The organism is Loktanella sp. M215 (assembly GCF_021735925.1).
Classification (GTDB): domain Bacteria; phylum Pseudomonadota; class Alphaproteobacteria; order Rhodobacterales; family Rhodobacteraceae; genus Loktanella.
Window position 1 is genome coordinate 226577 of record NZ_WMEA01000004.1, and the last position, 57671, is coordinate 284247.

49 protein-coding genes and 8 pseudogenes (1 of these 57 cut by a window edge) are annotated in these 57671 nt (G+C 58.1%); 24 read left to right on the plus strand and 33 right to left on the minus strand.

What is annotated here, in order from left to right; translation table 11 throughout:
- Window positions 1-40: 40 nt before the first annotated feature.
- A complete protein-coding gene (locus GLR48_RS21185) occupies window positions 41-475 on the minus strand; it encodes a DUF2383 domain-containing protein (RefSeq protein WP_237065250.1) in 435 nt (144 codons plus the stop codon).
- A 161-nt stretch (window positions 476-636) separates the two neighbouring features.
- On the opposite strand from GLR48_RS21185, the gene GLR48_RS21190 reads away from it, so the two are divergent.
- Together GLR48_RS21190 and GLR48_RS21195 are read left to right on the plus strand one after the other, a co-directional pair.
- Complete coding sequence (locus tag GLR48_RS21190; RefSeq protein ID WP_237065252.1) at window positions 637-870, plus strand: hypothetical protein; 234 nt, start codon at window positions 637-639, stop codon at window positions 868-870.
- Between the two features lie 22 nt (window positions 871-892).
- Window positions 893-2218, plus strand: coding sequence for an NAD(P)/FAD-dependent oxidoreductase (locus GLR48_RS21195; protein WP_237065254.1), 1326 nt, complete (start codon window positions 893-895; stop codon window positions 2216-2218).
- 268 nt (window positions 2219-2486) lie between these two features.
- Here GLR48_RS21195 and GLR48_RS21200 read toward each other — a convergent pair.
- Window positions 2487-2946, minus strand: a pseudogene (locus tag GLR48_RS21200) (2Fe-2S iron-sulfur cluster-binding protein).
- 165 nt (window positions 2947-3111) lie between these two features.
- Here GLR48_RS21200 and GLR48_RS21205 point away from each other — a divergent pair.
- Window positions 3112-4446 carry an IS5 family transposase gene (locus GLR48_RS21205; RefSeq protein WP_237065256.1) on the plus strand — a complete coding sequence of 445 codons (1335 nt, stop codon included), beginning with the start codon at window positions 3112-3114 and terminating at the stop codon, window positions 4444-4446.
- Window positions 4447-4713: 267 nt separating this feature from the next.
- On the opposite strand, the gene GLR48_RS21210 is transcribed toward GLR48_RS21205, so the two are convergent.
- A complete protein-coding gene (locus tag GLR48_RS21210) occupies window positions 4714-5163 on the minus strand; it encodes a ferritin-like domain-containing protein (RefSeq protein ID WP_237065258.1) in 450 nt (149 codons plus the stop codon).
- A 297-nt stretch (window positions 5164-5460) separates the two neighbouring features.
- Here GLR48_RS21210 and GLR48_RS21215 point away from each other — a divergent pair, with 297 nt between their 5' ends.
- From GLR48_RS21215 to GLR48_RS21225, 3 genes are all read left to right on the plus strand, one after another.
- Window positions 5461-6285: a manganese catalase family protein gene (locus tag GLR48_RS21215; RefSeq protein WP_237065259.1), complete on the plus strand. Its 825-nt coding sequence runs from the start codon at window positions 5461-5463 to the stop codon at window positions 6283-6285.
- Window positions 6286-6473: 188 nt separating this feature from the next.
- On the plus strand, window positions 6474-7028 hold the full coding sequence (locus tag GLR48_RS21220; protein ID WP_237065261.1) for a DUF421 domain-containing protein: 555 nt from the start codon (window positions 6474-6476) through the stop codon (window positions 7026-7028).
- A gap of 19 nt (window positions 7029-7047) precedes the next feature.
- Complete coding sequence (locus GLR48_RS21225) at window positions 7048-7434, plus strand: YidH family protein (protein WP_237065264.1); 387 nt, start codon at window positions 7048-7050, stop codon at window positions 7432-7434.
- A gap of 177 nt (window positions 7435-7611) precedes the next feature.
- Here the strand turns inward: GLR48_RS21225 and GLR48_RS21230 are convergent, their stop codons facing one another.
- The 4 genes from GLR48_RS21230 to GLR48_RS26000 form a co-directional block, all read right to left on the minus strand.
- Window positions 7612-7968, minus strand: a complete 357-nt coding sequence (locus tag GLR48_RS21230; protein WP_237065266.1) for a Crp/Fnr family transcriptional regulator — start codon at window positions 7966-7968, stop codon at window positions 7612-7614.
- A 7-nt stretch (window positions 7969-7975) separates the two neighbouring features.
- Window positions 7976-8353 carry a hypothetical protein gene (locus GLR48_RS21235; RefSeq protein WP_237065268.1) on the minus strand — a complete coding sequence of 126 codons (378 nt, stop codon included), beginning with the start codon at window positions 8351-8353 and terminating at the stop codon, window positions 7976-7978.
- A 53-nt stretch (window positions 8354-8406) separates the two neighbouring features.
- Window positions 8407-8832: a response regulator gene (locus tag GLR48_RS21240; RefSeq protein ID WP_237065270.1), complete on the minus strand. Its 426-nt coding sequence runs from the start codon at window positions 8830-8832 to the stop codon at window positions 8407-8409.
- A 176-nt stretch (window positions 8833-9008) separates the two neighbouring features.
- Entirely contained in the window at window positions 9009-10379 is a 1371-nt protein-coding gene (locus tag GLR48_RS26000; protein ID WP_237065272.1) for a sensor histidine kinase, read from the minus strand.
- Between the two features lie 577 nt (window positions 10380-10956).
- On the opposite strand from GLR48_RS26000, the gene GLR48_RS26140 reads away from it, so the two are divergent.
- The 3 genes from GLR48_RS26140 to GLR48_RS21255 all read left to right on the plus strand — a co-directional run bounded on the left by GLR48_RS26140 (window position 10957) and on the right by GLR48_RS21255 (window position 12424).
- Window positions 10957-11154 carry a DUF2934 domain-containing protein gene (locus GLR48_RS26140; RefSeq protein ID WP_442915860.1) on the plus strand — a complete coding sequence of 66 codons (198 nt, stop codon included), beginning with the start codon at window positions 10957-10959 and terminating at the stop codon, window positions 11152-11154.
- Between the two features lie 135 nt (window positions 11155-11289).
- Window positions 11290-11751, plus strand: coding sequence for a deaminase (locus tag GLR48_RS21250; protein ID WP_237065274.1), 462 nt, complete (start codon window positions 11290-11292; stop codon window positions 11749-11751).
- A gap of 190 nt (window positions 11752-11941) precedes the next feature.
- Window positions 11942-12424, plus strand: coding sequence for a hemerythrin domain-containing protein (locus tag GLR48_RS21255; RefSeq protein ID WP_237065275.1), 483 nt, complete (start codon window positions 11942-11944; stop codon window positions 12422-12424).
- 166 nt (window positions 12425-12590) lie between these two features.
- On the opposite strand, the pseudogene GLR48_RS26005 reads toward GLR48_RS21255, so the two are convergent.
- The 9 genes and pseudogenes from GLR48_RS26005 to GLR48_RS21300 all read right to left on the minus strand — a co-directional run bounded on the left by GLR48_RS26005 (window position 12591) and on the right by GLR48_RS21300 (window position 26212).
- Window positions 12591-13954 (minus strand): annotated as a pseudogene (locus GLR48_RS26005) (alpha,alpha-trehalose-phosphate synthase (UDP-forming)).
- Window positions 13951-14169, minus strand: a complete 219-nt coding sequence (locus GLR48_RS21265) for a hypothetical protein (RefSeq protein ID WP_237065277.1) — start codon at window positions 14167-14169, stop codon at window positions 13951-13953. The pseudogene GLR48_RS26005 and the gene GLR48_RS21265 overlap by 4 nt, the downstream one beginning before the upstream one ends.
- A 180-nt stretch (window positions 14170-14349) precedes the next feature.
- Window positions 14350-14688 carry a hypothetical protein gene (locus GLR48_RS21270; protein ID WP_237065279.1) on the minus strand — a complete coding sequence of 113 codons (339 nt, stop codon included), beginning with the start codon at window positions 14686-14688 and terminating at the stop codon, window positions 14350-14352.
- Window positions 14689-14799: 111 nt separating this feature from the next.
- On the minus strand, window positions 14800-16995 hold the full coding sequence (gene glgB / locus GLR48_RS21275; RefSeq protein WP_237065281.1) for a 1,4-alpha-glucan branching protein GlgB: 2196 nt from the start codon (window positions 16993-16995) through the stop codon (window positions 14800-14802).
- Window positions 16992-20276, minus strand: a complete 3285-nt coding sequence (treS, locus tag GLR48_RS21280) for a maltose alpha-D-glucosyltransferase (RefSeq protein ID WP_237065283.1) — start codon at window positions 20274-20276, stop codon at window positions 16992-16994. The genes glgB and treS overlap by 4 nt, the downstream gene beginning before the upstream one ends.
- On the minus strand, window positions 20276-22258 hold the full coding sequence (locus GLR48_RS21285) for an alpha-1,4-glucan--maltose-1-phosphate maltosyltransferase (protein ID WP_237065285.1): 1983 nt from the start codon (window positions 22256-22258) through the stop codon (window positions 20276-20278). The genes treS and GLR48_RS21285 overlap by 1 nt, the downstream gene beginning before the upstream one ends.
- A gap of 419 nt (window positions 22259-22677) precedes the next feature.
- Window positions 22678-24417: a malto-oligosyltrehalose trehalohydrolase gene (gene treZ / locus GLR48_RS21290; RefSeq protein ID WP_237065287.1), complete on the minus strand. Its 1740-nt coding sequence runs from the start codon at window positions 24415-24417 to the stop codon at window positions 22678-22680.
- 462 nt (window positions 24418-24879) lie between these two features.
- Window positions 24880-25269, minus strand: coding sequence for a hypothetical protein (locus GLR48_RS21295; protein ID WP_237065289.1), 390 nt, complete (start codon window positions 25267-25269; stop codon window positions 24880-24882).
- Window positions 25270-25393: 124 nt separating this feature from the next.
- Window positions 25394-26212, minus strand: a complete 819-nt coding sequence (locus tag GLR48_RS21300; protein ID WP_336886665.1) for a sulfotransferase family protein — start codon at window positions 26210-26212, stop codon at window positions 25394-25396.
- 156 nt (window positions 26213-26368) lie between these two features.
- On the opposite strand from GLR48_RS21300, the gene GLR48_RS21305 reads away from it, so the two are divergent.
- From GLR48_RS21305 to GLR48_RS21325, 5 genes are read left to right on the plus strand one after another with little or no spacing between them, the layout of a single operon-like run.
- Window positions 26369-28453, plus strand: a complete 2085-nt coding sequence (locus GLR48_RS21305; RefSeq protein ID WP_237065291.1) for an HAD-IIB family hydrolase — start codon at window positions 26369-26371, stop codon at window positions 28451-28453.
- Window positions 28450-29643 (plus strand): glycosyltransferase, encoded by a 1194-nt coding sequence (locus GLR48_RS21310; RefSeq protein ID WP_237065299.1) that lies wholly within the window; start codon window positions 28450-28452, stop codon window positions 29641-29643. The genes GLR48_RS21305 and GLR48_RS21310 overlap by 4 nt, the downstream gene beginning before the upstream one ends.
- Entirely contained in the window at window positions 29640-29927 is a 288-nt protein-coding gene (locus GLR48_RS21315; protein ID WP_237065301.1) for a hypothetical protein, read from the plus strand. Before GLR48_RS21310 ends, GLR48_RS21315 begins: the two co-directional genes overlap by 4 nt.
- Window positions 29905-30681 (plus strand): glycosyltransferase family 2 protein, encoded by a 777-nt coding sequence (locus GLR48_RS21320; RefSeq protein WP_237065303.1) that lies wholly within the window; start codon window positions 29905-29907, stop codon window positions 30679-30681. Before GLR48_RS21315 ends, GLR48_RS21320 begins: the two co-directional genes overlap by 23 nt.
- A complete protein-coding gene (locus GLR48_RS21325) occupies window positions 30681-31832 on the plus strand; it encodes a glycosyltransferase (RefSeq protein WP_237065305.1) in 1152 nt (383 codons plus the stop codon). Before GLR48_RS21320 ends, GLR48_RS21325 begins: the two co-directional genes overlap by 1 nt.
- A gap of 124 nt (window positions 31833-31956) precedes the next feature.
- Here GLR48_RS21325 and GLR48_RS21330 read toward each other — a convergent pair whose 3' ends face one another.
- The 6 genes and pseudogenes from GLR48_RS21330 to GLR48_RS21355 all read right to left on the minus strand — a co-directional run bounded on the left by GLR48_RS21330 (window position 31957) and on the right by GLR48_RS21355 (window position 37114).
- Complete coding sequence (locus GLR48_RS21330) at window positions 31957-32220, minus strand: hypothetical protein (RefSeq protein ID WP_237065314.1); 264 nt, start codon at window positions 32218-32220, stop codon at window positions 31957-31959.
- A gap of 64 nt (window positions 32221-32284) precedes the next feature.
- Window positions 32285-33499: a cytochrome P450 gene (locus GLR48_RS21335; RefSeq protein WP_237065317.1), complete on the minus strand. Its 1215-nt coding sequence runs from the start codon at window positions 33497-33499 to the stop codon at window positions 32285-32287.
- Between the two features lie 176 nt (window positions 33500-33675).
- Entirely contained in the window at window positions 33676-34461 is a 786-nt protein-coding gene (locus GLR48_RS21340; RefSeq protein WP_237065319.1) for an SDR family NAD(P)-dependent oxidoreductase, read from the minus strand.
- A 1-nt stretch (window position 34462) separates the two neighbouring features.
- Window positions 34463-35245, minus strand: coding sequence for an SDR family NAD(P)-dependent oxidoreductase (locus GLR48_RS21345; protein WP_237065322.1), 783 nt, complete (start codon window positions 35243-35245; stop codon window positions 34463-34465).
- Window positions 35242-36425 (minus strand): annotated as a pseudogene (locus GLR48_RS21350) (zinc-dependent alcohol dehydrogenase). Before GLR48_RS21350 ends, GLR48_RS21345 begins: the two are co-directional and overlap by 4 nt.
- Before the next feature lie 77 nt (window positions 36426-36502).
- Window positions 36503-37114, minus strand: coding sequence for an SRPBCC family protein (locus GLR48_RS21355; protein ID WP_237065325.1), 612 nt, complete (start codon window positions 37112-37114; stop codon window positions 36503-36505).
- A gap of 451 nt (window positions 37115-37565) precedes the next feature.
- Here GLR48_RS21355 and GLR48_RS21360 point away from each other — a divergent pair, with 451 nt between their 5' ends.
- Window positions 37566-37964 (plus strand): DUF2231 domain-containing protein, encoded by a 399-nt coding sequence (locus GLR48_RS21360; protein WP_237065818.1) that lies wholly within the window; start codon window positions 37566-37568, stop codon window positions 37962-37964.
- A complete protein-coding gene (locus GLR48_RS21365; RefSeq protein ID WP_237065327.1) occupies window positions 37924-39438 on the plus strand; it encodes a PQQ-dependent sugar dehydrogenase in 1515 nt (504 codons plus the stop codon). Before GLR48_RS21360 ends, GLR48_RS21365 begins: the two co-directional genes overlap by 41 nt.
- Before the next feature lie 515 nt (window positions 39439-39953).
- Here GLR48_RS21365 and GLR48_RS21375 read toward each other — a convergent pair.
- The 3 genes from GLR48_RS21375 to GLR48_RS21385 form a co-directional block, all read right to left on the minus strand.
- The gene (locus GLR48_RS21375) at window positions 39954-40319 is read right to left on the minus strand and encodes a response regulator (RefSeq protein ID WP_237065329.1); all 366 of its coding nucleotides are present in this window, start codon (window positions 40317-40319) and stop codon (window positions 39954-39956) included.
- 16 nt (window positions 40320-40335) lie between these two features.
- The gene (locus GLR48_RS21380) at window positions 40336-43413 is read right to left on the minus strand and encodes a CheR family methyltransferase (protein WP_237065331.1); all 3078 of its coding nucleotides are present in this window, start codon (window positions 43411-43413) and stop codon (window positions 40336-40338) included.
- A 297-nt stretch (window positions 43414-43710) separates the two neighbouring features.
- Window positions 43711-44442: a Crp/Fnr family transcriptional regulator gene (locus GLR48_RS21385; protein ID WP_237065333.1), complete on the minus strand. Its 732-nt coding sequence runs from the start codon at window positions 44440-44442 to the stop codon at window positions 43711-43713.
- Window positions 44443-44796: 354 nt separating this feature from the next.
- Here GLR48_RS21385 and GLR48_RS21390 point away from each other — a divergent pair.
- Both GLR48_RS21390 and istA read left to right on the plus strand, forming a co-directional pair.
- A pseudogene (locus GLR48_RS21390) lies at window positions 44797-45449 on the plus strand (transposase); the annotation flags it as partial.
- Window positions 45450-45614: 165 nt separating this feature from the next.
- Window positions 45615-46819, plus strand: a pseudogene (gene istA / locus GLR48_RS21395) (IS21 family transposase); the annotation flags it as partial.
- 75 nt (window positions 46820-46894) lie between these two features.
- Here the strand turns inward: istA and GLR48_RS21400 are convergent.
- Window positions 46895-47042 (minus strand): annotated as a pseudogene (locus tag GLR48_RS21400) (mannonate dehydratase); the annotation flags it as partial.
- Window positions 47043-47124: 82 nt separating this feature from the next.
- Here GLR48_RS21400 and GLR48_RS21405 point away from each other — a divergent pair.
- From GLR48_RS21405 to GLR48_RS21425, 5 genes are all read left to right on the plus strand, one after another.
- Entirely contained in the window at window positions 47125-47829 is a 705-nt protein-coding gene (locus GLR48_RS21405; protein ID WP_237065335.1) for a GntR family transcriptional regulator, read from the plus strand.
- Window positions 47826-48986: an AGE family epimerase/isomerase gene (locus tag GLR48_RS21410; RefSeq protein WP_237065337.1), complete on the plus strand. Its 1161-nt coding sequence runs from the start codon at window positions 47826-47828 to the stop codon at window positions 48984-48986. The genes GLR48_RS21405 and GLR48_RS21410 overlap by 4 nt, the downstream gene beginning before the upstream one ends.
- Window positions 48983-49948: a C4-dicarboxylate TRAP transporter substrate-binding protein gene (locus GLR48_RS21415; RefSeq protein ID WP_237065339.1), complete on the plus strand. Its 966-nt coding sequence runs from the start codon at window positions 48983-48985 to the stop codon at window positions 49946-49948. The genes GLR48_RS21410 and GLR48_RS21415 overlap by 4 nt, the downstream gene beginning before the upstream one ends.
- Before the next feature lie 75 nt (window positions 49949-50023).
- Window positions 50024-50521, plus strand: coding sequence for a TRAP transporter small permease (locus GLR48_RS21420; RefSeq protein ID WP_237065343.1), 498 nt, complete (start codon window positions 50024-50026; stop codon window positions 50519-50521).
- Window positions 50518-51804 carry a TRAP transporter large permease gene (locus tag GLR48_RS21425; RefSeq protein WP_237065345.1) on the plus strand — a complete coding sequence of 429 codons (1287 nt, stop codon included), beginning with the start codon at window positions 50518-50520 and terminating at the stop codon, window positions 51802-51804. The genes GLR48_RS21420 and GLR48_RS21425 overlap by 4 nt, the downstream gene beginning before the upstream one ends.
- A gap of 359 nt (window positions 51805-52163) precedes the next feature.
- On the opposite strand, the pseudogene GLR48_RS21430 reads toward GLR48_RS21425, so the two are convergent.
- A pseudogene (locus tag GLR48_RS21430) lies at window positions 52164-52468 on the minus strand (transposase); the annotation flags it as partial.
- Window positions 52469-53154: 686 nt separating this feature from the next.
- Between GLR48_RS21430 and GLR48_RS21435 the strand changes: the two are divergent.
- Window positions 53155-53427 carry a hypothetical protein gene (locus GLR48_RS21435; RefSeq protein WP_237065347.1) on the plus strand — a complete coding sequence of 91 codons (273 nt, stop codon included), beginning with the start codon at window positions 53155-53157 and terminating at the stop codon, window positions 53425-53427.
- A gap of 594 nt (window positions 53428-54021) precedes the next feature.
- Here GLR48_RS21435 and GLR48_RS21440 read toward each other — a convergent pair.
- The 6 genes and pseudogenes from GLR48_RS21440 to dctP all read right to left on the minus strand — a co-directional run.
- Window positions 54022-54408: pseudogene (locus tag GLR48_RS21440) on the minus strand (arsenic resistance protein); the annotation flags it as partial.
- 24 nt (window positions 54409-54432) lie between these two features.
- The gene (locus GLR48_RS21445; protein WP_237065349.1) at window positions 54433-54942 is read right to left on the minus strand and encodes an arsenate reductase ArsC; all 510 of its coding nucleotides are present in this window, start codon (window positions 54940-54942) and stop codon (window positions 54433-54435) included.
- 9 nt (window positions 54943-54951) lie between these two features.
- The gene (locus GLR48_RS21450) at window positions 54952-55284 is read right to left on the minus strand and encodes an ArsR/SmtB family transcription factor (RefSeq protein ID WP_237065360.1); all 333 of its coding nucleotides are present in this window, start codon (window positions 55282-55284) and stop codon (window positions 54952-54954) included.
- Between the two features lie 363 nt (window positions 55285-55647).
- A complete protein-coding gene (locus GLR48_RS21455) occupies window positions 55648-56955 on the minus strand; it encodes a TRAP transporter large permease (RefSeq protein ID WP_237065362.1) in 1308 nt (435 codons plus the stop codon).
- On the minus strand, window positions 56955-57467 hold the full coding sequence (locus tag GLR48_RS21460; RefSeq protein WP_237065364.1) for a TRAP transporter small permease: 513 nt from the start codon (window positions 57465-57467) through the stop codon (window positions 56955-56957). Before GLR48_RS21460 ends, GLR48_RS21455 begins: the two co-directional genes overlap by 1 nt.
- Before the next feature lie 9 nt (window positions 57468-57476).
- Window positions 57477-57671 carry the end of a TRAP transporter substrate-binding protein DctP gene (dctP, locus tag GLR48_RS21465; RefSeq protein ID WP_237065375.1) on the minus strand. Its footprint extends 777 nt past the window's final position, so only the last 195 of its 972 coding nucleotides appear in the window; its start codon lies beyond the right edge, outside the window; the stop codon is at window positions 57477-57479.

Consider the following 57671-nt stretch of genomic DNA (forward strand, 5'->3'; position numbering starts at 1 on the left):
TATTTAAACAGTTTATTGGTTGGCATCGGGACGTCGTGCTTCAGGCTTTACCTGTCAGGAGTCCGGAAATCTGTTCTTTGATTTCGTGATACTGTCGCGTCAGAAACTCGGAAATGTCGAAGTGTCCATCTACGGTCCATTCCGCAAGAGATTTGTCATAGATGTCCATGAGGGCCTCTTCGTCCTCACGGACGGCCGGCAGGGCATCGGCATCAAGTCCAGCAACCCAATCCCGCAGTGTGACCACTGCTTTGTTAACGGTCCCCCGGACCGTTGCGTCGCCATCACCCGTATCCTGAAGTCCCTGCAGCGCATCTTCCTGTTCCATGGCATGACAACGATGCAAGTTACTGAGGTCTTCGATGATAGGTAATATATCAGGGTCGGCACGGTCCAGCATGGTCTCATAACCTGCCAGCACGTCGTTGGTCGCCGCATGGATCGTATGCAGAACATGGCGAACATCGTTGGGCATCATGTCACCTATTAAGAATATTTGAACCTGAACGTCGTGAGATAAAAATTGGTTCCATTCAATAAGAGTGGCAGAATCCTGCTTCAGGCCGATTCCAGTTGCCCAGGGAACTCCTCAGGAATTGGCATGTTGCATCCTATACTATTCATGAGGGTGACATCATGCGCCGCAATAATTTACCTATCGCCATCGGGGCCACAATCTTCAGCTTGCTGGCCACAGTGCTGTATTTTCGTGACGCCACTCGAACAAGACAGCTTGCCGCGAATCCAACTAACAGGCGTGTGAGAAATGCAGGGCCAGATGAGATGCGCGATCCGCCTCCATCGTGGACGCAGGAAGACGAGCGCTCGGATGAATCGTTTCCGGCAAGCGATCCTCCAGGCACCTACTGACCCGGTAAAGCAGGAAAACGATGTGAAAACCGACAAATCTGATTGCGAGCCCAATCTGTCGCTCGAGCCTCGGGCAGGCGTTGTCATCATCGGTGCCGGTTTTGCGGGACTTGAGGTTGCACGCGAGCTTGGCAAGGCCGGCGTTGAGACGACGATCATCGACCGCCGCAATCATCACCTGTTCCAGCCGCTTCTTTACCAGGTTGCCACGGCCGCACTTTCAGCCCCCGATATCGCCGAGCCGATCCGCAGGATACTGCGGAGATACAGATCGGTTAAAGTTCTGCTAGGTGATGTTGATCAGATTGATACCGCTGCGCGAAAGGTACGTCTGATCACGGGAGAGAGCGTGGCATACGGTCGTCTCGTTTTGGCCTCCGGAGCCGGACAAAGTTACTTTGGACATGATAACTGGGAGTTGTGGGCACCGGGTCTGAAAACGATCGATGATGCGCGACATATCCGCTCCCAGGTTCTCTTGAAGTTCGAACAGGCTGAACGTGCATCTGACCCGAAAGAGCGGCATCGCCTCCTGAGCTTCGCAATCATCGGCGGTGGCCCTACCGGCGTCGAGTTGGCTGGCGCCATCGCTGAACTCAGCCGGTATACTCTGGCCCGGGACTTTCGGGTCATCGATCCGGCGGCAACAACGATTACGCTAATCGAGGCAGGGCCCCGGCTGCTATCGGCTTTCGATGAAAGTCTTTCGGCTTATGCGAAAGAGCGTCTTGAAAGTCTGGGGGTCCTGGTTCGTACGGGAGAAACGGTCAAAGATATAGGACCGTGCAAAATTCAGGTAGGCGACCGAGAGGAACCGGTGGGCCTGGTTGTCTGGGCGGCAGGGGTGGCTGCCTCGCCACTTGCACGACAATTGGGAGACACTGACCGCGTCGGCCGGATTGTCGTCGACGACACGCTAGCCGTCACGGGCCATGACGATATCTTTGCATTGGGTGATGCCGCAGCTTTCATAAGAGAAGACGGGACGTCCTTGCCGGGTCTGGCTCAGGTTGCCAAGCAGCAGGGCACGCATCTTGGCCGCGGACTTGCAGCCAGAATTCTGTCAGGAGAACCGCTAAAGCCATTCCATTACGAGAGCCGAGGCAATACCGCCATCGTGGGTCGCCATGCTGCTGTCTTCGAAAATGGTGGGTTCAAAGTGAAAGGATGGCTGGCATGGCTGGCATGGGCTGTGATTCACATATATTTGCTGGTGGGGTTTCAGCATCGCTTTCTGGTCTCAATGCAATGGTTGTGGCGCTACCTTACCTATGATCGAGGAGCGCGGCTGATTGGCTCACAGGATGAAGTCCGTGACGTGGGGACGACATTGCATAGGAAGTCGTAATGGTCATCGGATAACCCGACGGGCCCGATCCGGTGCTTTTGAGTCCCCGTCAAAACACGCATCACACGACCCAGTCCCAACCGATATTGGTTCGTATGGACGTGTGATGCGCCATTCAAGAACCACCATGGGCCAATGGTTCTGAACAGAATAAAACATGGCTTCGCATTGTCTGCTTTCAAGTCTGTCACCGCGCTGCGCACTCATATTGCATTGTGGACCGTCACAAAAAATGAGCCCGTCCGCGTCACCCATTCCCAAGCTTCACTTAAACAATGCGCTCGACCATCATCTGTTTGATTTCCGCAATTGCCTTCGCAGGGTTCAGCCCCTTTGGGCAGGTTTTGGCGCAGTTCATGATGGTGTGGCACCGATACAGTTTGAACGGATCCTCCAGATCATCCGTTAGTCTCATCAAGGCCGGCGATACAGGCCAGGGTATTGACGCCGTTGATATTCATCGAACAGGAGCCGCAAATGCCCTCCCGGCAGGATCGTCGGAACGTCAGGGTGGGGTCGATGTCATTCTTGATTTTGATCAAGGCATCCAGAACCATCGGGCCACAGGTATCCAGATCTACAAAAAATGTATCCAACCGGGGATTTTGACCATCATCGGGATTCCAGCGGTAGATGGACAGCTTCTTACAGTGTGTGGCCCCCACGGGCTTTGGCCACGTCTTGCCCGTCACCATCCGGGAGTTTTTGGGAAGTCTGAATTCAACCATATCTCATTCCTTCACCACGATTAGCAGGACAACCGGCTGTTACTTAGTTCGCCCTGAATAAGTCACAAGCGTATGATTTTGCTCGTAGATTTCGTAAAAACTGTGGCAGATAATTGCAGGGTTTCGTATGCTGGGTCGCGAAACCTTGCAAATTCCGGAGCCGAGATGAAGCCTCATCCCCGCACTGACGAGCAGGACGATCTCCTGCGTCCCCGCCTGACTGAGATGATCGATCTTCGCCACGCATTGGCGAAACTGGAAAAGCTGATTGACTGGGAGTTCTTCGAAACCGAATGGGCCAGTTTCTTTCCCGCCACGACAGGGCGGCCAGCAACATCGCCGCGCCTGGTCGCGGGGCTGCTGTATCTCCAACATGCCTATCGTCTGTCCGACGACGCCGTCGTCGCCCGATGGGTCGAGAACCCTTACTACCAGCACTTCACCGGTGAGACATTCTTCCAGCACCGCCCCCCTGTCGATCCGTCCTGCTTGACCCGCTGGCGTCAGCTGATCGGAGAGGAAGGGGCCGAGTGGCTGCTGACCAAGACGATTGAAGCTGGGGTCACGTCCGGGGCCGTGGAGGATCGCAGTCTCGCGCGCATTGCCGTGGACACGACGGTGATGGAGAAGAACATCGCGCATCCAACGGATGCGCGCCTGTATGAAAAGGCACGTCGCCAGCTTGTGGCCTTGGCCCAAGAAGGCGAGATCACGCTGCGGCAGAACTACAATCGACTGGCACCCCGCCTCGCAATGCAGATCGGGCGCTACGCCCACGCCCGGCAATTCAAGCGCATGCGCAAAGCCCTGAAAAAGTTGAAGGGCTACACCGGCCGCATCCTGCGCGACATCCGCCGTCAGCTCGAGAAAATTCCGGGTGGCGCCTTCCGTGAGCGTGCTCTGGACACCCTCGTGCTCGTCAGTCGCCTGCTGCATCAGAACCCAAAGAGCCATGGCAAGATTTACGCCCTGCATGAACCCGAGGTCGACTGCATCTCCAAAGGCAAGGCCCGCAAGCGCTATGAGTTCGGGACCAAGGTCAGCCTGGCCACTACCATCGACGAGGGCTTCGTCGTCGGCATGCGCGCCCTGCCGGGCAATCCCTACGATGGGCATACTTTGCCCGAAGCCCCGGAGCAGGTCGCGATCCTGACCGGTCGGTCTCCGGATCTGGCCGTCGTGGACCGCGGCTATCGCGGCCACGGTGTATCGACGACAAAAGTGCTGATCAGCGGCACGCGCCGGGGCCTGACGCCAAAGTTGAAGACACTGCTGAGGCGGCGCAGCGCCATAGAACCAGAGATTGGACACATGAAAACTGACGGACGTCTGTCGCGATGCCCGCTCAAGGGGACGTTCGGCGATGCGGTCTTCGCCGTGCTCTGTGGTTGCGGCCACAACATCCGCAAGATCCTGGCCCACCTCAGGGCTTTGTTGTCCCTCATCCTGACCGCATTATGCGCCGCCGCAACGGACAGGATCAGGCCGGCAAACTGCTAACTTGTCGCCGGATCGTGTTGTTCAGCGTGAACTACTTATGTAGAGAGCGGCGGCGCCAACGCAATTGCTCTACTTTGGTGCACGTTCCAAACTATAAAGCTAAAGTTCAGGCTAAAGAATCCGGTGGTCGACGGCGACCACCGGATCCCGTTCAGGGTCTGAAACCAAACTCTGATTGCCTAAACCGCCGCTGAGAGTGGCGAAGTGTCCCATGCTTGTCAACTGAGCGCTCAAAGTGAAAATCTCTACTCTGCTGATTTTTCATCGTCACACGCTCTCAGCCGTCCTTTGCATCCAATCACGATGACGCTGTTCATCGGCCAGCGCCTTTTCAAAGAAGGCTTTGGACCGAGGGTTCGCATCGTCGTGTGTCGACGCACGTTCGTAGGCTGTTACGGTGTCATCTTCGTTGGTCTTCATCGCCTTGAGAATGGCGCCATCTCCCATAAGGCTCGCCAAGGCGACCTTGCCGGTTGTCAGCATCTGTTTCATGTCGCCTTCAATGGGAGCGACCGCACCCGATTCATCGGCAATTTCTTTGAGGACTTCAAGATGCTGCAGGTGATCGTCCTTGAACTGCGCCACCTGACTTTTGAAAGACGCATCAGAGAGATGACTGATTGTGGAGTCGTATGCAGCGATGGCATCCCGCTCCAGATAAACGAGGTCTGTGATAAGACTGTTGAAGTCGCCTTCGTTGCCAACTGTCGTGGCCATCGGACATTCTCCTTCGGATCCAAGTCAAAATTCAGAAGCCTTTGCAAACTTTCCAGATTTGAAACGCCGTGACTGAAAAATCGTTCCTTCAAGATGGTCAGGATAATTTGCATAACTTTCGACAGACGGATTAACAAAAAGTAAACTGGCTCGGTTCCATTGCAGAGCGCCTATTCTTTATATTCCCAACCCGTTGTCTGACCTTTGCAATTTAAGGGGAACCAACGATCGGAACTTCCGTTCACCAACATGTGCAATCATGTGCGTGCAATTTTATCTCGCCCGAAAGGTAGAACGATGTTTCATCATTCCGGAAAGCTTCAGTACGACGTCAAGGTCGACACGCCGGACCCGCAGTTTGCCAAATATCTTCAGCAAGCCATCGGGGGTATCGAAGGCGAAATCCGCGTGGCAATGCAGTACTTCTTCCAGGCCATGGGCGCGCGTGGCGACAGCAAGTACCGGGATCTGTTGATGATGACCGCCACGGAGGAACTGAGCCACATCGAGTTCCTCGGCCATGCTGTTGCGCTCAATCTCGACGGCGCGCCGGTGACTGCACAGGAGGATGCTGCCAAAGACCCGATCGTAAATGCGATCATGGGGGGCATGAATCCGCGCCACATTCTGTCATCAGGTCTGTCTGCCATGCCGGTCGATGCCAACGGTGTCGCATTTGACATGAGCCACGTATATGCGACGGGCAACCTCGCCGCCGACATGACAGCTAATGCTATGGCCGAAGGTTCTGGACGCGTGCTTGCGAGCCGCCTTTACAACATGACCGAAGACAAGGGCATGAAGGACATGTTGTCCTTCCTGATTGCCCGGGACACGATGCACCAGCAGCAGTGGCTGGCTGTCATCGAAGAACTGGGCGGCATGCCGGCCATGCTGCCAATTCCGAACTCCACGCCTGAATCCCATGAGGCCACCCAGCACAGCTATTATTTCCTCAACACCTCGCTCGACGAGGAGACACCGGAAGGTCGTTGGACGAGCGGGCCGTCTCTCGATGGCAGAGGCGAATTCTCTGTTGTGAAGCCTCCCGAACCCCTGGGTCAGAAGCCCGACCTCGGCAAGGCACGCAAGCACAGCGGTGCGCAAAAAGAACAGATGTAAGAGACCTGTAGAAAAGTAATTGTTTCAAATCGAAGGGCGGCGACACCTGTGGCCCTTCGATCAATTCGACGCTCAGCCCGAGCACAAAGCTGAGAGCCCCTCCGCGGCGGGCATTTTACTCTATCGCGTGTAAAAAATTTTGGCCGACTGCAGCGACCCCTAAACTCGTCGAGAAAGCGGGAAAAACGATGTTTGATGACCCTCTCTTGTATGACGGTGTGGGCGGATTGCTGCGCACCGTCTGTGCCGCAGCGATCATGTATCTCACAGTCGTCGCGGCCGTTCGGTTGTTCGGTAAGCGTTCGACGTCGCAGATGAACAATTTTGACTGGATCGTCACCGTGGCCATCGGCTCGTTGATGGCGTCGGGTGTGCTGTTGGCGGATGTCACTGTGCTGGAAAGCGCGGCGGCCGTTTACACGCTTCTGGTGCTGCAATGGGGTCTCACCAAGATCATGATTCACTCTGATAAGGTAACAAAGATCGTTAAATCGGAGCCGACGTTGTTGCTTCATCGGGGCCAGATTCTTGCAGACGCATTGCGCAAGGAGAGATTGACCGAAGCTGAAATCCATGCCGCCGTTCGCGAGGCCGGCTACAGCCGCATCGAAGATGTGCAATGGGTTGTTCTTGAGACTAATTCAACATTGAGCGTCATCGGGACGAACAAACCGCTGGGTGACCCAAACATGCTCAATCATGTCGGAGGGACAAAGGGAGTTCTGGATCCGTCCGCGTCGTAATTCGATAAGAAGCTTGACGATGCCAGATACGGATCTGTCCGACGACCCGGATTCGATAGAACTGGCTGATACCCGTACGGCATGGGCAGAAGACCGCACCGTGTTAGCCAATGAGCGAACGTTTGCGGGGTGGATGCGTACGGGCATGGCCTGCATTGCTCTGGCCCTTGGCTTGAAGGCCGTATTCAAAGACACTGACTATCCCGTTCTTGCCAGAAGTGTGGCGGAGGTGTTCATTTTTGCCGCGCTGCTCATATTCTGGTCTGCCGTTTTCAAATGCCGCAAAGCTCAGCGCCGTATGAAAGATCATGACGTTGAAGCTCAATCATATCGTTACATGACCTTCCTCGCCTGTGTCCTTACTCTTGGCGCTCTCGCGACAGGGGTTATTCTCTGGCTGCTATAGTCAGTAATGCAAATGCCGGCATGAGGTGAGGCCGCAGTGTCGCGCAGTATTGTAAAAGATTACTTTTTTCGACATTGTCTCGAACAGCATGTCCGAAACCAATGGGTGCCACCGTCGCAACGCGTCTTTCTAGTGGAGATCCATGATGAAAGCCCAAAGCATTTAATGCATGAACTGTTAAGATGCATTGATTAAATTCACATCGAATTCTGCATAGCGATTGCGGAAGTTAAGCCGCTCCTCCCACGTCTTCCGATTATTAAGGCGAACATAGGGGCGCGATCGCGTCAAATCGCCGGATTTTTCCAGGCGTTTTAGCAAGCGATTTACGTAGATTGGCGTCAGGCCCAACGCGTCGCCGATTTCTTTTTGCGAGAATGGTAGCAAAATCCGATCTGATTCCTGCAGGCTGCAATGATCTATCTTCGCCTTCAGCGACATAATGAAATGTAACAGCCGGTCTTCCGCGGTGAGACGTGTAATGGCATGCATGCGGTCAAGCAGGACAACGGTGTCGATGCTGCCGAGCGACAACAACGCCTCAAAGAGACGAGGATGCGTTGATGCAAGGGCAAAGAGCTTGGGGCCTGCTTAACAGAGCCACCGATCCATCCGTCTGCATCGTGGTCTCATGAGGCGGGGTGCCAACCCCTAATTCACTCAATCCGATCACATCTCCCGCCATATAGATCTGCGTGATCGTTATTCTGTCTGGGTCGGTCCGGACACGGACGGCAGACCAGCCAGAACGCAGGATCGCAATGCGGTCATCCGGTCGTTCGGCATCGAAGACCGGAACGTAATTCAGGCGTTGCTCGGGTCGCGCCTCGAGGTCTTCCAAAGTCTCGCGCTCAGAAGCTGTAAGATCCAGCAATCGCGAAAAACGGGCCAGGAACGCACTATGACTCTGTCGTTCCATTGGCAATTCCTGACGTATTCAGCTGGACTTGGGCAGTTTGCAGGGACGCTAGACTAAACCAGTTTTAAAGTCACGTCGCCAGCCTGTTCAGCATGCTGAGCGTTGCTCATAGCGGCCGCGATATCTTGCAAGGCTTGAGAGATCATGCGGCTCGGATACGGTTTTTGGAAAAACAACGATCCCACGGGGATGTCGATCGCATCGATATGCGTGGCCCCGGAGGCGATAATGATGACAACGGGTGGCCATCTGTCGCGGATGTAAGCGGCGAGCTTCAGCCCGTCCATGGAGCCGGGCATTTCGACGTCAGTAAACAGGATCCCGATATCGGTATGTTGGTTCATCAGCGCGATGGTCTCGTCCGCGGATTTGGCCTCATATGTCCGGAACCCGGGCTCGGTGATGATGTCGATCGCGTCCATGCGGATCAGAGGTTCGTCTTCTACAACCAGTACGGCGGGTAATGTCGAGATGGGCATGGTCCGGGACTTCACAAATAATTAAGATTTCAAAAAGTAAGGGCGACGCGAGATCCGTCAACAAAAAAAGCAAAACCTGTGTTGAAACGTCACCGCAGACTGACAAGGCTTGGATATTGTCGGGGTAGGAATACAAACTGACTGGAGATGCGAACATCCGCGAGGGCTGCCCGCTCTCATGTGAATTTCGCACTGACAGTGCTGTCCGCTTCGGCGCAAGGCAGGCGGATGAGAAACTCTGCACCGCCGCCGGGAGCATCCTCAATGGAGACAGCCCCTTTGGCCTGCGAGGCCATGCCCGCCACTTGGGCAAGGCCCAGTCCTGTCCCCCCATTGCCGGCTTTGGTCGTAAAGAATGGTTTGAACAAATCTGATCTAAGTTCGGCTGGGATTCCTGGCCCGGTGTCGGTCACACTAATCTCGATGTCGGAGCCGCGCTGGGACGCTGCGATGACGATCCTGCCGCTACCGTGCATTGCATCGCGGGCGTTCACAACGAGATTGACCAAAGCCAGTTCAAGCTGATCGCGGTTGACTTGCGCCGTCAGCGACCCTTCCGAGATCTGCACATCCACCTCGACCTGAGGTCCCGCCGCCTGTTGCAGCAGATAGGCCATGTCATCGCAGAGTTCGCGCAAGCCCACCGGTGCGATTTCCGCACCATCTTCCTTCGCAAAGCTGAGGAGGCGATTGCTGAGCTTGGTGCCACGTTCGACCGCACCTTCGATCAAGCGGGCGTACTGCACGATCTCCAGGTTATCAGTTTTCCGGACAATCATGCGAAGGCCGGACTGCATGGCAGACAGGATATTCCGGAAATCGTGGACGATGGTGGCCGTGAACTGCGACATCGCTTCGGAGCGTTGCAACTCCATCATGCGTCGGTCTTCCGCGCGCCGCGTATCAAGATCCTTGATGACATATGTCGGCAGACCCGCGCCGATTAGGATCGCGGTCAGAGCTCCGACAATAAGGGCCGACACGCCCCGCGAACGGGGTTGATCGATCAGGGCCTTGTTTACCGCCACATGAGCGGACCAACCCGTCAGCGCGGACGTGGCATAAGCCGAATAGTTTGTCAGGCCTTCGAAGGTAACGCCTTGGTAGATGCCAGTACCGGCTGCTGCGACAGCCTGCAGAACATAGGAGGTGCCGGGCGTACCCACGCGTTCTACAAAATCCAGAGAGCGTGCTATGAAATTTCCGTTTCGATCGACGATTGCTCCAACAGCATCGTCCGGCAGTTGCTCCATCAATCTGTCCTGATAAACCTGCGGATCGACATAGACGATGAGAGACAGACTCGGCTTTCCGGGGACCGGCACCTCCATAACCACACACGGACAAAACTGGCCTGCGCGGATGACCTGACCAGCTGCGGCTTCGTCAGATGCATCTGTTGACGGTGGTTCAGTCACAACACCTGCCACAAACCCGGTCGCCGTTTCCTGAAAGAGCGTCTCGCCGGTGACCTGGTTGCTGAGTGTGATCGCAGTCCAGCCCGGCACGAGTGCTATCGCATCCCGGGCCCGATCGGCCCCCGCCACGATATTGCCGTCACCGAAGTACCGTGACGTCGACAGGACCTTCAGCGCAGAGATATCCGCTTGCCACCGCGCGTCCGAGAGCAGGACCGAGTGTCTCGGCGGTGGCGAGGGCCGAGGCTTCCACCCGACCGACTTCGCGCTGCGACGACTGCCTGAACAGAAAGGCGACAATGACAACGGCAGGCAGTAGCATCGCTGCGCCGACAATGAGCAGTATCCTCTGCGACGTCGAAATCGTCCTGAGCTTCAAGTGCAGCCTCACACCGGTTGAAATGTCTTGCCCCACATTCTGACGGAACAGGACGGCTGTCGTCAAAAACAAATGCAAGCCTACGCTCACTGCCCAAGACCGCGACAATCGACCGCAAATCGACGAGGTCAGACAGCACGACAGTTCGACAGTATATTCTTTGAATCATTAACCCTGAGACGTTCTGGCGCAAAAGGCTCCACGCCGTTGCGTTAATTAGTGTCGCAAAAATCGGCGCACATCAAAGCAGTTAAATCACGCTGGAACCCGGGTCATCCATATTGGTAATGAAATCGATACTTCAAACAGCATAGAAGGACCGTTGATATGGATGCCACCAGACAACAAGAAATCGAGGAACGGGCTTACGCTTTGTGGGAAGCCGCTGGCCGCCCGGAGGGCGACGCGGATCGATTTTGGCATGAAGCCCAGATGGAGTCAGATGGTGCCACGACGGCCGCTGGGACGGAGCCTGAAGCACAGGATCCGCCGGCTGCGGCTAAACCTGGCAAAAAAACTAAGTAGCTCTGCACCGTGACTGGCTGCCGCAGCTTTACGTTAAACTGAGGTCAACACACTTACAACGCCGTCTGGTCGTAGCCGAGAGGACTATGTGCGGATCGATCGTAATTGTTTTATAAGGACAGGGAGGGGCGTCGGATGCCTGATATAAGGAAAGATAGTCGATTATCGGCCACTGAACGCCAAGCCGTACAAGGCGTTGTTGATCGTGCGCTGAGCGCCTCGCATGACCAGAACCGAACCGGGATCGCCGCGGCCATCGTCTGTCAGGACTGGATCTTAAACGCCTGCAACGATCCGACCCTCCATGGGGAAATGGTCGTCATTTCAGCCATCACGCAGCGCCTCGTTCGCGAGGAACTGTCGGATTGCACATTGGTCTCGTCGCTCCAGCCCTGCGAGATGTGCCTGTCGGCCATGCGCTTCGCGGGCATCAAGCGGGTCATCTTTTGCGCCCAACAAGAGAATGTCGCGGCAAAATACTTTGTTTTCCCCCAGCTCAGCATTGTCGATTTCGCCAAGGCTGGGGAGCCCTTCGAATATGTTGGAGGCGTTATGGAGGATGCGGTCATCCACCTCTATGAGACTGGCGCAGAATAGGTCCATCGACATCATGATTTTCCCAAGGTCATTTCGCTTATGAAAATCTCAAATCAATATGGATCGCACCTGAGGAAGAAACATTCAGGACTCCGTAAAAGACTGTACCAAACGTCATTGCAGGGGTTCAATCGGCTCTTGACGTCTTAACGAGAGTAAACTGGAAGTAAGGAAAGATTGGAATTAATACGTGGATATCGCAAATAACATCCGACAGATTAACAATCATCAACGGCGCCTGTTTGATGCGTTAGAAGAAATAGATATTACTGAAATTTCAACGTTAGCAGCGGTCTGGCGCGGTCTGATGTTTTATTTGAGCGTAAATATGGATGCCAAGGAGAGGATATTCTACCCTCATTTGGCACGTGTAGGGTTGGGTGCGACAGGTGCTGGAAATGCTGAAGCGGAAGCAATCACTGCACTTCAAGCCCACGATCGGATTCGGTCGAAAATAGCTGATTTAGATAGGTTAGAAATTGGTTACCCTGAATGGTTTGTAGCACTGCAAGAATTGCGTAATTTGAATAGTGACCATATTGCACTGGAGGAAAGTCAGAACCTTGCAGACTTTCGTCGTCGTGCCACTCTCAACTTGAGACATGAGCTTGCCATCGAATTCCTTGCCTTTCAGTGTGATCGCCTCATTTCAGGTAAAAGTGAAATAAACTAAAATTCCATTTTCCACTTAGTAATACAGCGTTGCGTCAGTACGCCGCCATTGTTACGCGATCAGTCGTCCTTCCAGCCAGTCGCGTGTTGCTTTCATTGTCTGATCCGGCACTTTCGGGGCTTATTGACGGCGTAATGCCCACTCCCGACTGCATAAAGACAGCCTATTACGCCGTCTGTGCGAGCCTCGACATCGTCGCGAGGTACGTTTCCGTCCAGTGACCGATGTCGTCGTGCCGCACCGTTTCGACCAGTTCTTGATGACGTTCGCGGCGTTCCTCCAGAGGCATGGCCAAAGCGGTGCGCAGGGCTTGGGCCATTTCATCGATATCGTAGGGGTTTACAATCAGGGCCGAGGTCATGGCCTCTGCAGCGCCCGCGAACTGCGAGAGGATCAGGACGCCTGGATTGTAGGGAGACTGTGCTGCCACGTATTCCTTTGCAACGAGATTCATGCCGTCGCAGAACGGCGTGACAAAGCCGACGTCCGCCGCCCGGTAAAGCGAGGCCAGCGTGTCGCGCGGGATCGCACGGTGGATGTAACGGATCGGTGTCCAGTTCAGATCGGAATACAGACCGTTGACCTGACCGGAGATGCGTTCCAATTCATTTCGGATGTTCTGATAGGCCGTGACCTCTTCACGGGTGGGCGGTGCAATTTGCAACAAAGACGCACGCGGATCGCTTTCTTCGCATATCTCCAGATAAGCACCGAAGGCTCTCATCCGGTTGTCCAGCCCCTTGGAATAATCCAGCCGGTCAACGCCCATAACCAGTCGTTCGCCGGTCGCCAGATTTAATAGTTTCCGCCCGTCCTGACGGCCCGCCACTTCACCAAAGGATTGGACGTCGATCCCAATGGGAAAACTGCGAATTTCGAAATGACGGTCGCGGTACTGCAGCGACCCACGCGCAGATGCTCTGCGCCAACAAGGCCGCGATACATTTCCAGTGCGGCCGCCACATCGCGTTGGGTCTGCAGTCCGACAAGGTCAAAACTTGAGATCCACTCCGGAAAAATGCCGTGTTCTGGCAAGGCCATCAAGTCATGCACAGCCGGAAACGGGATGTGATGAAAGTAGCCAAGGGTTGCTTCCACGCCTTCGTCGCGCAGGCAGGCGGCCAGAGGCAAAAAGTGATAGTCGTGGATCCAGACCATATCGTCCGGCTGCAGATGTTCGGCCATCATACGTGCCAGACGGCGGTTGACACCCATGTAGGTTTCGAAGTCGCCGGCGTTCAGGGCCATCAGATCTGCCCGGCGATGACACAGCGGCCACAGGACGGAATTGGCGTATCCTAAGTAATAGCCATCGTGTTCCTCTTGCGTCAGATCAAAAGTCCGCATGTCGTAGCCGTCACCGGGCACATCGCGAAATTCATCATTCTCTAATTCTGCTATCTGCCCTGAAGTACCGTACCAGATGCCACCATCCTCGTTCAAACAATCATGCAGCGCTACGACCAGACCGCCGGAGGGAGGGCCATCAGACGGCACCCGGTTGGACACTACGATCAGCCGACCCGTCACGACGCACCGCCGTCGGCACAGGCCGCCAGCCGGACAGCTCGATAATGGACAGCCGTGCCAGGGCCTTTGGCTTCCAGCTGCTTGCCTGTCGTCTGACCAACCGCATCCTGTGATTGCCGATGAACGAGGTACACTTCCCCACTGCCGACGAGCGGGTGGCGTGTCAGCGGGCCATCGTGGCGCATTTCTGCGCCGACCGTATCTAGGATCGACATCTCGATGCTCTCCTTCCACGATGGCTCTGTTTGCTCAGTTGTGTCTGGCATCGAAAGACGAGAGACAACATGCTGACGCACAACAGTTTTCCCATTGACGCCAAAATTATATTAAGATTCGAATCCAGCCACATTTTTTTTACGCTTTTTCCAGCCGACGATTTGGTTTCAAACCGGACGTCATAATTGCTCCAACGCAGAGATAAGGCTGATCTTGTTCTTGGATTTAGGCAGAACCGAAAACATCATGTTGCGGAAGCCGCTATCGAATTCCAACTCGCGGTTGGTATGTAGGATGAAACAGACCCCCTTATTGGCCAGAAAACGGGCAGTGACCTCGGAGCCGCCACGACCCAGATCACCGTCCAGAATAATGAGGGGATGGTACAAACTGAAATTCAGCCCGTGAAAGGTGGCTAAGGCGCTTTCAGCATCGTGGTAGACACCGTCGACATTCAGTTCTAATTCACGCAGGGTGCCTGCCAGCCAGGAGGCGACCTGTAGATCGCTTTCGACCATAATAATCCTGTCGAACCTGATTTCCCCAGCAGCGCTCATCTCTGATCCCGCATAAATATGTAATCCACGTCGGCTGCCTGATTATAGCGTGCCGTATTACAATTCTAACACTTACGATGATAAAGAAGTTCCTTTCAGGAATACGGTCGCCAGAGGCGGAAGTGTCACGCAGATCCGCGCGGGCTGACCGTGCATTTCCTCATCAACGGTAGGCAAAGGAACAGGGTTTCCTGCGCCGCTTCCGCCGTATCCGGAGGCATCGGTGTTCAGAACCTCCCGCCAAACACCGGACGAGGGCACGCCGGTGTCGTACTGCTCGCGCACGACCGGCGCCATGTTGCAGATCGCGATGATCGGTTCAGTACCCTCGTGTCCGAAACGGATGAAACTGAAGACATTGTCGTCCTTGTTGCCGCCGTCGATCCATTGAAAGCCGGCAGGGTCGCAGTCGCGCTCATGCAGGGAACCTTCGCGGCGATACAGCGCGTTCAGGTCTGCGATCAGGCGGCGCACGCCGTCGTGGGCCGGATCGTCCAGGAGGTGCCAATCAAGGCTGCGGTCGTGGTTCCACTCCCGCTCTTGCCCGAATTCGCCGCCCATGAAGAGCAGCTTCTTTCCCGGATGCCCCCACATAAAGCCATAGTAGGCCCGTAGGTTGGCGAACTGCTGCCAGCGGTCGCCAGGCATCTTGCCCAGCATCGAGCCCTTGCCGTGGACGACCTCGTCATGGCTGAGCGGCAAGACAAAGTTTTCTGAAAACGCATAGACCAGCCCGAATGTCATCTTGTCGTGGTAGTACTTCCGGTTGATCGGATCCTCGGACATATACTGCAGCGTGTCGTGCATCCAGCCCATGTTCCATTTGAAGGCAAATCCCAGCCCGCCCTCGTTGGCCGGGCGGCTGACACCCGGGAAGGCGGTGCTTTCCTCGGCAATCGTCGCGGCCCCCGACGTGACCTGTTCTACTTGTGCATTCGTGCCGCGCAGGAAATCGATGGCATCGAGGTTCTCGCGCCCACCGTAGGCATTGGGGATCCACTCACCATCGTCGCGGGAATAGTCGAGATAGAGCATTGAAGCTACGGCATCGACCCGCAGCGCGTCGACGTGCAGGTCCTTCAACCAGTAGATCGCTGATGAACGCAAGAAATTTGCAACCTCGCGGCGGCCGAAATTATAGATTAGGGTGTTCCAGTCCTTGTGAAACCCCTGGCGCGGGTCGGCATGTTCATAAAGCGCAGTGCCGTCGAACTGCGCCAGCCCGTGTGCGTCGGACGGAAAATGCGCCGGGACCCAGTCGACGATGACGCCGATGTCGACACCGTGCAGCTTGTCGACCATCTGCACGAACTGTTCCGGCGTGCCGAAACGCGAGGTGGGCGCGTACATGCCGATCGGCTGATAGCCCCATGACCCGGTGAACGGATGTTCGGACAGCGGCAGGAATTCGACGTGGGTAAAGCCCATCTCGGTCACGTAGTCGATCAGCAGATCGCCCATCGTCGCATAGTCGAGAATGGTATCGCCGTCGCCGCGCCGCCAGCTGCTGGGATGCACCTCGTAGATCGAGACCGGCTTGTCGCGCAGGTCCTTCGGGCGACCGGCCATCCAGCCATCGTCCGTCCAGGTGTGGCGGACCCGGCCTTCGACGATGGACGCCGTGCCCGGCGACTGTTCGGCGTGGAACCCGACGGGATCGGATTTTAGCGGTTGCAGCTGACCGTAAACGCCAAGGATTTCGTACTTGTAGGTATCGCCGCGAGCGACTTCGGGAATGAACAACTCCCACACGCCGGAGGCACCGCGCCGCCGCATCGGGTGCCGCCGTCCGTCCCAGGCATTGAACGTGCCGACCACGCTGACACGCCGGGCATTCGGCGCCCAGACGGCAAAGGTCGTCCCCGCGACCCCTTCGTGCTGGACCGGATGCGCACCCAGCTTTGTGTAGAGCTCTTCGTGACGCCCTTCGCCCAGCAGGTATTCGTCCAGCTCTCCCAATACAGGGCCGAACCGGTAGGGGTCGTCACGGATCCAAGAGTGGTCGCCCGCTTGCATCCGCAGGCGGTAATCGAACCGCTTCTTCTTCCCGGGGATGACGGAGGAGAAGAACCCCTCCGCGTGGACCTTCTGCAACTGTGCGACATCGCGCCCCTTGGCGTCCGTCACCCAGACCTCGCCTGCGTCAGGGGCGAAGACGTTGACGGTCACGGTCTTGTCCGTCTCGGACATGCCGAGGAAGCTGAAGGGGTCGCCGTGGCGGCCCCGCAAAATGGATTCCATCTGGTCGTCGAAAGATGTGGCGATCATGCCGCGTCCTTTCCGTTCAGGATGTCGAGGAGGCCATGCAGAGGCGTTTCGATCCACGCAGGCCGCATAGCACGTTCGTATCCCACTTCATAAGCCGCCTTGCGGATCAGGAAGAGGTCGAGCAATGCGCGTTCCACGTCACTGGTGCCAGGATGTATGGGGCTGTCGCCCATGGTGTTGCGATAAGCGCTGAGGAACGCGGCAGAGGTCGCGTCGCGCCAGCCGATGATCTGGTCACGCACCCATTCCCGGTTTGATCCCGCATCGACGCGCCGGTGCAGCACGTCCCACGTCGCATAGTCGAAGGACCGCAACATGCCCGCCACGTCGCGCAGGGGAGAGGTCTTGACGCGACGCTCGTGCAGAGGACGGGTCGGTTCACCCTCAAAGTCGATCAGGATGACATCGTTCTGCGACACGAGCACCTGTCCCAAGTGATAGTCGCCATGGATGCGGATGCGCGCGCCAGAGGGGTCCATGCCCCGCAACGCGGCAAAGCGACCGGCGATATCGTCTCGGCGGGACAGCAAATCATCCGCCAGTGTCTGTGCGTCGCCGGTCAGGGTGGTGGCGCTCAGGTTGTTCATCAGCGTCGCGACCTCGGCCTCGGTCTCGTCGACCAGCGCCGCGATGTCGTCGCGCGTCAGCGGCTCGCTCGAAAATTCGCCGGACCCGCTGCCGAGGGCGAGGTGCAGTTCAGCAGTCCGCTTGCCCAGCACGGTGCCAAGATCAAGTGTTCCGCCCATGAGGGTGCCTTCCTGCTCCTCGACCGGCTGAACCTCTCTCGCCTGCAAATCACGGTCGAGGGCTGCGGTGATAAAGGCCCAGGCGTCACCTTGATTGCGCACGAACTCCAGTGCCGCCGCCAGCGTCGTGACGGCACCGTCGGCATCGGTGAGGTCCACGGTCCCCAGCAGCGCAGGGGCGTTCTTGAAGTCGGTCTCATCCGTTAGGAAGCGGGCGATCTCGATATCCGGCTGCACACCGCTGCGCAGTCGGCGATAGAGCTTCAGGACGATCTGGTCGCCGAAGGCGATGGAGGCGTTGGATTGCTCCCCCGGTAGCAGGCGTACGTCCGTGTCGGTGTCCACCTCGTCCAGCCGGTCCGACCGGGTAAACCTTAAGGTGGCATCGCCCTGAGTCATGTCCTGACCGCTGCGCATCGCGTCCAGCATGGCGATGCTCATCTCCTCGTCAACCGCTCCGTCCATCAGGGCGCCGACACGATTAGTGCGCCGCAGCTTGGCCAGCGTGTTTGGCAGGCGCGGGCCGAGGGTCAGCGCCTCTTCGCGCCAGACGGCAGAGAGGGGGAGGAAATAGGACTGCATGTCGCCTCCGATCTCTACGTCGGCGATGGACAGCAAATGTTTGCCGTCCGACAGCTCGCCCAGTTGGCGCAGGGTCACGGCACCGGTCCGCTCGCCTTTGCCGGCGAACCAGCGTTGCAGGGACAGGTACTGCGGCAGGGTGGACTTGACAAAGTCGCGCCCTTCGCGCCCATCCAGCGCCGTGGACAGCCGCCCGTCGCGGGTCGTCAGGGTCAGGAAGTCGGGCAGCGTGCCTGCGACCGGCGCGTGCCAGGACGGCGCCTGATCGCTGTCGGCGAGTTCGAACCAGTAAAAACCGTAGGCCGGCAGCGTCAGCAGATAGGGCAGGTCGCCGATCGGCGGAAAGGCGGACTGACCCGACAGCTCCACGGGGACCCGACCGGCAAAGGCGGACAGATCCAGTTCGGCCGCCTGCGCGGACCGCGACAGGTTCGCGACGCAAAGCATCGCGACGGATCCTTCCTCGCCCAGCGTGCCGGTGCGGCGGATATAGGCCAGGATCTTGCGGTTCTGCGGATAGAGGATGTCGATCTCGCCCCGCCCAAAGGTGGAGTGCTTCAGCCGAACCGCCAGCATCCGCTTGATCCAGTGCAGGTAGGACGATGGCGAGGCTTGCTGAGCCTCGACGTTGATCGCTTGGTAGCCGTAGGTCTCGTCTTGAATTGTCGGGAGATAGAGCCGCTGTGGGCTAGCGCGACTGAAGCCGGCGTTGCGATCGGCAGACCACTGCATCGGCGTGCGCACACCGTCGCGGTCGCCGAGGTAGTAGTTGTCGCCCATCCCGATCTCGTCGCCGTAATACAGCACTGGTGTGCCTGGCATCGACATCAGCAGCGAGTTCAGCAATTCGATCTTGCGCCGGTCGTTCTGCATCAGGGGCGCCAGACGACGGCGGATCCCCATGTTGATCCGCGCGCGCTTGTCGGCGGCGTAGGTGTCCCACAGGTAGTCCCGCTCGCGGTCGGTGACCATTTCCAGCGTCAGCTCATCATGGTTACGCAGGAAGATCGCCCACTGGCAGTTCTCGGGAATTTCCGGCGTCTGCCGAATGATGTCGGTGATCGCGTGACGGTCTTCCTGTGCTACGGCCATGTACATGCGCGGCATCAGGGGAAAGTGGAACCCCATGTGACATTCGTCGTCGTCGCCAAAATAGGGGCGGGTGTCCTCGGGCCACTGGTTCGCCTCGGCCAGCAGCATCCGGTTTTCGTAATGCTGATCGAGGTCAGCGCGAATGGCCTTAAGAATGTCGTGAGTCTCGGGCAGGTTCTCATTGTTGGTGCCGTCGCGTTCCACCAGATAGGGGATCGCGTCAAGCCGCAGCCCATCGACGCCCTTGTCCAGCCAGAAGTGCATGACGTCCAGCACCGCCTCCAGAACCTTGGGGTTGTCGAAGTTCAGGTCGGGCTGGTGGTCGAAGAAGCGGTGCCAGTAGAACTGTTCCGCCACCGGATCCCAAGACCAGTTGCTGTCGTGGGTGTCATTGAAGATGACGCGAGTCTTGTCCATCCACTGCGTCGGATCGTCGGTCCAGACGTAGAAATCCCGCTCGGGACTGCCTTTAGGCGCGCGGCGGGCACGCTGGAACCAGTCGTGCTGGTCGCTGGTGTGGTTGATAACAAGTTCGGTTACGACTTTCAGCCCGCGGCGGTGCGCCTCGTCCACGAAGGCCTGAAAATCGTCCATTGTGCCGTATTGCGGGTTTACTTCTTTGAATTCCGCAATGTCATAGCCGTCATCGCGCAGGGGCGACGGATAGAACGGCAGGATCCAGATCGTGTTGACCCCAAGCTCCTGCACGTAGTCAAGCCGCTGCATCAGGCCAGCGAAATCGCCGATACCGTCCCCATTGCTGTCCTGAAACGCTTTGACGTGCAATTGGTAGATGATCGCGTCCTTGTACCAGTCGAAAACGGTAGCGTCGGCGGCGGGCATATCGGTCTTGGTAGTCATCAGCGGGGTTCTCCCGGCGCGATCAGGCGCCAAATTGCGTAAGGACGGGACTCAGGGTCGAGGTGCAGGGTCTGGTACTTGCCGTGCCAGGTGAAACGGTTGCCCTTGACCAGATCCTCGACCTCGATCGAGGCGTTGTCGTCCAGCCCAAACTTCCAGAGCGGAATCTCGAAGGTGAACTCGGCCGGGGCGTAGGGGTCGATCAGGACGTGGAACAGGACGAAGTTGCCGGTTTCGGCATCGTGGCGCGCGTAGGCCAGCACGCGGTTGTCGTTGGCCACTTCGAACTGCAGGTTGGTGAAGTCGCGCATCGCCGGCTGTTCGCGCCGGACGCGGTTGATCAGGCGGACGTCGTCCTTGATGTGACCGGGCGCGTCATAGTCGCGGTGGCGCAACTCGTACTTCTCGCTGTCGAGGTATTCCTCGCGCCCGGGCAACGGCGCTGCCTCGCAGAGCTCGAACCCCGAATAAAGGCCCCAGTTGCCCGCAAGGCTCGCGGCCAGAATGGCCCGCGTGCGGAACCCCGGACGGCCAGAGGTCTGCAGGAAGACCGGGTTGATGTCGGGCGTGTTGACGAAGAAGTTCGGCCGCATGTAGTGGCGGCAGTCTTCGTTCGTCAGCTCCGTCAGGTATTCCGTCAGTTCAGCCTTGTCGTTGCGCCAGGTGTAGTAGCTGTAAGACTGGTTGAATCCCACCTTCGCCAGCCTCTTCATCACCTTGGGACGGGTGAAGGCTTCGGCCAGGAAGATCGCGCCGGGGTGGACGGCGTGCACCTCCGCGATGATCCATTCCCAGAAGGGAAACGGCTTGGTGTGCGGGTTGTCGACGCGAAAGCACAAGACGCCATGCCCGGCCCAGAACAGGAACATGTCGCGGATCGCTTCCCAGAAGGGCGCGTTCGGTGTGCCGTCGTCCAGATAGTAGCGGAAATTGACGATGTCCTCGTATTTCTTCGGCGGGTTTTCCGCGTATTTGATGGTGCCGTCGGGCCTGCGATCAAACCAGTCGGGGTGTTCCGCAATCCAGGGGTGATCGGGCGACGCGTTCAGCGCGATGTCCATCGCGATCTCGAGGTTATAGTCCGTCGCAGCTGCGACCAGCGCATCGAAGTCGTCCAGTGTGCCAAGCTCGGGATGCACCGCCGAATTGCCACCCTCATCCGATCCGATCGCATATGGCGAGCCAACGTCGTCAGAGCCTGCGGCCAAGGTGTTGTTTTTGCCCTTGCGGTTGGTCGAACCGATCGGATGGATTGGCGGGAAGTAAAGCACGTCGAAGCCCAGATCTTTGACGTAAGGCAGGCGGTCGATGGTGGTACGGAATGTGCCGTGCTTACCTTCCGCGCCGGTCGAACGGGGAAAGAGCTCGTACCACGCACTGAAGGCAGCGCGTTCGTGATCGACCCAGACTGGAACCTTGTGATCGTAGGTGCAGGCATTGGCCCGTGGACCCGCGCGGTGCATCAGCGCATCGGTCTCCTCCGACATCACGACATCCACCGCGGTCTTGCTCTTCAGCGCCTTCGCCAGCGCCGTCAACGCCTTGGCATCTGCGCCTTGCGCCGGCGTGTCGGCGATCATCAGACGCGCTTCCTCGATCTCCACTGAGACATCCTGACCGGCCGCGATCTTTTTCGCGGCATCGCGCCGCCAAGTGCCCCAAACGTCACGCCAAGCGGCGATCATAAAGGTATGTGGGCCGGGCGCGTCGAAAGTGACCTCAGCCTGCCAGCGGTCATTCTTCAACGCCTGCATCCGCGTTTCGGTCCACTCCGCTTGGCCGTCCGCACGGGTCAGCACCGCCGCCGCAAAGACTTCGTGACCGTCTCCGAAGACATCGGCTGAAATCTCTAAGGGCCAGCCTACCACCGCCTTTGCAGCAAATCTTCCGGCATCGATCTCAGGCTTTACAGCCTCGATAACCATGCGCGAAGCTCCGAGACTTTGCAGCGAACTTCGGGAAGCCTGAGGATCCAATGTCATGGGTCTATACCTTTTCAGTATCGCTTTTTACGTAGTATCAATGATGTGAGACATCGTTCGTTCCTTAGCTCGCCCGTTTATATTGCGACAATTCAGTCTTAACGACGCCTGAGAGATGAAGACGGGATCAATGTCCGGTTATTGGACGTGACGCTTTAGGATGGAGGAATTGCTCGCTGGCCTGTTGTCCGATCCCCACATCCCGTGCCGCTTGGGACAGTGCGCTAAATCCCGCGTTACCGCCCAGGCTCGCCTGGACTTTGTTCGGGTAAATTACGGCATAGCCATGCGTCGGTCCTGCTTGCGCCGAAAGATCGGCGACAGATAAAGGTCCCTGATCCCGTTCGGGACCAGATGCTGCAGATGATCCTGCGCCACAGCAGTAACGCGGTCGCGCAGTTGCAGACGGAAGGTTGCGGTCAATGGAATTTTGGCTGTGTTACCCATGTGCAAAATGCAAAATCGTTTGTCGGAGCGCCGAGCTGCAAACCTGCGCCATCGATTGGCCATAGATCCGGCGGCACGGCTTGGCCCAACTGCACAACGCTGTGCAATTTCCCCGCGCCGAAGGACCAGGTGACTGCCAGTGCCTTCGACCCGATGACGTGGGAACTGGCCCCAGTCTGGCCGCTGTGTAGAAGGGGCAGAACCTGTGTGCACCGCCACGCCAGTAGGCGGGCAGTCAGATTGCGCCAGTCGTCGGCATCTTCGGGTAAGGTGTTGTAGGGTCGTGCGCTGGCAAAAGTCGCGGGGTCCAGCGGATCGGGTAGGTCACCACCGAACCCCGTAAAGGACGAGAACTCGGCCAGACGGCCCTTGCGAACGATATCAGCGAGATCGCCCTGAAAGTCGCAAAAAAAGGGGAACGGCGTGCGCGCCCCTACTTCCTCGCCTTGAAACAGCATCGGCACGAAGGGCGCGGTCAGCAGCAGCGCATGCGCCACCCGCATCGCCTCCGGCCCGGCGAGCGCAATCAGCCGTTCACCCAGCGCGCGGTTGCCGATCTGGTCGTGCGTCTGGTTGGCGTTGACGAAGGCGTCGGGCGGCAGGTGGGCGCTGGGTGCGCCGCGCGGCGGGCCGTCATGCGGATCGTCTTGCCGGGACTGCCCCTGTGCGACGTGGCCATCGGTCAGCGCGATCGCAAGATCCCCAATGGGATCAACGGAGAAGGGGGCGTAATAGCCTTCGGCTTCTCCGGTCAGCAAGCAATGTAGGCTGTGGTGGTAGTCGTCGTTCCATTGCGCATCGGTCAAGCCCGCGTCGCGGTGATGGGACAGATTGCGTTCATCCTCTGCAATCAGATGTAAGGGGCGGGGCAGATCAAGCGCCCGAAGGCGCTTGGCCAATTCCGCCAGAAACTCGGGTGTGGAGGGGTCCTGCAATTGATGCACGGCGTCCAGCCGCAGGCCATCGACGCCGTAGTCCCTGATCCACATGATCGCGTTCTGGATGAAGAACTCGCGCACGGGCGCCCGGGTAAAATCGATCGCAGGCCCCCACGGCGTCGCGCGGTTTGCGTCGAAGAACGCCGGGCAGATCTCGCCAAGATATGCGCCTTCAGGTCCGAAATGGTTATAGACGACGTCGAGGATTACTGAGAGGCCCAGATCATGAGCGACCTTAATAAAATTAACAAAGTCGTCGGGCGTGCCATAGCTTGGATGAGGGGCATAATGCAGTACGCCGTCGTAACCCCAGCCGTGGGCGCCGGCAAACTGGGCTATGGGCATCACTTCTACCGTATTGATGCCTAAGGCGACCAGATTCGCCAGTCGGCCGGCGGCGGCGGCAAAGGTGCCTTCTGTCGTGAACGTGCCGATATGAACTTCTGCTATGACGCTGTCGCGCCAGTCTCGCCCGGTCCACCGGTCGCCGGACGCCAGCATCCTCGTCAGCAGGGACGGCCCGTGGACGGTTTCTTGTTGCTGGCGGGCGGCAGGGTCTGGCACGGTCTGGCCGTCGATACTAAACCTGTAGGCCATGCCCGCCGCAGCCCTGAGGGTTAGTCTGAACGTCCCGTCTGCGGCCTTGTCCATTGGCATTTGGCGGCCGTCTAGGATGACATGCGCAACCGTGGCATCAGGGGACCAAACCGCGAACGACCAGTCGGTATCACTTAACGGGGTCGCGCCCCAAAATTGCGGCTGGCCATTCGACATCTGATCCCCCTTTGAATGCTGAATCAAACTTCATCAGAGGAAGAGATGTTCCAGAAGAAAGCCCCGTGACCGCTCCGGACAGGTTGCAGCTACGTCTGCGGTGCCACCGTTTTAGTGATACGAGCGCCTTCGACAAAATGAGCCGGGAAACCAATGGCAGGTCATCTTCGCCTGATTGCTTTATGCGGTCGAATTGGCGTGCAACAAGAAGACAGGCAACGCCTATCAGCCAGACGAGGGATTAAGAAAAACTACAAATCGCGCATTAAATGCGTATTTTGAAGCGGACCGTTTGGTTGATCTGTCAATGTCATCTATGAGCAGAAACATTCTCTGAATATACCCGGTTTTTCAGATCTTTGGACCGCCTAAACCATTTCGCTCTCGGCAACACGCCCCGGCCGCAGGATGCTCAGCCGACAGTTTAAAAACAGGCTAGTTTATCAGGGCACTCCCATCCTGCTAGGATGGTTCGACGCTGTTATTGCAAATGTTGACCATTGCACGCACCATGTCCGGCGAGACCTCAGCATCGACGCCGGCATTGTCAGCGCCAGTGTTACTGTTGTCCTTCACCATAGCCGCATCGTTTGGCCGTCCTGCCACATCGGAAGACGTCAGGTTTCCAACATCCCCGCTATCGACCCCCGCGTCCGCAGGCGGCATTTCGTTCGATCCTACAGTCATAAGATTGGCGACTGCGTTCTGCTGGGCAGTAGCTTCAAGATCTAGAAACTGCGTGCAATTCAGCGATGGATTTCCAGCACCCGTCTTGTTGCCTTGTTGAGCAAAGGCTGAGCCTGCCTGGAGAAGCGTGAGTGTTCCGACGATGGCAAACCATGACCTGTTCATTGAATGTCTCCTGAGGTTGCAATATTTCGTTTACGCGTTTCAGATGGGCAACGCGTTGGAGACCTTTTCGTCGCAGTGCTGCGGCAATTCGCCTCATTCACTGACTGCTTTCATAGATCGTGCGTCAATAAACGTTGCTCTTGAGCAGACGCTCGGTGCCTTCCCTGATATGGCGGAGAGGGTGCCGTACCGGCATGCGCCAGGCTTGGTCCACTTTGCCATTTGTTCCATACCCCCACTTTGCGGCTTTGACAGCCTGAACGTCGGACATGATGGCAGCGTCCGGGTAATCGGCGTTGCCATTCTTCATAGGCTCGGTCAGCCCCAACGGCACGGGGCAGTCAAGGAACGCAGCAATGCCAGCTAACGTGCGGTCAGGGTCGCGAACGAGATCCTCGTAGCGAAGCACCACGACTGCGTGGAGGTAGGTGAGATCCTGCTCTGCTTGAGCGTAGGCGTCCAACCAATGATCAATCAATTCCGTAGTGGGCTTATCTACCCATTTTGCAACTGCGGCTGCCACGGCTTCAGGATGACGCAGTACCACCACGAAGTGCGCCATAGGGAATAGCTGCTGCAGAAGACGCATCCGTGTCAGATTTACCGGAGACTTTTCAACGCGCCACACGCAGTCAGGTGGAAACCAAGGATCCCAGTCTGCCATCAGGCGCTGGCGTGTGTCCCAGGTGTTAAGGGGGTGATCCTCCGTCATGTGCTGTTCCGAATCGGTGGCAAAATGCATCGGGATACCACTGCGCGCGTGATGAGGGATGGCGCCTTGCAGGTAGGCACCTTCGTTTTCGGGCACTGGAGCCTGTGTGATGGCACCCACACCGGGAATGCTGCCAATGTCACGCGCAATGAGGCTGGTGCCCGACCTGTGCAGTCCCCCGACAAAAACATAGCGATGAGCGTGCCCTCTAGACATTTGTTCCGTATCCATTGGTTGAAAATTATCAAACTTCAGGTCGCTGGCCTGAATGCAAACCTCTGAATCAATTCAGAAGTAACTAATTGGGCCACCCCAGAACGTTGTCGACATTTCTCTTTTCGGAACCGGGGGGAGGGGGGGACGTTATCAGACATTAGAGGATTGCACATGCATATTTATCATCTCGCTTTGGGAGGCTGTCTGACCGCTCCACACGTCCGTTACGGCGTGACAGAGGATACAGGGGGCCATATCTCCTACGTTCTGGGCGCTGCGACAGCACAGGCGGCACGGGCAGACGTGGCGTCGGTGACAATCGTGACGCGTGCCTTTGATGATCCTGACTTAGGAGCGGATCATAAGCAAATTTGGCAACCCGTTCAGCCAAAATTGGCGATCCGCCGGCTGCAGACATCGAATGGCAGCTATCTGGCAAAAGAAGCTCTGGCGGCGGAGTTGCCGGCTTTGCAAGCGGCATTCCTTGCGTTGCTCGCTGACCCCGCCCTGCGCCCCGACGTGATCCATGCTCATTTTGCAGATGCTGCCATACTCGCCGCTGCAGCACAGGAAGCTTATGGTATTCCATTTATCTACACCCCCCATTCTCTGGGCATTGATAAGCTAACCCATCTGAACGCGGCGGCTGGTCCATTGCTATTGGCGCGGATCGCGAAGGAAAAGGCGGCGCTGACCGCCGCCGATGCAATTGTCGTATCGTCGCGGGACGAGGCGGAGCGTCAGGTCTCCGGCTACGGACTTGAGATCGACGGCAAGGTGCACCGCGTCTGGCCGGGTGTTGATCTGCTGCGGGCAGCCAGCATTGACCGCGGCCCGGCGCACGACCTGTTGGCGGGACATCTGGATCAGCGCGACCGTCCCATCATCCTTGCCATTGCGCGGCCGGTCCGGCGCAAAAATCTCGAACTGCTGGCGCAGACCTACGTTGATAGCCCGGCACTTCAGGCGCAGGCAAATCTGGTGATACTGGCGGGGCAACACGGGTCCGACGTAATTGAAAGCGACGAGACGGCTGCAGTCTGGGCCAGCCTGAACAGGATCCTGTCACATCCCAGCCTGGAAGGCCACGTCGCCTTGCCAGCCGCGCATAACCCGCGGGATGTGGCGACGCTTTATGCGTTTGCGCGGCAGACGCGAGGTGTCTTCGTGAACCTCGCGCTGCACGAACCCTTCGGATTAACCCTGCTGGAGGCGGCAAGTCAGGGATTGCCGGTGATAGCGGGCAACCGTGGCGGCCCACCGGATATCCTGGCGCGGACTGGCCATGGGCGGGTAATCGACCCTACGCAACCCGTGGTGGTAGAGGCAGCGCTGCTGGAACTGCTGCGTGACCCGGTCGCCTGGGACGCTCATTCGCAAGCTGCAGAAGAAAACCTGTGGCCCTTCGACTGGAACATCTGGGCCGCAACTGTCACCGGCGTCTATGCCTCCTTGATCGCTCCTCCTGTCGTTGGATCGCGCCCCGCGTACATTTTTGGCAGTGATATCGACCACACGCTCACCGGTTCCGCCCCAGCGGCCGCAGCCTTTAACGCCTGGCACAGTAAGCGACGGGGCCTTTTTGTCGTCGCGACTGGACGCTCAATCATTGAAGCACGGCGCGTCCTGACAGACTGGAACCTGCCCGTGCCCGACGTGTTCATCACGGCCGTCGGAACAGAAATTCACGAGACCGATGCCCGGGGCCACTGGACGCTTGACCGCGAGTATGCCGCGATGTTGGACCGCGACTGGCAGCACGGTAAAGTACGGTCCTGCATTAGTGATGCAGGCATCTCCTGGCAGGCCAACGAAGAACAGCGGCGGTGGAAATTCGGATGCTACGGCACCGAGGCCGACGCCGATCGCCTGCGTTTGCGATTGCGACAGGCTGGTCTGGCGGCCCGTGTTATTGTCTCCCACGGGCAACTTATTGACGTGCTGCCGGTGAATGGTGGGAAAGGTAAGGCGCTGACGTTCCTTGCGAGGCGCTTTGGTTTGACGGCGCAAGATGTAATCGCCGCCGGAGACAGCGGCAACGATGTCGACATGCTGATGGCCTGTGGCCGTGGCATCGTCGTCGGCAACGCTTTGCCAGAGATCGGGCATCTGCGCGCGGAAAAACACGTCTATCATGCGCGGGCCGCGCATGCCGCCGGGGTGCTGGAGGGTCTGGCCGCATTCGGTCTCTTGGATCAGCCGCGGGCGACAAATCTGTTTGGGTCCAGCTCGCAGCCGGTGCGGGTGGCGTCATGAATGTGCGCGCCGGAATGGTCCCACCTGCCACGGCACCCGTCGGGTATTTCGTGCACCACCAGGGCCGGGGCCATGCCGAGCGGTGTGCCGCCATCGTCAATGCCATGCCACGGCAACGGCCGGTGACAATCTTCTGCGCCCGTGACGACATCTTTCCGCCCCTGCGTGCAGGTACCGAAGTGGTCAGGATCCCCTCGATGTTCGAGGCGACCGGCCATGAGACGGCGCATGACTTCACCGCGCAGCCTGATACGGTGCACTGTGCGCCTCTCGGCTGGCCCGGGATCCGGCAGGCTATGGGCACGATGGCCCATTGGTTCATGACGTCCAACCCTGCGTTGATGATCTGTGACGTCTCTGCGGAAGTAGCGCAGCTGGCACGGTTGTGTTCCGTACCGCACGTGAAGGTGTTGCAACACGGATTGCGTAGCGATCCGGGTCACCGCGCCGCTTACGTCGGGGCCGCTGGATTGCTCGTCCCCAGTGCCGCTTGCCTGGCGCAGGACGACTGGGACAGGGACATGTTGGCCAAGACGCTGTTTGCCGGTGGACTGGGGGTGGACACCACCTTGCCGGTACGGGACGAGGCACGGCAACGTCTGGGAATAACCGCGCAGCAAAACGTGGTGCTGGTCCTGTCTGGCGGGGGCGGCACAGGCTTTCCCTCTGCCCCGATTGCCGTGGGTGCGCGAGCCTTACCCCGCAGCCAATGGATCACGGTCGGTCAGATCGCCCGCGACTGGCACGCGACGGAGCCCCCCAATCTGCGCCATGACGGATGGGTCGATAACGTGCCGGATTACCTGGCAGCGGCAGACTGCATCGTCGCTTCAACGGGCAACACGACCTGCCAGCATATCCTTGCAGCTGGCAAGCCTTGGGTGGCCGTGCCTGAATGGCGTTACTTCGACGAGCAGGTGGAAAAGGCCCGCGTGCTGCACCGCGCCGGTGTCGCCCATGCGGTCTCGGGCCTGCCATCATCGGTCCAGCAGTGGCGCACGGCAATGACCGCCGCACTGAACAACCATGACCCGGCGCGGCAGACTGCCTGCGTCGATGAGAACGCGGCAACCCATACCGCTGCCTGGATCGAGACGCTGATCATGCGTCTCTGGCCCACACCTTTCACTTCATTCAAGGCGCAGGGCGGCACCGCCCCATTGGCCGATACACAGGAGTTTTTGTCATGACCGCACCCCATCTCGCTAGCGATGCACCCGTTTCCGTTTTGACCCTCGCCCGTGGGCGAGACAAGCATTTGCGCAATGTGATTTTAGGCTTGGCCCAGCAGACCCGGCAACCTGCCGAGCTGATCATCGGTGTCATGCAGAATGACCTCTATACCGACCTGCCCGACACGGACTTTCCGGTACGTCAGGTTTTGATCGAAGGGGGGCGCCCTGCCGCTGGCCCGGGCCCGCAATTCTGTCGCGGCCAAAGCTGTGGGCGAGATGCTGATCTTCCTCGACGTTGATTGCATCCCGGCGCCGCGGCTGGTGGCAGACTACGCGACACAAATGACCGCCGCCGATGGATTGTTCATGGGTGAGGTTATGTATCTGCCGGCCGGCGCGGCAGCTGCAGGCTGGGACTACGAAACCTTCAACGCCATCGCGGTGCGTCATTCGGACCGGCAGGGACCGCCAGAAGAGCCGCGTCGCGCCTGCGCGGACTACCGTTGCTTCTGGTCGTTGAACTTTGCCATGTCGCGCAACGCCTGGGACCGAGCCGGAGGTTTTGATGAACGGTTCGAGGGCTATGGCGGTGAGGATACCGATTTTGGCCGCACTTTGTCAGAAATACAGATGCCGATCTGGTGGATCCGCGGCGCCAGGGTGTTCCACCAGTATCACCAGCACTGCATGCCACCCATCCATCACGTTGCCTCAGTGATCCGCAACAGCGAACTGTTTGCGAGCAAATGGGGGCATCGCACGATGGAACACTGGCTACACGCCTTCCGCATGATGGGCCTGATCGAGAATTGCCGCACCGGACTGCGTATCCTGCGTGAACCCGACGCCGACGACTTCGCTTTGTGCCGTCAGGCCGAGGACATGCCCTATGCCGCAACCGGTCGCGTTATCCGTATTCTCGAGGACCGCGAGCGTACGCAGCAGGGTCTCGCCCCAACAGACGAAAGCATGAGGGACCGCATCGCAGCGATGCACCGCGATCAAGATGACCTGTTGACCCCCCCGTCAACCCGCAGCGTCGCGGCCGAGTGATGCGGATCGCGGTCGTCTCCCATGTCCGCCACCCCATTGCCCCACCCTTCATGGGCGGAATGGAAGCTCATTCCTGGCATCTGGCTGATGCCTTGGCTCAGGCAGGTCACGATGTCACATTGTTCGCCAGTGGTGACAGCGCCGCCGGCCTGCCGCCGGGGGTCAAACTATTCCCGGTCCTGGCCGAACATTACGACCGCCGCTTTCCTTGGCACGACTTTCACGGTACCGACATATTGAACCGTCACGTTGACGCGGGATTCGCGCGTGCCATGCAGGCGCTGCTGCAGGGCGGGTTCGACGTGATACACAACAATGCGCTGCACCGCTATCCGCCCAGGCTCGCGCGGGTTTACCGGCTGCCGATGGTGACATCGCTGCATATTCCGCCGTTCGACGCGTTGCGTAGAGCGGTCCATGAAACGGCGGCGCCGTGGTCGCGGTTCACGGTGACGTCCCATCGCCAGTTGCAGGTCTGGTGGCCCGAGGGCCCACCATCCGAGGCGACGGTCGTCTATAATGGCATCGACATGGCGCAATGGCCCTATGCTCCCGGCGGGGACGGATCGGCGATCTGGGCGGGGCGGATCACAGAAACCAAGGGGACGCATCTTGCCATCGAGGCCGCGCAGCTTGCAGGCGTGCCGCTGACGATCCATGGCACGATTGAAGACCAAAGCTACTTCGACCGCGCGGTGGCACCCTATCTGGGGGCGACGGTTCGTTATGGCGGCCATCTGGATGGGAAGGCACTAGCGCAGGCTTACAGCGGCGCATCGGTTCTGCTGTTCACGCCATGCTGGGAGGAGCCTTTTGGACTGGCGGCGATCGAGGCTATGGCGACGGGTTTGCCAATTGCGGCGATCTCCAGGGGAGCCGCGCCAGAAGTAATAGGGCCGGCAGGCATTTATGCCGCGCCAGACCGGATGCCGGATTTGGCGATGGCGCTCCGGCGAGCCATGACAATCGATCCATTGGTGCCCTATCGTCAGGTGCTTGAGCGCTATGCGATGGCTCACATGATCGAAGGATATGAGGACAGTTATGTCAGAGCGATAGCAGGTGCGTCCCGGTCGGATGTGCCTGATGTAAGCTTCCCGCTGATCGAGTTGGCCATCGATGCATCCCCGGAAAATCTGCTTTATGCGTGACAAAGCTACTCCGGACGCCAAGGCCATAAGAGGTGGTTCGGTCTAATGTGACATCAGCGCACTAGCGATCGGCGCACATACGCGCACCTGCCGTAAAACAGAGCTATGGCACCGCAAACGCGATTTAGCACCGATCTGCGCCAGATGCATTTTCGCGGTTCAGTCGTTCCACGATATCTAAGATTTGACGCATCTCCTCTGCCAGATTGGCCTCAATTGCGAAGGCAGGGGAGGCATCACCCATACCGGGGTCTTCGTCAGGTATTTCGACGACACTCTTATCACGCAACCACCCTGTCAGCGTGTCGCCGTGTGCCTGTATCAGGCGGGCCAGAATCTGGCGCTGCGCGATCAGTCGACCTTCCAGCCCGTCGAGCGTTGTTGTCATTTTTGGATCCCTTACATTCTGGGTCAGGTTGATGCTGTGACAGCAAAACAAATGGCAAAGAGCATTAATTTGGTACCTCAACAATGAATCTGTCTTTCGGAAGAGCGGGTAGCTTAAACATGTTTAGGTCAAGGTTCTGATCCGGTAATGCCCGCCAATCAATACGTTCAATAAGAATGCGCGTAGCCGCAACCATCAGATCCTGCGTGACCCATTCGCCAGGGCACCGGTGATTGTTTGCGTGATCACCGCCACCTTGCGGGACCATCGTAAAGGGGTCACCGGACCAATCCTTGAAGCGTTCCGGCCGAAAGACGTCGGGATCATTCCACGCCGTGTGATCCCGGTTCGTGCCCCATATCTCCAATGCGACGAGCCCATTCGCTGCAATGTGATGCTTTCGCCATTGCGTAGCAGCACGCGCTCGCGCCGCGAGAAGCGGAAAGAAGGGAGCCGTTCGCCGCACTTCCTGGATAAACCACATCGTGCGTGCGGGATCGAGACGCAGGGCCGATACCTCCAGCGGGCGGGTCGCAAGCGTTACAGCGACAAAAGTCAGAAAAGCAGAAATGGCTACGAAGGGACGCAGCACATTGAGGAGCTCGACTGCTGCGACATGCTCGTCGAGTAAATTGCCCTCCAGATCACGCCACGTGGCGATCCGGTGAACGACCGATCCGGTCCTTGTTGCTGCTCGGCCAGACCGGGCATCTGCAATTCTTCCGGCAGCCCAGCGGTCCGCGCGTTTGCGCGCCCATCGTGCCAAGAGCTGGCGATGATCGACAGCACCCGCATGTTCGAAGAGATGCGACAGCATCCGGCTGTGCGCTGGGATTTCCCCGTCGGTCAGCGGCGTGCCCGCCCAGTCACAAACACTGCGTGTCAAAATACGTTCGAACGCATCCTGCAGAACGATCCGCCCTGGCTTTCGCAGAAGTGCATTTATGGCGGCAACTGTCTGTCGGGTCAGATCGTCGGTGCGGCCCGGACCAACAAGGTCAAGGAACAACGCTTTGCGATGCCGATGTGCCGCGTCGTCCAGCCCCTGAACGCCACCTTCGCCAAACAACGTCTTCTTGAGAAAGCCGGGTGCCGCGCCGTGGCGTTTGAATACGGTCGTATCGTAGAAAAAGCGCGCCGCCTCCACGCCGCTCAGGAATACTGTCGGTTCCAGCATCAAGCGCGATTTGAACGCGTCACTGCCGATTTTGGCGCATGTTTTGCCGACAAAGCGGTAGGGGTCGCGTCGCAGGTGCAGAGTGCTGTCAAACGGTGCCATCGGTTGAGATATCCATCTTGAGATCAGGCAAACCAGCTGAGTTCCATCAGCCGTGTTGGTGGGGTGGCAGTGCACCGTCAACAATCATGAAGTGCTGCATTAACTGCGTCCGCTATCTGATTGAAGGCACGTACAAAATCTATATCGCCTGATGTTTTCATAAAGTGTCGTCACGTTTACTTGCTTTTGCCATCAGGCTCCACCTGGCTCCTGTGCAGCATGGCCTTTATGCTGCCAGGCACGATGCCAGAAAGCATTTTTGATACCGTCCACGCGACACCGGGGACCTTGGCGCGATCACCACGCATCATGGCATCATAGCCCGCACGCGCGACCTGCGTGGGATCATCCTTGTTGTCGCTGCGACCGATGGGCGTATCGCCGAGATCGTTACGGTCAAAGATCTTCGTTTCTACAGGTCCCGGCATCAGGCATGTCAACGTGACGCCGTTGCCCTCCCATTCATCGCCGAGCGCAGCGCACAGGCTGTTGATATAGGCCTTGGTCGCGTCATAGACGGCGTCGTAGGGTCCCGGCACATAGCCACCGATAGAGCCTGTGACCAGAATGCGACCCTGACCCCGCCTGGCCATACGCTGTCCGACACGGTGCAGCGTATTGGTTGTCTGAAAGATGTTGAGGTCAATCAATGCTTCGACATCGTCCCAGTCCTGTTCGTGAAACGCCCGGCCAAGGGCGCGGCCAGCGTTGGCAAAAAACAGGTCGGGTTCGCGCTCGCCGATCCTGTCCCACAGCGCGGTCATGCCGTCAGCTGTTGCAAGGTCGGTCTGCACAGCCTCGATGATCCCGCCAAGGCGGCGCAACTTCTCGGCAGCCTCCTCAATCTGAGGCTCATCCGCGCAGATCAGCAGGTCGTAGCCGTCTTCGACCGCGATGCGGGCCAGTTGATACCCGATACCGCTGGATGCACCGGTGACAACGGCAAAACCCTTCGTCGACATGTTATTTCCCTCCGCTGTTTGGCTCGGCCATCCGGCGGTGAAGCTGCGCCATGACGCTGTCTGGCAGGATATTGGCCATCGCGGCCTGGATCTTGTTCATCATGCCGGGCGTGACGCCGCTGCTGCCGCGCATCATCGCGTCATAACCAGCCTTCGCCACGGCCGCGGGATCGGCCTTGCCGTCGCTTTGGCCGACGGGCGTGTCCTCCATCCCGGCACGGCTGAAAAATTCCGTATCCGTTGGTCCGGGCATCAGGCAGGTCACGGTAATACCGGTGTCCTGCACTTCGTTCCGCAAGGCCCAGCTCAGGTTGTCGAGATAGGCCTTCGTCGCGTTGTATACCGCCTGAAAGCTACCGGGCATTAACCCTGCGATGGAGCCGGTAATGAGAATACGTCCCTCGCCACGTTGGCGCATTTTCCGGATCGTCCGGTGCAAGAGCGCCGTGGTGCCGGCGACGTTCAGATCGATCACGGGTTTGACGTCGTCCCAGTCCTGTTCAAGGAAGGCATGACCCAGCCCGATACCGGCATTGGCGCACAGGTAATCGACGTCCCGGTCCCCGATCGCGGACCACAACGCATCGATACCCGCTCTTGTCCCCAGGTCGGCTTCGACCACCTCAACATTGACCTGCGTGCGTAATTGTTCTGCCACCTCTACGATCCGGGATTCATTGGCGCAGACAATCAGGTCGTGCCCGTACAATGCAAACCGCTTTGCCAGCTCAAGACCAATGCCGGTCGAGGCGCCGGTCACGACGGCCAATTGTGCGGTACTCATGACGCTGTGCTCGGCTTCAGAACGACCTTAGTCCAATCATTCTGGTTATAGCGGAAATTTTCGTACCCCCGTGCGGCGTCTTCCAGCGGGAGACGGTGCGAGATCATAAAGCGGCTGTCGATCTGCCCTTCACCGATGCGTTGCAAAAGCTCCTTGAGGTAACGTTGCACGTGGGTCTGACCGGTCCGGATCTGCAGACCCTTTTCCATCATGGCGCCTAACGGAAACTTGTCGAGGAATCCGCCATAGACACCCGGGATCGAGACACGTCCCCCTTTGCGGACGGCCAAAATCGCTTCTCTCAGCGCGTGACCACCATCGGCCCCAATCCCGACGGTCTGCTTGATATCATCCATGACCGCATCGGGCGTCATGCCGTGACTTTCCATACCGACGGCGTCGATCACAGCATCGGGCCCCATGCCACCTGACATTTCCATCAGGGCCTCGAGAACATGGGTCTGTTTGTAGTCGATGACATCGGCACCAAGGTCACGGGCCAGTTTCAGGCGATTGGGATAATGATCGATGGCGATCACCTTGTGCGCGCCCATCAGCAGGGCACTTTGGATTGCGAACAGTCCGACGGGCCCACACCCCCAAACGGCGACCGTGTCACCCTGTTCAATCTGGGCGTTTTCCGCGGCCATCCAGCCGGTTGGTAGAATATCGGACAGGAACAACACGTCATCGTCCTCCATCCCGTCGGGGATCACGATGGGTCCGACGTCGGAGTAGGGCACACGAACGTATTCCGCCTGACCACCGGGATAACCTCCGGTCAGATGCGAATATCCAAAAAGCCCGCTCAACGCATGACCGTAAAGCGGTTCAGTCAGATCCTGGTTGTCGACAGGATTGGAATTGGCGCAGGCAGAGAATTGCAGTTGCTTGCAGTGAAAGCACCCCCCCACAGGAAATCGTGAAGGGCACGACAACCCGCTGGCCCTTTTTGCAACGTACTACCCGGCCCCACGTCGACCACACGGCCCATGAATTCATGACCCAGAATATCGCCGGATTTCAGCCCAGGTATGACGGCATCGTAGAGGTGCAGATCAGACCCACAGATCGCAGTCGAGGTCACTTCGATGATCGCATCACGTGGGTTGACGATTTCAGGATCGGGCAACGTTTCCACCCGGACGTCGTGCTTTCCCTGCCAAGTCAAAGCGCGCATTTCACTGACCTTCCTGTTCGGTTTTGCGATTTCGGTTTGTCGCGATCTCTCCGGTTTCCATGATCATCTTGAGCCGCTTAAGGTCTCTGCGACCCTGAACACTTGGCTCGCGCTGAAAGAGCTTGGCAACCATGCGACCCAGTGTTCCGGCCGGGGGGATCATAGACAATTATAGCCTCGACTTCAGTGCCCCGTTCGCCAGGCGCATCGCGAAACAACACCTTGCCACGGGTTTCGATCTGAGAGCCTTCCGTCGATGACCACGCGATTTCTTCGCCGGCTCGATCGGAGACGATCCGGGTGACAATTTCCACGCTCTGGCCCGGCGCATCGATCTCCCAGTGGCACAGGTCGCCGACGGTCCGTACGGATGTGATGTTTTCCATGAATCTGGCGAGGTTGCCGAAATTGCGATAGAAATCGTAGACCTCATGACGAGGCTTGCCGATCGTCACGGTTTTTCCGGTAACGGCAAAATTTCCAAAGTACGATTGTCGGGCGGTCCGACCGGGCGCGTCGTCCGGAAAGCGTGCCAGTTCATCACGGCGGGAGCGCGCGATGGCGAGCATTCCTGCAGTCCCGACGACCATAGCGACGCCGAGGGTCCACCACATTGCGCCTGTATCAGATCGGTCGTCCGTAGGATCCAGATCCGCATCTCGCCAATTCCTAATGTCACGATCGATCATGACGTACCTCCGAGCACAGTTTTGCTAACCAAGTCTGCGACGCCCGAATGCAATTGTAACGATGAGAATGTCGGCCGGGCAACACCGTGATTAAGTAATGCCTCATCGTTCAGATCGTTCCACCATGTTAACAAAGAATTATTGTGGAATGATCGGCTCAAGATCGTAAATATAGTTTAAGAATCAAGTTAAATGCGCGCACGCGTCATCTGCCAGCTCGGTAGTTTGACATTATATGTGACATTTAGTTTCGTCTTCATTACAGTTTAAAATCCACAAGAAATATATTACCGGCTTTGTGAATTAAGATGGGTATGGAACAAGATTGGGCAGGAACTTATGTTTATTCAACGGGTTTGTTTTTGAGTTTTCATTCTGGATTGGATGCTTTGAAATGGCTCTCACTCACCCCAGATCAACCGCCGCCATCGCGGGACACCCCATTCATGGGATGTTGGTTGTGTTCCCGCTGACCTGTTTCACGCTGACGCTGTTCACTGATCTTGCCTATTGGCAAACGAGTGACCTGATGTGGCAAAACTTCAGCGCCTGGCTGCTGTTCGCAGGCCTCGTGTTTGGCGGACTTGCGGCATTGGCAGGTCTCGTTGATCTGGTTGCAAACCCCAGGATTCGCGCGATTTCGACCGCGTGGGTTCATGCCGTGGGCAACATCTGTGTATTACTTCTTGCCCTTCTGAACAGTCTGGTCCACGCCGGTGACGGCTGGACAGCGGTCGTCCCTTGGGGACTGGCATTGTCTGCGCTCACCGTCGCCATCATGGTATTCACAGGCTGGCTGGGTGCTTCTCTTGTTCATCAATATGGCGTTGGAGTTGCGCAAAATGACTAACCATACGTACGTCAGACGGGCAGGGTTGCTCGCAACCTGCCTTGCCGCAACACTTGCTTCATCCGCGTCCGGGCAGTCCAGCGAATTTGATGTCTCCAGTCAGATCGGACCTGCCCCGGTCTTGCCCGCGCCGCAGCGCTCTTTGATCCCAAGCACCAAGATCGCCGAGGTGATTGGGTGGGAGGATGGCCAGTCGCCAACGGTCCCTGACGGGCTGGCAGTTACAGCCTTCGCGACCGATCTTGCCAATCCACGAACAGTCCACACATTGCCCAATGGCGATGTCCTCGTCGTACAGGGGCAGAAGCCCCCGGGTGAACCCCAATCCAGGCCAAAGGACTTTATTCGCGGCTGGATCATGGCGTTGGCCCATGGGTCCGGAGGGGATGACCCCAAAAAAGACAGCAATCTGATCACCCTGTTGCAGGACACCAATCGTGACGGCACGGTCGATAACCGCATCGATCTGCTGACTGGGCTCAACGCGCCTTTCGGCGTAGCTTGGACCGATGACACGCTTTACGTGGCAGCCACCGATGAAATCCTGTCCTATCCTTATAAGCTCGGCCAGACTGAAATTACCGCCCCCCCGACAAAACTGACATCGTTGCCTGGCGGTCCGATCGACCACCACTGGACGAAGGATCTGGCCCTCAGTCCAGATGGCACAAAACTCTACGTTGGTATCGGTTCAAATTCGAACATCGTGGAGAATGGATTAGAGGCGGAACGCGGCCGCGCCGCCATCTGGGAAGTGGACCGCAAGACCGGGGCGAGCAGGCCGTTCGCCACGGGTCTGCGGAACCCGAACGGTTTAACCTTCGAGCCCGAAACCGGCGCACTGTGGGCAGTTGTGAACGAGCGCGACGAGCTTGGTCCAAATCTGGTGCCCGACTACATGACATCAGTGACAGACGGCGCCTTCTATGGTTGGCCATGGAGTTATTACGGCGACCATGTGGACGAACGCGTGCATCCCCAAAGGCCTGATATGGTGGCCACGGCAATTCCGCCGGATTACGCCTTGTCCAGCCATGTCGCCCCGCTCGGCATGACATTCAGCATGAACGCGGCAATGCCGGAGCCCTATGCACATGGTGCATTTGTCGGTGAGCACGGCAGTTGGAACCGCGACAGCTTTCACGGTTATAAAGTCGTTTATGTGCCTTTCGAGAACGGTGAACCCGCGGGGAAGGCGGTCGATGTTGTTACAGGATTCCTCGACGGAGACACAACGCACGGCCGTCCCGTCGGTGTTGGTATCGACGGGACTGGTGCTCTGCTGGTGGTCGATGATGTCGGCAATACCGTCTGGCGGGTCGCCGTATCGGACGGTCGTGTGACAGACCAAGCGATCGGCACAGACAACGTAAAATCTGAAGCCACTGAAGCTGCACCTGCTTCGACGGAAAATCCGAATGTCGATGTCACAACACGCCAAAGTACAGAGGACTCAACTGGAACAAGCAACTGAGATTCCGGTGGCACGGCATATTTTGTAATGCTGCGCCGCTATTCCCAGAACTGCTCAGCTATTTATGACGAAGACGGCCAGCTAATTTGGATGACCTACGGACCATAGCGGCAACAACATGTTTCGTATCCGCTGCAGCGCGTCAGGCGCAGGATAAAACCCGAAAGGACAACCGACGTGGCAAGTATCCTTGATCAACCGCGGAACATGACAACCGTAGTTGCAGACACCGGCGACATTAGGGAAGTAAAACGTTACGCGCCGGTGGACTGTACGACGAACCCATCGCTTGTCCTGGCGGCCCTCACCGACCCTTTACACCGTCTACAGTTCTACCGCTGCCTGACATCAAAAATGAGGCCGATAGCTTCCGAATATAGCGTCAGTATGCAATCTTAACTCTTGTCGCGGTGCATTCGAAAATCAGTCTTTAGACACCACCTGACGCAGTCTTCTCTGGCGATCTGCGTCCCAAGATTATGTAAAGCTCTACTCAGTTAAGTGTTCAGCATTTTCTAAGTGTTCAGCATTTTTGAAATCTGGCGTGATAAGTCTTTGGCTGCAACAGGCTTCTGAAGCAGATCAAAGTCACGAAACCGGCTTGGTAGATCCATTGTGGTGTAGGCGCTGAGGAAGGTGACAGGAATTTTCCGGTCATGGAGGGTATCCGCTAATGGATAGGACTGTTCGGAGCCGAGTGATATATCCAGAAATGCAATGTCGATTTCACTCCTTTCAATCAAGAGCAGTGCGGCGGCGACATTCGCCGCCGGACCGATCACTGTATGACCCAAATCCTTGATTACCATTTCCATATCGAGGGCTATGAGCCATTCATCCTCGACTATCAGAATGTTATGGGAAACGTGGCGTGTTGTCATGGCGCGATCTCACTGCTCACAAGGGAAATACCATCGCCAACTTCAGGCCTTCGGCATGAAATTCGGCATTCAAGGCGCCGTTCAGCTGTCTCTCGACTTCACCGGCGATAAGGACAAATCCAAAACCGTTTTTTTCGGGCTCAGTCACTGGCGGTCCTCCATGCTCAAGCCAAAAAAGCTCTAAATTACCATCCTCTCGAGACCATCTGACGTCCAACGTGCCGCGCTCGTTTGAGAAGGCTCCGTATTTCACGGCGTTGGTCGTCAGCTCATGAAGGACCATGCTCATCGCCAGCGCAACAGAGGGCTGCAGGCTCACATTGGGTCCGCTCAGGTTGACCCGTGCAGGATCGAAGCCGGCTGTTTCGTTTTCGAGAATGTCGCGTAGGTTGACGGTCGTCCACGACCGCTCTGATAGCAGGCTGTAGGCCCGCGCCATGCCATGCAATCGCTCGATCACGGTATCGAGTGCTGAGGCGGGGACGTTCTTGCCGCGCAAGGACGTCTTTACCGTTGCAATGACAACAGCCAGCATGTTCTTGACGCGATGGTTGAGCTCCGCGATAAGAACCCTTTGATGCTCTTCGGCCTCTGTCAGGGAAGTGACGTCGATAAAAGTGACGACGGCACCGTCAACGTCTTGGTTGCCACTGAGGTAGGGTGTGATCCGCACAAGATAGTGGGTCTGATTCTCGTCCGTCTGCAGACGATGCTCATAAATGGCGCCGGACTTGAAGACTTCGCCAATATGATCCCTAATTTCAGGATATGCGCTGAAGCTCGACAGCTCCGACAGGGGTCGCCCTGTGTCTGCCGGCCGGAGGTGGAAGATCCCTGCCGCAGCCGGGGTAAAATTACGGATCACCAGGTCCGCATCCAGAAACACCGTCGCAATCTGCGTGGCATCGAACAGGTTCCGCAAGTCGGCGTTGGCACGGTCAAGCTCCGAGACTTTGAGGTTCAGTTCGATATTGATGGTATTCAGTTCTTCGTTCAGCGACTGCATTTCCTCTTTCGAGGCTTCCAGCTCTTCGTTGGTAGACTGGGCTTCTTCGTTGACTGAGACTAGTTCCTCGTTCGAAGACTTGAGCTCTTCCAGAGCAGTCTCGTACTCTTCGATCGTGGATTGCAGGCGCTCTCGCAATTCCCGCAGTTCCTGCTCTGCGGTCTCGCCGCTGTGACCCCGATGACTTGCGTGGGTAGCGAGGTCGGCCATCGGCATGTGCGAGGGCTGAAAGAACACGATGAACATGCGGTCGCGTTCACGGGAACCGCGCAAGGGTTCGACACTGAGGTTCAGATGTTGCAGATCACCCGAAGCAGTCGTTACCGGCAAATTGTATCGGATTACGGGCAGCCGCTTTTCGACGACGTGCCGCAGAGTCGATCGAAGTTCCAGCCTGATGTCGCGCGGGACCATATCCAGCAGCTGCAGCGAAGGTGCCCCGCGAGGGAACTCCAGAAACTCACCCGTCCCGCCTGACACGAAAACGATGTCACCGTCTTCGCGCACGACCGCATGGGCCGGCGTATGGTGCTCCAGGATGTGACGTTCGACATTGTGGCGCAACTGAATATCCGACAGAGCTTGTTCATTGCCGCCGCCGGATTTTTTGTCAGAAATGCGCGTCAGGGCGCCTGTCGGGTTCCAGCGCCGGGTCGCATTTTCGATCGACTGGAAGATCCGGCTTTTCTTGTCGATAGTCCGAAAGATGTCACCGAACTGGCTGATGCTTTCCGACGTCCCCAGAAAGAGGTATCCATCCGGCTTCAGGGCATAGTGGAACGTCGGTATGACATCGCGTTGCAGGTCGGGCCCGAAGTAGATCAAAAGGTTGCGGCACGACACCATGTCCATGCGTGAAAACGGCGGATCGCTAATGACGTTGTGCGATGAAAAGATGCACATTTCCCGCACTTTCTTGCTAACCACATAGCTGACCCCATCGCGGATGAAAAATTTGGCCAAGCGTTCGGGACTGACCTGATGAAGAAGCTGTTCCGGATAGCGTCCCTGACGGGCGACACTCAGAGCGGGTTCGTCAATATCGGTCGCAAAAATCTGCACCGGAGCGGCAATCGCTTGTCTTTCAAGATGCTCACTGATGAGAATGGCAAGGGAATAGACCTCCTCGCCAGTTGTGCAGGCTGGAACCCAGACCCGGACGGGGTTCTTTGCATCCTTGTTCTGGCAGATCTGCGGGATCACCAATTCTTCGAGCGCCTTGAAGGCATCGGTGTCGCGGAAGAAATTTGTCACGCTGATGAGCAGATCCTGAAACAGGGCCCTGATCTCGTCGCCGCTTTTTTCGAGCAGGGTGCAGTAAGCTTCCAGCGTGTTGACCTGTCTGACCTGCATGCGGCGGGCGACGCGGCGAAAGAAGGTCTTGCTCTTGTAGCCTGAAAAATCGTGACCGGACTGCTGGAATAGGATCTTCGAAATTGTGGCCTGAACGTCCGTTGGATCAGCCTCGCCGTCATCCTTCTTTGGCATCACCAGGGCGTCCAATACACGGTGTCCGTTTCGGATTTCGATGAGCTTCTCGGCCATCTCGCTGGCGGGCATCGCAAAGTCTACGAAGCCGGTTGCAATGGCGCTTTGCGGCATTTCCGCATTGAGTGGGGGATGACCGTCCGAGGTCTGGGCAAATGTGAACCCACCACGCTCCTTGATGACCTTGACACCCAGCGTTCCGTCGCCGTCTCCCCCTGACAGGACGATCGCGCCGGCGTTCTCTTGCTGGTCTTCTGCCAGAGACCCGAAAAAGATGTCGATAGGCTTGTGTTCCCGGCTGCCAACGGCCGTTTCCCGCAATACCAGCTTGCCATCTTTTATCAGCAAAAAGGACTGTTCGGGCATGACATAGACCACGTCCTGTTCCACCTTCTCGCCATCCCGGGCCACTTTTACGGCAAGCGATGTCTTGCGCGCCAGAATGGTATGGAGAAGGCTTTCGCGATCGGGGCTAAGGTGGGTCACGACGACGAAAGCCATCCCGCTGTCTGACGGGATGCGTTCGAAGAGTTGAGACAAAGCATCGATCCCTCCGGCAGAGGCACCAATCCCGACGACAAAGGGCAAATCACTGGTCATAAAACCGAGCGTACGCCGATAACCGGTTAGTCGCTAGTGCTTCCCAGCTCACTCAGCGCTAAAAAACAAGGCGATGTAGAAGCAAGTTAAAAGATTTGTAGGTGATTTAATCTGCTTTAATGAAATGGCAGACTGTGGTCATTTATCTGCGTTATGACACTCATATGGAGGGACGCTTCATTTAAGCGGCACAGACATAACCCCTTTGCATTTGTCAAAAAATTATTTCACGATGGCCACGCTTTCGAGCGTGGCCACTTTTTTTGGTGTAACGAAAACTAAGAATACGCCAATAAACTAGTAAGTAGAGGTACTCTCCAGTTTTCCGCGAAAGGGCGCTAAACGTCTTATCGCGTGGTAGTGGATCATTTCTTCAAGATCAGATCGCCGCCTCAACCGTATCTGAGATCCCTTTCGTTCAATGAAGCCTTCGTTTGAGAGGTCGCAAAGCACTTTGCTGACCGAAACATTAGTTAACCCGATCAGATCACCCAGTTCAGATTGATTGAACGGAACATCGACGATGTTTGCTACCATGTGACGTTGATGTAGCTTGTCCTGGAACATCAAGATCAACCATACGACTCTCTGACGTGCAGTCATGCGACCTATAGCGACGAGCGTGCGCATGAGGCAGGATTGAACTTCAGCCGACTTTTGCAGTAAATGCACTGAAACGCCTGGCGTCAAAACTTGCGACGACACCACATGTTTCATGGGAATCGCATGGACCACGCAGTCACTTAAGCTGACTAAAGAGCAGCTTATACGATCCATGCCAACGTCAGACAAACCTGCAATGTCGCCCGGCTGATAAAGATAGAGGATTTGTCTCTGGCCATCTGCGAGCATGACATAAGCATAGACCCAGCCCGACTGAATATAATAAAGGTTTTGTGGCCGATCTCCTTCATGCTGCAGATCGCAGCCAGACAGGTAGCTGCAGGGCTCGCTCTTCAGTCGGTCGAGCAGCTCACTCAGAACCGACTGTTGTGTCATAGTCGTATTGACGGATGAAGGGAGAAGCATCTTGTCTCTCTCTGATTGTCAGGATGTCACCTCAACGAAGCGGCGGGCGGGCGGGTTCCCCTTGCATTGTGCAAGGGCACAAGGGAGCGCTTACTATTCCGGTCGCCATCTATAGGTCTCATTAAGCGGCACTCCTCTCAATCTCTCATGACAACAAAGGCCGCTAAAACCTTGTGCAGCTTTCTGGTAGCACAGCTGTCCTTTGAAGGCAGCATTGAGTGCGGTTTCGCACCTTACCTTTCACTGCGTGCCTTTTAAGTTTATAAAAACTAATTCGGAGGAACGGTAATCCTCCCCAAAACTAAGGGGATGCGGATGTAGAATTTTCTCAGCAAGATGACTGAGGAGAATCTGATGAAGATGACGAGATTTAGCGAACCCCAGATCCTTGCGATCTTGCGCCAAGCTGAAGGCGGTGTGCCTGTGGCTGAGCTGTGCCGTGAGCATGGCATGAGTTCGGCGTCCTTTTACAAGTGGCGCGCGAAGTATGGCGGCATGGATGCGTCCATGATCAGCCAGATGAAGAGCCTGGAGGACGAGAACCGCCGGCTGAAGCGCATGTTCGCGGATCTGAGCATGCAGGCTGATTTGCTGAAGGAAGCTCTTGGAAAAAAGTGACTGGGCCATCTCAGAGGCGTGAGATGGCCGCCAAGGCAGTGGAACACCGAGGGGTCAGCATCTCTCTCGCCTGCCGGGCGTTCAGTGTCAGCGAGACGTGCTATCGCTACAGCCCGCTACTCAGCGACGAGAACGAGGTGATCGCTGATCTGTTGGTCGGCTTGACCGAAGCTCGCAAGACGTGGGGCTTCGGGCTGTGCTTTTTACACCTGCGCAACGTGAAGGGCTATCCCTGGAACCACAAGCGCGTCTACCGGATCTACTGCGTCCTGGAGTTGAACCTCCGGATCAAGCCGCGCAAGCGCCTGAAGCGGGACGTGCCGGATGCTCTGGCCGTGCCAGAAAGCCCGAATGTGACATGGTCGATGGACTTCATGGCGGATCGGCTGTAAGTGCTGGACGTAATCTCCCCAAAACGGCTGGATGAAATTTCCCCAGTTTGGCGCTGATGCCGATGATCAGGGGGGCATGCCCCCCTGATCATCGGTCGCGCATAATTCCCCTGTTGAGGCCAATGGAAAGGCTCGCAGGTGGTTGGATTGAGGGAGATCGTGATGATCTTGGAATTGAAGCGGCAGGGTCTTGGCGTCAGTGCGATCGCACGACAGACCGGGCTCGACCGCAAGACTGTGAGGAAATATCTGGAGCGGGGCCTTGAGGCCCCGGTCTATGGGCCCCGGGAACCGGGCGATCGACTGGCTGATCGGTTCCAGTCTTATCTGGCTGAACGGCTTGAGGCGTTCCCGGGTCTCTCGGTGCGCAGACTTCATCGCGAGATCAAGACGATGGGGTATGAAGGCGCCTATTCCACGCTGAGTGAATATCTCCGACTGATCCGGCCTCCTGTGCCGCGGCAGTTTGAGCGACGCTTCGAGACGCCTGCCGGCAAGCAGGCGCAGGTTGATTTTGCCGAGTTCCAGGTGGAGTTCACCTGCGAACCCGGCGTGGTGCGCAAGGTCTGGCTGTTCAGCATGGTGCTGGGGCACAGCCGCTGGCTTTGGGGACGGTTTTGCCCGAACCAGACACTGGAAACGGTGATGCGCTGCCACATCGCGGCGTTCGGCATGATGGGCGGGGTCTGCACGGAGATCCTGTATGATCGGATGAAGACAGCCGTCATCGGGGAGGATGCCGCGGGCGTTGTGACCTATAATGCATCTCTGGTGGCGTTGCTGGCGCACTATGGATCGGCACCGCGGGCTTGTCAGCCGTATCGGGCCAAAAACGAAAGGCAAGGTGGATCGACCGTTCCGCTATATCCGGCAGGACTTCTTCCTGGGGCGCAGCTTCCGCGACATAAAAGATCTGAATGCCCAGTTCGAGGAGTGGCGCGCGACCATCGCCAACCCTCGGGAGCTTGCGACCACAAGCGGATCGTGGATGAGCATTTTACCGAAGAGACGCCGCATCTTCTGGCAATACCCGCGTACCCATATGAAGCGGTACTGACCGTGGAGCGGCAGATCAGCCAAGAGGGCATGGTCGCGGTAGGCGGCAATCAATACAGCGTTCCCCCTCTCGGCATCTTTTCCGACGGAAAAGAGCCTGCCGGGCAGTGGACACCACAGGGCGCCGGATCTTCGAGGTCCAGAACCATCCGGTCGAGGTCCGCATCTTCGAGGACGGCGCATTGATCGCAATCCACCCGGTGCTGGAAGGCAAGAGCCAGCGTCGGATCGATCCCAGCCATCGCAAGCCCATTCCACCGGCACGGCGGGCTGTTCAGCTGTTGCCGTCACCAGCGTGTCGGCAACCCATTCTTGCGGATCGACGCCATTCGGCTTGTGGACCACTTCCTATGCAAGGCCCGAGGAGGTGTCGTAGGCCCCCCGCGCAAACTGCGCTTGCCGGTCTGGATGTCCTGTGGTGCCCAGACGGCGCCAGGCGGCACATGATGCAGGGCCGACACGATGCCGCGCACACCAGCCTGCATATCGTCTAAAGACACACGGTCTTGCGGGCCCAAACCATCGCCACGTCAAAGCCCGGGGAAGATAGCGCGAAGCGTTACTGTTGACTAGTATGGTAATTTTCAATAGTGCTTGACGGGGGAGGAGATGCGGCATGATCGAACGGGGCGACGCTACTATCGATGGGCTGGAAAGCACCAAGATCGTCGGGCCGCAGCTGATACGTTTGCTGCGCAACCGGATTGTCCGCGGTGAACTGGCCCCCGGCACGCGCCTGTCCGAAGCAGAGATTGCCACGGTCTATGGCGTCAGTCGCCAACCGGTCAGAGAAGCCTTCATCCGACTGGCCGATGCGGCCCTGATCGAAGTGCGACCGCAGCGCGGCAGCTATGTCAGCCGTATCGATATTTCGGCCGTGATCTCTACGCAGTTCGTCCGTGAAGCCGTCGAAGCCGATATCGTGCGCCGGGTCGCGGCCCACGCCACCCCCGCCGATGTGGTCGGACTGGAGGCGATGCTTGCCGCGCAGGCAGAAACAACGAACAGCGACGACCCGCAGCCATTCATGGCGGCCGACGAGGTGTTTCACCGACAGCTGGCCGAGATTGCCGGGCAGAAGGATGGCTGGGAATATTTGCAGCCGCTCAAGACCCAGATGGATCGTGTGAGGTATCTGAGCGCTCGGAGCTTTCCACGGACCGCGCTGGTCAATCAGCACAGCGAGATTGTCGACGCGATCCGGCAGGGCAATCCGGATGAGGCCGAACAGCGGATGCGCCGCCATCTCCGGCTTATCCTTGAGGACTTGCCCGCGGTGGCCGCAGCCCTGCCGCAGTATTTTAAAAAAGGCACAGGATGACCCGCGGCGCGCCGTGGTTCGTCACCGACTTTCTGCCGCGCTGGCTGGGCCGCGCGATGATGCCCGATGGCAGCGTCATTGAGGCGCTGAACCTCGCGGGGGAGGCTGAAAAACTTGCGCCCACGACATTGACGCAGGCCCGGACGGTCTTTGCGCTGTCACATCTGTATCTTGCGACCCGGGACGACCGCTTGCGGCAGGCGGCGCTGGCGGTCTACGGCTTTATGGATGGGGCCCTGCGCGACAAGGATGGCGGTTACCGGCAGTCGACGCAGAACGCCTTGCGCCGCAGTTACGACCAGTCCTTTGCCCTGCTCGCCCTGACGACATTGCAACGGATCGAACCGGGTGCGGTGCCGGAATCGCGCATCACGGATCTGTGGCACTTCACGCAAACTACATTGACCGAACCCGCGACAGGGGCGCTGTGGGAAGACGATGCGATGGCCGCGACCGGGGCCGTTCCTGATGCCTTGCGCGCGCAAAATCCCCATATGCACATGCTGGAAGCAACGCTTCAGGCGTTAGAGATGACCGGCGATCCGGCTTGGCTGGATCGGGCCACGCATCTGGTGCAATGTGCGGCGCGTCATTTCATCGACCCCGCCACCGGGGCCATCCGTGAATTCGTCGGGCCGGACCTGGCCCCGCTTGCCACGCCAAAGGGCGCGCGTCGCGAGCCGGGGCATCAATACGAATGGGCCTGGTTGCTGCAGCGTTATGCGGATTTCGGCGGTGACGCTGCGGCCCGCGTCATGGCCGACCGCATGATCGCCTTTGTCACGGCAAGGGGCCTGCGCCGGGACGGTCCGATGGCGGGCACGCCTTTCGACGCGCTTGACGCCACCGGAGCCCAGACCGAGGCAACCCATCTGCTGTGGCCCTTGACCGAGGCGGGAAAATACCACGCGGCCACCGGGGCGGCAGACCGCACCCGTGCAATCGAGACACTCATTTTCAAGCATTATTTTGCGGGCGGGCCGGTTCCGGTCTGGTGCAATCAGCTGGACGGAGCGGGCCGCATCCTTTGGCCCGCCGCCCTCAGCCGCTTGATCTATCACGTCGCGCTTTTCGTCACCGAGGGCGCAGACGCGGGCCTGTGGCAGCTAGAGGCGCTGCCGGACACGACACACCATGAGGAGGAGACGACACCATGAATATCAAGAAACTCGCGGCGATCACAGGGCTGTTCTTGGCAACAGCCGGGGGGGCATCGGCGCAATACAACCTGAACCTGTCGACGTCGCAGGTCCTGCAAGACCCGCTGGTGATCGCCATGCAGGGCGCGAAAGAGCGGATCGAGGCGCGCACTGACGGTCAGGTCACGATCACAATCTACCCCAGCTCGCAACTTGGCGAAGACAATGACGTGCTGGAACAAATCCGGGGCGGCGCACCGATTGCCGTGCTGGTTGATGCCGGACGCCTTGCGCCCTTCAAAAAAGAACTGGGCATTCTCGCCGCGCCCTATCTGGTTGACGATTATACCCAATATGCGGCCGTCACCTCGTCACCGGTCTATGCCAAATGGGTCGACGAACTCGCGGAAAGCTCTGGCGTCCGGCTTCTGAACTATAACTGGTTTCAGGGCACCCGGCAGATGTTCACCCAGAAGCTGATCGAGAAACCCGCCGACCTGAACGGCGTTCGGGTCCGCACGATCGATGCGCCCAGCTGGATCGCGACGGTCGCGGCCATGGGTGCCACGCCGGCGCCGATGGCCTGGTCCGAAGTCTATTCGGCGCTGCAACTGGGGGCCATCGACGGTGCCGAAGCGCAGCTGACCGGCGCTTACGGCATCAAGCTGCACGAGGTCACGACCCATGTGGCGCTGACCAACCACATCCAGCTGTTCACCGGACTTGCGACCTCGGAAGCGTGGTGGAGTGCGCTGCCCGAAGACCTGCGCATCGTCGTCTCTGAAGAACTGTCCGCCGCAGGCGAAGACGCGACGCAGGCGACCGTGGCCAAGTTGGCCGAGGTGCAGTCCGACATGGAAGCCGCCGGCGTGGCCTTCAACGAAGTCGATCTGGCGCCGTTCAAAGAGGCGACCGCCGGCGTCTATGAAGAGGTCGGCCTGACCGAGGCCCGCGCGGCGCTGGCACCTTACCTGCCGTAAGACCAGCTCTCGCGATCCGCCCCCGTAACAGGCGTTACGGGGGCGTCCTCACCCCACCTAAAACACGTGATGCACATGATCTTCTGGAAGTTCTACGACCGGGTCGAACTGGGTATCGGTCTGCTGGCGTTGGCGGCGACCGTCGTGGCAGTGCTGGTCGCCGCTATCGGACGCAGTTTGGGGATGCCGGTGACATCGGCCCCGCAGTTTGCGCAGCTGTTTCTGATCTGGACCATCATGTTTGGTGCGGACCTTGCAATGAAATCCGGCGGGCATATCCGAGTCTCGGCCCTTTTCGACCTTGCCCCGCCGCAACTTCAGGCGGCGCTGGCGGCGGTGCATGCGGCCCTGATGCTGGGCTTTCTGGCCTTCGTCGCGATCCACGGCTGGCTGCTGTCGTTGAGCAACTGGCAACGCGAACTGGGGGCCTCGGGTCTGTCCTACGGGCTGGTGACGCTGGCCGTCGCGGTCGGTGCGGCACTGTTGGGCATATCCCTGCTGCGTCGGCTTTTGACGCAGGGCGTTCTGGGCGCCATCACATCGGATGGTGACGCACCGGAGGAATTACTATGATCTCCAGCCTTATTCTGGCCGCCGCACTGATTCTGATCGCGGCGGGCATGCCGGTGGCCTTTGCCATCGGCATCGCGGGCGCCAGCTACTTTCTGTTGCCCTCGACCTTTCTGCCGGATTCGACGGCGGTGCAAAGGATCGTCGCCGCCAGCCAGTCGTTTCCGCTGCTTGCGGTCCCGTTGTTCATTCTGCTCGGTAACCTGATGAACTCAGCTGGTATCACATCGCGATTGGTTGGACTTGCGACCACGCTGACCGGCTGGATGCGCGGCGGGCTGGCGCAGTCGACGCTGGTGCTGTCGACGCTGATGGGCGGTGTCTCGGGGTCGGCGGTCGCCGATGCGGCCATGCAGGCGCGCATTCTCGGCGAACCGATGGTCGAGAAAGGCTATAATCGCGGCTTTACCGGGGCGATCCTCGCCATTGGCGGCCTGATCACCGCAACCCTGCCGCCCAGTCTGGGGTTGATCCTTTACGGCTATCTTGGTGAAGTTTCGATCGGGCGACTGTTCATTGCGGGCATCATGCCGGGATTCCTTCTGCTGACGACGCTGATGATCGCGACATGGTATGTGGCCCGCCGGGACGGCTATCAGCCCGAAAATGACCGGCTGCCGACGCTGGCCGAGGTCGGGCGCGACGTGAAGGACGGGTTCTGGGCGATCCTGTTTCCGGTCTGGTTGCTGGTCGGAATCCGCTTCGGGTTTTTCACTCCGTCAGAGGCCGGGGCCTTTGCCGTCGCCTACGCTCTGGTCGTCGGCTTTTTCATTCACCGCGAGCTGACCCTGGCCAAGATGCTGGACGCGCTTGTGCAAAGCCTGCGCGACATCGGAATGATCATGCTGATCATCCTGTTCTCGGGCACCTTCGGCTTTGTCATCACCTTCGAAAGGGTCCCGCAGTCGATCGCCGAATTCACCCTGACCGCGATCACCAACCCAACGGTCCTGCTGTTCGTCGTCTCCGGCTTCCTGCTGTTCCTTGGGACGCTGGTCGAAGCGACAGTGCTGGTAATGCTGCTGACGCCGATTCTGGTTCCGGTCGTCACGGCGGCAGGCATTGATCCGGTGCATTTCGGTCTGGTGATGATGACGCTTGTGACCTTCGGGGGCATGACCCCGCCGGTCGGCGTCTCGATGTTCACGGTCTGCGGGATTCTGCGCTGTTCCTACCGCGACTACACGATTCAGATGGTGCCCCTCGCGGGGGCGGTTCTGGCGATGGTGACCCTGATGATCCTGTTCCCGCAGATTGTTATGTTTCTGCCCAATCACCTGATGTGAGGTTGGTTCTGGTTAAAAATGAAATCATTAGGTTTATCGGCGTTTGACATATGTAGCGGTCGATCCACAAATGAAATGCTAAAGCTTCTGTGGTTGCCGCCCGTGATGCAAGAAGTTTCTGACCTTGTTGACGTGTGATCGAAATCGGTCTTCTGTCAGGCCTCGTTATGCGGCATTTCCAGAAGCTGCGGGCCGGGATGGTGATCTGCGGATCAGGTCCAAATCTTATCCCCGAGCTGGTCAGCTCAAAGTCTTTAACTGGTTTTCCGAATCCAGATCTGTTCGATCGTTTTGCCCATTCAGGTCATCGTCTTCACACACCCCCGTGGCACCAAGGGTAGCAGCTTACGGCATGATGGTCATGCCGTAACCGCCATCGCCGGATCTCGGTAATCCTCGATCTTCGTCAGCATCGCCCAGATCTGCCGGGCCATCTTGTTCGCCAAGGCGATCCCAACCAGCATCTTCGGCTTCCTTGCCAGCATACGCCCGATCCAGCCCTCCGCCGGAACCGTATGCCGCGCCCGCCCTATGATCCGGGTCATTGCTCCGGTGATCAGAAGGCGACGGATGTCGGTTTGGCCGGCTTTCGATATCCGCCCAAGGCGCTCCTTGCCGCCAGAAGAGTGCTACCGGGCACAAGTCCCAGCCAAGCCGCCAAGTCTGCGCTCGGTAGCGTCCGTCAAGCTGGTGTAAATTCGAGTATGGAGCCTTTTTGACGATACAAGGGCGCTTCCCAAAAACGACCGTTTTAGGTGTCACAAGAGCTGGTAACTAAAATGGACGCAGAGCCTACCATGGGTTGTAGCGGATTTGCGCAGTCAAAACCGAGATTTTTTAAAAACTTGCCCGAAGGTTTAAAGCGGATCACACTTAAGTGAGCGGTGTCTCAATGATGAGATATCGCATCATTGGAGGTTTGAATGAAGCCATATTTTAGTTTGTGCAGCATTACTTCTTACAGCATGTGCTGGAACTGCCCCGGAACCGCACGCTTTAGCATTCAATGGACGAATCACGACACAGGCGGAATTTTCGACCTTGATTGGCCGAAAACTGACGACTGGCGACGATTTTATAGTAGTCAATCCAGACGGCACGTTCGTCGGCCGATACAACGGCGTCGAGACGTTGGGGACATGGGAATTCAGGGATGGGTTCTTCTGTCGGGTGATCATGCAAGGGCCGTCAGGTCCGGACCCCGAAAACTGCAACGTCAACGTCCTTCAAGGAAACACCCTGACAGTCCAGCCCGATCGCGGTGCGGGGCGACCGGTCATTTATACCGTGACCTGAAGGCAGACGGAACGGCTGCAAAGCGCAAGCACCATCGGACCTAACTGCGGATAAATGCCCATCGACGCAGGCAGCGCTTGTGTTCTTAAGCAAACCAACCCGGCGGATTATTTCTGGCGGGTGCGCGTGGGTCAGATCATTGAGCAATCAAGTGCTATAATCCGGCCCTTCCCTCTCGATGGCCCTCTGTCGTTCCAGCACCCGCTCTTGCTCCAGCACGCACTGCCGCTTTTGGTCCTGCTCCGCCAGGTCTTCGCCGGCGCTCTCGACGTTGCGCTCTATCTCAACGCTCCGGTCCTCACCCCGGCTTTCCCGCGCGGCCTGTAACCGCTCAAGGGCGCACTGAGGACCATCCACGACTCCACGCGATGCACCAGCGGCTTGCAGCCGCTCCAGCGCTGTCTACGAGGCGCGGCTGAAACCAATGGTTGCCGCGCGCGCTCGCACTAGATCTAAGGCCCGCTCCCCTGAGCACATGGGGGTCCGCCCGGACTAGATCGAGGTCGATGTTCGGATCAAACTCTGAATAGCAGGGGGTTCTGTCGTGGACTTCTGTCCAGGACAGAAACCACATGGTGTGATTGCGGCGGTCGCTCTCCAGTGGCGAACGAGGTCCGGTATACTGGCCTCATGTATATATGCCGTGAGGAGAACGACCATGACATATTATGCCGGACTCGACGTATCACTCATAGAGGTTTCGATCTGTATTGTTGATGACGATGGAGCGCTTATGGCTCAAGGCACAACGCCCGCTGATCCTGAAGGGTTCGCGGGTTGGCTAAAGACCCGGTCGCTGGCCCCAAAGCGGATCGTGCATGAAAGCGGCCAGCTTTCGATTTGGTTACAGCGCGGAATGGTTCAGCTGAGTTTACCCCAATTCACATCCGGAGCGAAGAGTCAGACAGGCTGCGTGCGTTGGTCGGAGGGCGGGAACAACTGATCCGCTTGCGTAAGGATCAGGCCCGCAAAGACGTAGTTGAAAAGCAGCACGCCGACTGCTGCCATCGTGAACGGCTTGATCAGCCAGTTCACCACCAGCGTGACGACCAGACCTTTGGGTTTGTCGCCCACCTGGCGCAGCGCACCGAAGTCGACACCCACCATCATGGGATCGACCATGGCCCGGATCAGCACCGCCACGGGCAAGTTGACTGACGCGATTTCCAAAGAGGCGAGGGCTGCAAACGCGCTTGGGAACAAATTGCCAAGCAATAGCCCTGCGCCAATCGCCAGCACCACCCAGACGGACAGCCAGCGTTCAAAAGCTCCCAGTCCCGCCTCAGCTGGAAGCGATGTATCGGTCATGTCAGGCTTTCCGGAGAGAGGGGGTCAGTCGGCTTTGACGGCAGACTTGCCAATGTCGTCGAGGTTGCGTTGCAGAGCCATCCGATCAAGCGAGCCAAGCGGCAGGCTGACGAAGATGGAAATGCGGCTGCGGAGCATCCGGTAGGTTTCCGCAAAGGCGAGCCGCTTGACGGCTTCGGGACCTTCGACCTTCACCGGATCAGGCACACCCCAATGTGCGGTCATCGGCTGACCCGGCCAGAATGGACATTCTTCGGCCGCCGCGTTGTCGCAGACGGTAAACACGAAATCCATCTGCGGCGCATCGGAGCTGGCAAATTCATCCCAACTCTTGGATCGTGCAAAGCCGGTGTCGTGGTGCAGGCCCCGAAGCAGATCGAGCGTGTAGGGGTGTGGTGCAGATCCCGGCCTTGATCCGGCTGAATAAGCCTTGAATTTGCCCATACCCTCGCGGTTCATGATGGCTTCTGCGATGATCGACCTAGCAGAGTTTCCGGTGCAAAGGAACAGGACGTTGTAGATATCCTTGGTCATGTCTGTCTCCTAACAGGCGCAGACGAGTTCATTAATGACCGGTTGGCACAGCTCCGGACGACCGCCGCAGCAATCCTCCATCAGAAAAGCCAGCAGGCCGCGCATCCCGTCCATGTCTGCAAAGTAGCGGATGCTGCGTCCCTCGCGCTCACTCCTGATCAGACCTGTACGCGCGAGGATGCCCAAGTTGGTCGACATCGTGTTCTGACGCACCCCGAGGGTATCGCTGATGTCGCCCGCCGTCATGCCGGCCTCTCCAGCTTTGATGAGAAGACGAAACACATCGAGCCGGGTGGCTTGACTGAGAGCGGCGAAAGCGTCGAGTGCGTTATTGATATCCATACATCAAGAATTATAGATACTATTGGTGCGGGTCAAGTGACCTATTCTGGCGGTCCCTCGTTTAATAGCCGATTTGTACCGTAAAGCGAAGCTTGCCGAGCGTTCTAAAACGGTGGTTATTGTCTCTGCCTTGATCATGGGCGCGACTAAAATCACATCTCTACGGTAGAAGGCGGTAGCGTGCGCATGTCTGTCGTGACCACAAAATTGCGCACTCTGGCCGAAGAGTAGCCGACACCCGACGCCCGACGCTCTCTCGCCATCGCCCTCGCCAATCTCGGCGACGTTGTGGAGACGCTCGACGGACCCGCCGCCGCAAGGCGCCTGCGCGAGGAAGAGATGCGGCTCAAGCGTACCTTGGGGTCACTTGGTGACCGATGGCAGCCACGTGGCGATGCCGGGCATCAGGACGATCAGGACCATCAGCACCACGAAGACGCCGACGAAGGGCCAAGCGGCGCGATAGACTTGGCCAATGGTCACCTCGGGGGCGGCGGCCTTGAAGGCGAACATGGTATAGCCGAAGGGTGGGGTGATGCCGCCGACCGCGAGATTCAGCAAAACCAGAAGCCAGAACCAGATCGGGTCGAACCCGGCTACATCGACCAGCGGCTTGTAGATCGGCACGAGAATCAGCATCAGCGCGATCTGGTCGATGAACATGCAGAGCGCGAAGACGATGGTCAGAAGCATCGCCAGCAGCAGGTAGGGCTGGTCCGACAGTGCGCTGCCCCAGTCCACCAGACCACGGGTGGCGCCGGTGAAACCCAGCAACTGGCCAAAGAGGTTCGACGCGATGACGATGATCATGATCATTGCCGTGATTTGCATGGCGCCGGCGATGCTTTCGCGCAGCATCCGGAACGAGAACTGCCGGTAGATCACCGCGACGACGATTGCGCCCAGAACGCCGGTCGCTGCCGCTTCGGACGGGGTGGCGATACCCAACAGGATCAGGCCCATCACGCAGAAGATGATGATCGAGAAGGGCATCAGCAGCGCCACCGAGGCCGCCTTGCCACGCCAGCCCCCGCCTTCGTCCTCAGATGTGTCGGGCGAGATGTCGGGCCGCTGCCAGATCCGAAGCGCAATGTAGGCCAGAATCAGTCCCGCCGCCACCAGCCCCGGCATGACCCCCGCAATCAGAAGCCGGCCGACTGAAACGTCGGCCAGTGTCGCGATCACAACAATAAGGACGCTGGGTGGAATGATCGGCGCCAGCGAGGCACCTGCAAGTATCGATCCGATGGACAGATCCCGGTCGTATCCCCGCGCGCGCATGGTGGGATAGAGCGACCGTCCCAGCATCGCCGCAACGGCCATCGCGGCGCCTGACAATGCCCCGAAGATCACCGAGATGAGGACCGTCAGGACATACTGCCGTCCCTTGATCCGCCCGATCAGGCCGTCCATGGCGCGAAACAGGTTCTCAACCGATCCCGATCGCGTCAGGATTTCTCCCATCAGGATGAAAAGCGGGATGGCCGAGAGCGACCCGATGTTCGCACTGTCGAAGATCGAGTTTCCTACCAGGATGAAACCCCGCGGTCCGATGACCAGCAGCACTGTCCCGATATTGACCAGCAGGAACCCGACGAACAGCGGTGCTCCGGTCAGGAACAGGGTCAGCAGCAGCATCAGGCTGCCGGACAGGAATATCCACCATTCCATCAGTACTGCGATGCTCCGTTGACATCGGTTTGCCCGGCCATGGCCTGGCGCAGGAAGTGAAGGCCGCACCCGGCGAAGCCGTAGACGAGCCAGAGCGAAATCCAGGCCTTCGGCATCGGATTGACCCGCACAAGCATTTCGCCGCGCTCGATCTGGCTGAGCGAGGTGTCAAGGCAGATCCAGGCGACCAGAAGGCAGGTGGCGGCGGCAAGGAAGGCCATCGCCCGTTCCATTCCTGCCCGCGCGCCGCGGGGAAGAATGTCGGTCAGGATGGTGATTGCCACGTGGCCGCCCGTCCGGGTGACCTCGGGCAGGGCAAGGAAGGTGCCGATGCACAGGGCATAGGCGACGACCTCGTTCGACCAGGATGTCGGCGCCGCGAAGAAATACCGCGACACCGTTTCAAAGCAATACGCCCCGACGATCACCACCAGACAGAGCTGGGCAAGGCCGAACCCGGCACGGGTCACCATGTCATGGGCCTGCCCGAGGTGTCGTGCGAGGGCAGACATGGCCCGACGCTACTCCGTCAGTCCGGCGTCACGCGCGGTCTGGCGGATCTCGTCGGTCAGCTCGGCACCGCAACATTCGGCTGCAAGGGCCCAGACGCCGTCGTAGTAGGCGGACAGGACCTTCTGGTACTGCACGTCGGGCAGCTCGGCCACTTTCGATCCGGCGGCGGCAACGGCGTCCATGTCTTCGGCGTTGGCTTCGTT

Coding starts and splice junctions, on each gene's coding strand:
- GLR48_RS21375 (WP_237065329.1), bottom strand. CDS start 40,319: ATGACAACACGCCACGTTTCCCATAACATTCTGATAGTCGAGGATGAA.
- GLR48_RS21295 (WP_237065289.1), bottom strand. CDS start 25,269: ATGAACAGGTCATGGTTTGCCATCGTCGGAACACTCACGCTTCTCCAG.
- GLR48_RS21210 (WP_237065258.1), bottom strand. CDS start 5,163: ATGGCCACGACAGTTGGCAACGAAGGCGACTTCAACAGTCTTATCACA.
- glgB (WP_237065281.1), bottom strand. CDS start 16,995: ATGATCGCCACATCTTTCGACGACCAGATGGAATCCATTTTGCGGGGC.
- GLR48_RS21285 (WP_237065285.1), bottom strand. CDS start 22,258: ATGACATTGGATCCTCAGGCTTCCCGAAGTTCGCTGCAAAGTCTCGGA.
- GLR48_RS21320 (WP_237065303.1), top strand. CDS start 29,905: ATGCTGATCTTCCTCGACGTTGATTGCATCCCGGCGCCGCGGCTGGTG.
- GLR48_RS21190 (WP_237065252.1), top strand. CDS start 637: ATGCGCCGCAATAATTTACCTATCGCCATCGGGGCCACAATCTTCAGC.
- GLR48_RS21340 (WP_237065319.1), bottom strand. CDS start 34,461: ATGTCGACGAAGGGTTTTGCCGTTGTCACCGGTGCATCCAGCGGTATC.
- treZ (WP_237065287.1), bottom strand. CDS start 24,417: ATGTCGAATGGCCAGCCGCAATTTTGGGGCGCGACCCCGTTAAGTGAT.
- GLR48_RS21305 (WP_237065291.1), top strand. CDS start 26,369: ATGCATATTTATCATCTCGCTTTGGGAGGCTGTCTGACCGCTCCACAC.
- GLR48_RS21270 (WP_237065279.1), bottom strand. CDS start 14,688: ATGGTCGAAAGCGATCTACAGGTCGCCTCCTGGCTGGCAGGCACCCTG.
- GLR48_RS21335 (WP_237065317.1), bottom strand. CDS start 33,499: ATGGCACCGTTTGACAGCACTCTGCACCTGCGACGCGACCCCTACCGC.
- GLR48_RS21240 (WP_237065270.1), bottom strand. CDS start 8,832: ATGCCCATCTCGACATTACCCGCCGTACTGGTTGTAGAAGACGAACCT.
- GLR48_RS21235 (WP_237065268.1), bottom strand. CDS start 8,353: ATGGAACGACAGAGTCATAGTGCGTTCCTGGCCCGTTTTTCGCGATTG.
- GLR48_RS21435 (WP_237065347.1), top strand. CDS start 53,155: ATGCCCATCGACGCAGGCAGCGCTTGTGTTCTTAAGCAAACCAACCCG.
- GLR48_RS21330 (WP_237065314.1), bottom strand. CDS start 32,220: ATGACAACAACGCTCGACGGGCTGGAAGGTCGACTGATCGCGCAGCGC.
- GLR48_RS21450 (WP_237065360.1), bottom strand. CDS start 55,284: ATGGATATCAATAACGCACTCGACGCTTTCGCCGCTCTCAGTCAAGCC.
- GLR48_RS21360 (WP_237065818.1), top strand. CDS start 37,566: ATGTTGGTTGTGTTCCCGCTGACCTGTTTCACGCTGACGCTGTTCACT.
- GLR48_RS21220 (WP_237065261.1), top strand. CDS start 6,474: ATGTTTGATGACCCTCTCTTGTATGACGGTGTGGGCGGATTGCTGCGC.
- GLR48_RS21345 (WP_237065322.1), bottom strand. CDS start 35,245: ATGAGTACCGCACAATTGGCCGTCGTGACCGGCGCCTCGACCGGCATT.
- GLR48_RS21445 (WP_237065349.1), bottom strand. CDS start 54,942: ATGACCAAGGATATCTACAACGTCCTGTTCCTTTGCACCGGAAACTCT.
- GLR48_RS26140 (WP_442915860.1), top strand. CDS start 10,957: ATGGATGCCACCAGACAACAAGAAATCGAGGAACGGGCTTACGCTTTG.
- treS (WP_237065283.1), bottom strand. CDS start 20,276: ATGACTACCAAGACCGATATGCCCGCCGCCGACGCTACCGTTTTCGAC.
- GLR48_RS21355 (WP_237065325.1), bottom strand. CDS start 37,114: ATGATCGATCGTGACATTAGGAATTGGCGAGATGCGGATCTGGATCCT.
- GLR48_RS21325 (WP_237065305.1), top strand. CDS start 30,681: ATGCGGATCGCGGTCGTCTCCCATGTCCGCCACCCCATTGCCCCACCC.
- GLR48_RS21455 (WP_237065362.1), bottom strand. CDS start 56,955: ATGGAATGGTGGATATTCCTGTCCGGCAGCCTGATGCTGCTGCTGACC.
- GLR48_RS21410 (WP_237065337.1), top strand. CDS start 47,826: ATGACCCGCGGCGCGCCGTGGTTCGTCACCGACTTTCTGCCGCGCTGG.
- GLR48_RS21215 (WP_237065259.1), top strand. CDS start 5,461: ATGTTTCATCATTCCGGAAAGCTTCAGTACGACGTCAAGGTCGACACG.
- GLR48_RS21385 (WP_237065333.1), bottom strand. CDS start 44,442: ATGCTTCTCCCTTCATCCGTCAATACGACTATGACACAACAGTCGGTT.
- GLR48_RS21225 (WP_237065264.1), top strand. CDS start 7,048: ATGCCAGATACGGATCTGTCCGACGACCCGGATTCGATAGAACTGGCT.
- GLR48_RS21420 (WP_237065343.1), top strand. CDS start 50,024: ATGATCTTCTGGAAGTTCTACGACCGGGTCGAACTGGGTATCGGTCTG.
- GLR48_RS21315 (WP_237065301.1), top strand. CDS start 29,640: ATGACCGCACCCCATCTCGCTAGCGATGCACCCGTTTCCGTTTTGACC.
- GLR48_RS21310 (WP_237065299.1), top strand. CDS start 28,450: ATGAATGTGCGCGCCGGAATGGTCCCACCTGCCACGGCACCCGTCGGG.
- GLR48_RS21380 (WP_237065331.1), bottom strand. CDS start 43,413: ATGACCAGTGATTTGCCCTTTGTCGTCGGGATTGGTGCCTCTGCCGGA.
- GLR48_RS21415 (WP_237065339.1), top strand. CDS start 48,983: ATGAATATCAAGAAACTCGCGGCGATCACAGGGCTGTTCTTGGCAACA.
- GLR48_RS21300 (WP_336886665.1), bottom strand. CDS start 26,212: ATGGATACGGAACAAATGTCTAGAGGGCACGCTCATCGCTATGTTTTT.
- GLR48_RS21425 (WP_237065345.1), top strand. CDS start 50,518: ATGATCTCCAGCCTTATTCTGGCCGCCGCACTGATTCTGATCGCGGCG.
- GLR48_RS21205 (WP_237065256.1), top strand. CDS start 3,112: ATGAAGCCTCATCCCCGCACTGACGAGCAGGACGATCTCCTGCGTCCC.
- GLR48_RS21250 (WP_237065274.1), top strand. CDS start 11,290: ATGCCTGATATAAGGAAAGATAGTCGATTATCGGCCACTGAACGCCAA.
- GLR48_RS21405 (WP_237065335.1), top strand. CDS start 47,125: ATGATCGAACGGGGCGACGCTACTATCGATGGGCTGGAAAGCACCAAG.
- GLR48_RS21185 (WP_237065250.1), bottom strand. CDS start 475: ATGCCCAACGATGTTCGCCATGTTCTGCATACGATCCATGCGGCGACC.
- GLR48_RS21460 (WP_237065364.1), bottom strand. CDS start 57,467: ATGTCTGCCCTCGCACGACACCTCGGGCAGGCCCATGACATGGTGACC.
- GLR48_RS21265 (WP_237065277.1), bottom strand. CDS start 14,169: ATGTCGATCCTAGATACGGTCGGCGCAGAAATGCGCCACGATGGCCCG.